General features: G+C 54.5%; 54 protein-coding genes (2 of these 54 running past the window's edge). 35 read left to right on the forward strand and 19 right to left on the reverse strand.

Annotated elements, in window-relative coordinates; all coding sequences use genetic code 11:
- Positions 1-1,330, forward strand: the 3' portion of a protein-coding gene (parC, locus tag Q3Y66_RS07005) for a DNA topoisomerase IV subunit A (RefSeq protein ID WP_008958591.1). 923 nt of this gene lie to the left of the window's left edge; 1,330 of the gene's 2,253 nt are visible here — the last part of the coding sequence; its start codon lies off the left edge, out of view; it ends in the stop codon at positions 1,328-1,330.
- Positions 1,331-1,333: 3 nt separating this feature from the next.
- On the forward strand, positions 1,334-2,260 hold the full coding sequence (gene serB, locus Q3Y66_RS07010) for a phosphoserine phosphatase SerB (RefSeq protein WP_008958592.1): 927 nt from the start codon (positions 1,334-1,336) through the stop codon (positions 2,258-2,260).
- An 88-nt stretch (positions 2,261-2,348) separates the two neighbouring features.
- On the opposite strand, the gene Q3Y66_RS07015 is transcribed toward serB, so the two are convergent.
- The 6 genes from Q3Y66_RS07015 to Q3Y66_RS07040 are packed head-to-tail and all read right to left on the reverse strand — an operon-like array spanning position 2,349 to position 8,219.
- Positions 2,349-2,735, reverse strand: a complete 387-nt coding sequence (locus tag Q3Y66_RS07015) for a Na+/H+ antiporter subunit G (RefSeq protein ID WP_008958593.1) — start codon at positions 2,733-2,735, stop codon at positions 2,349-2,351.
- Between the two features lie 43 nt (positions 2,736-2,778).
- Entirely contained in the window at positions 2,779-3,048 is a 270-nt protein-coding gene (locus tag Q3Y66_RS07020; protein WP_008958594.1) for a K+/H+ antiporter subunit F, read from the reverse strand.
- The gene (locus Q3Y66_RS07025; protein ID WP_008958595.1) at positions 3,042-3,539 is read right to left on the reverse strand and encodes a Na+/H+ antiporter subunit E; all 498 of its coding nucleotides are present in this window, start codon (positions 3,537-3,539) and stop codon (positions 3,042-3,044) included. The genes Q3Y66_RS07020 and Q3Y66_RS07025 overlap by 7 nt, the downstream gene beginning before the upstream one ends.
- A complete protein-coding gene (locus Q3Y66_RS07030; protein WP_008958596.1) occupies positions 3,536-5,050 on the reverse strand; it encodes a monovalent cation/H+ antiporter subunit D in 1,515 nt (504 codons plus the stop codon). Before Q3Y66_RS07030 ends, Q3Y66_RS07025 begins: the two co-directional genes overlap by 4 nt.
- The gene (locus Q3Y66_RS07035; RefSeq protein ID WP_008958597.1) at positions 5,047-5,379 is read right to left on the reverse strand and encodes a Na+/H+ antiporter subunit C; all 333 of its coding nucleotides are present in this window, start codon (positions 5,377-5,379) and stop codon (positions 5,047-5,049) included. The genes Q3Y66_RS07030 and Q3Y66_RS07035 overlap by 4 nt, the downstream gene beginning before the upstream one ends.
- Entirely contained in the window at positions 5,379-8,219 is a 2,841-nt protein-coding gene (locus Q3Y66_RS07040) for a monovalent cation/H+ antiporter subunit A (RefSeq protein ID WP_008958598.1), read from the reverse strand. Before Q3Y66_RS07040 ends, Q3Y66_RS07035 begins: the two co-directional genes overlap by 1 nt.
- 175 nt (positions 8,220-8,394) lie before the next feature.
- Here Q3Y66_RS07040 and Q3Y66_RS07045 point away from each other — a divergent pair, with 175 nt between their 5' ends.
- From Q3Y66_RS07045 to Q3Y66_RS07055, 3 genes are read left to right on the forward strand one after another with little or no spacing between them, the layout of a single operon-like run.
- On the forward strand, positions 8,395-9,291 hold the full coding sequence (locus Q3Y66_RS07045; protein ID WP_008958599.1) for an ion transporter: 897 nt from the start codon (positions 8,395-8,397) through the stop codon (positions 9,289-9,291).
- A 10-nt stretch (positions 9,292-9,301) separates the two neighbouring features.
- Positions 9,302-11,008: a 2-isopropylmalate synthase gene (gene leuA / locus Q3Y66_RS07050; RefSeq protein WP_008958600.1), complete on the forward strand. Its 1,707-nt coding sequence runs from the start codon at positions 9,302-9,304 to the stop codon at positions 11,006-11,008.
- A gap of 33 nt (positions 11,009-11,041) precedes the next feature.
- Positions 11,042-12,160, forward strand: coding sequence for a hypothetical protein (locus tag Q3Y66_RS07055; RefSeq protein WP_008958601.1), 1,119 nt, complete (start codon positions 11,042-11,044; stop codon positions 12,158-12,160).
- An 81-nt stretch (positions 12,161-12,241) separates the two neighbouring features.
- Here the strand turns inward: Q3Y66_RS07055 and Q3Y66_RS07060 are convergent, their stop codons facing one another.
- Complete coding sequence (locus tag Q3Y66_RS07060; RefSeq protein WP_008958602.1) at positions 12,242-14,266, reverse strand: pyrroloquinoline quinone-dependent dehydrogenase; 2,025 nt, start codon at positions 14,264-14,266, stop codon at positions 12,242-12,244.
- Between the two features lie 10 nt (positions 14,267-14,276).
- Positions 14,277-14,642, reverse strand: a complete 366-nt coding sequence (locus Q3Y66_RS07065; RefSeq protein ID WP_008958603.1) for a hypothetical protein — start codon at positions 14,640-14,642, stop codon at positions 14,277-14,279.
- Between the two features lie 243 nt (positions 14,643-14,885).
- Here Q3Y66_RS07065 and Q3Y66_RS07070 point away from each other — a divergent pair, with 243 nt between their 5' ends.
- The gene (locus Q3Y66_RS07070) at positions 14,886-15,125 is read left to right on the forward strand and encodes a type II toxin-antitoxin system Phd/YefM family antitoxin (protein ID WP_008958604.1); all 240 of its coding nucleotides are present in this window, start codon (positions 14,886-14,888) and stop codon (positions 15,123-15,125) included.
- Between the two features lies 1 nt (position 15,126).
- Positions 15,127-15,513: a type II toxin-antitoxin system VapC family toxin gene (locus tag Q3Y66_RS07075; protein ID WP_008958605.1), complete on the forward strand. Its 387-nt coding sequence runs from the start codon at positions 15,127-15,129 to the stop codon at positions 15,511-15,513.
- A 169-nt stretch (positions 15,514-15,682) separates the two neighbouring features.
- Here the strand turns inward: Q3Y66_RS07075 and epmB are convergent, their stop codons facing one another.
- Positions 15,683-16,717: an EF-P beta-lysylation protein EpmB gene (gene epmB / locus Q3Y66_RS07080; RefSeq protein WP_008958606.1), complete on the reverse strand. Its 1,035-nt coding sequence runs from the start codon at positions 16,715-16,717 to the stop codon at positions 15,683-15,685.
- A gap of 107 nt (positions 16,718-16,824) precedes the next feature.
- On the opposite strand from epmB, the gene efp reads away from it, so the two are divergent.
- Positions 16,825-17,391, forward strand: coding sequence for an elongation factor P (gene efp / locus Q3Y66_RS07085; RefSeq protein ID WP_008958607.1), 567 nt, complete (start codon positions 16,825-16,827; stop codon positions 17,389-17,391).
- A gap of 107 nt (positions 17,392-17,498) precedes the next feature.
- Positions 17,499-18,479 (forward strand): EF-P lysine aminoacylase EpmA, encoded by a 981-nt coding sequence (gene epmA / locus Q3Y66_RS07090; RefSeq protein WP_008958608.1) that lies wholly within the window; start codon positions 17,499-17,501, stop codon positions 18,477-18,479.
- Here the strand turns inward: epmA and asd are convergent.
- The 3 genes from asd to rsgA are packed head-to-tail and all read right to left on the reverse strand — an operon-like array spanning position 18,476 to position 21,251.
- A complete protein-coding gene (gene asd, locus Q3Y66_RS07095) occupies positions 18,476-19,360 on the reverse strand; it encodes an archaetidylserine decarboxylase (protein ID WP_008958609.1) in 885 nt (294 codons plus the stop codon). The genes epmA and asd overlap by 4 nt on opposite strands.
- Before the next feature lie 10 nt (positions 19,361-19,370).
- Positions 19,371-20,213 carry a sulfurtransferase gene (locus Q3Y66_RS07100; protein WP_008958610.1) on the reverse strand — a complete coding sequence of 281 codons (843 nt, stop codon included), beginning with the start codon at positions 20,211-20,213 and terminating at the stop codon, positions 19,371-19,373.
- Between the two features lie 18 nt (positions 20,214-20,231).
- Positions 20,232-21,251 (reverse strand): small ribosomal subunit biogenesis GTPase RsgA, encoded by a 1,020-nt coding sequence (gene rsgA / locus Q3Y66_RS07105; protein WP_008958611.1) that lies wholly within the window; start codon positions 21,249-21,251, stop codon positions 20,232-20,234.
- Positions 21,252-21,387: 136 nt separating this feature from the next.
- Between rsgA and orn the strand changes: the two genes are divergently transcribed.
- On the forward strand, positions 21,388-21,981 hold the full coding sequence (gene orn / locus Q3Y66_RS07110) for an oligoribonuclease (protein ID WP_008958612.1): 594 nt from the start codon (positions 21,388-21,390) through the stop codon (positions 21,979-21,981).
- Positions 21,982-21,986: 5 nt separating this feature from the next.
- On the opposite strand, the gene queG is transcribed toward orn, so the two are convergent.
- A complete protein-coding gene (gene queG, locus Q3Y66_RS07115) occupies positions 21,987-23,114 on the reverse strand; it encodes a tRNA epoxyqueuosine(34) reductase QueG (protein WP_238528556.1) in 1,128 nt (375 codons plus the stop codon).
- A 97-nt stretch (positions 23,115-23,211) separates the two neighbouring features.
- Between queG and Q3Y66_RS07120 the strand changes: the two genes are divergently transcribed.
- The 11 genes from Q3Y66_RS07120 to Q3Y66_RS07170 all read left to right on the forward strand — a co-directional run bounded on the left by Q3Y66_RS07120 (position 23,212) and on the right by Q3Y66_RS07170 (position 36,427).
- Positions 23,212-24,684, forward strand: coding sequence for an NAD(P)H-hydrate dehydratase (locus Q3Y66_RS07120; protein WP_035587051.1), 1,473 nt, complete (start codon positions 23,212-23,214; stop codon positions 24,682-24,684).
- A gap of 11 nt (positions 24,685-24,695) precedes the next feature.
- On the forward strand, positions 24,696-25,247 hold the full coding sequence (tsaE, locus tag Q3Y66_RS07125) for a tRNA (adenosine(37)-N6)-threonylcarbamoyltransferase complex ATPase subunit type 1 TsaE (RefSeq protein ID WP_008958615.1): 552 nt from the start codon (positions 24,696-24,698) through the stop codon (positions 25,245-25,247).
- Positions 25,238-26,701: an N-acetylmuramoyl-L-alanine amidase gene (locus Q3Y66_RS07130; protein WP_008958616.1), complete on the forward strand. Its 1,464-nt coding sequence runs from the start codon at positions 25,238-25,240 to the stop codon at positions 26,699-26,701. Before tsaE ends, Q3Y66_RS07130 begins: the two co-directional genes overlap by 10 nt.
- Positions 26,702-26,733: 32 nt before the next feature.
- On the forward strand, positions 26,734-28,668 hold the full coding sequence (gene mutL, locus Q3Y66_RS07135; protein ID WP_008958617.1) for a DNA mismatch repair endonuclease MutL: 1,935 nt from the start codon (positions 26,734-26,736) through the stop codon (positions 28,666-28,668).
- A 51-nt stretch (positions 28,669-28,719) separates the two neighbouring features.
- Positions 28,720-29,658, forward strand: a complete 939-nt coding sequence (gene miaA, locus Q3Y66_RS07140) for a tRNA (adenosine(37)-N6)-dimethylallyltransferase MiaA (protein ID WP_035587053.1) — start codon at positions 28,720-28,722, stop codon at positions 29,656-29,658.
- A gap of 165 nt (positions 29,659-29,823) precedes the next feature.
- Positions 29,824-30,072, forward strand: a complete 249-nt coding sequence (gene hfq / locus Q3Y66_RS07145) for an RNA chaperone Hfq (RefSeq protein ID WP_007114649.1) — start codon at positions 29,824-29,826, stop codon at positions 30,070-30,072.
- 37 nt (positions 30,073-30,109) lie between these two features.
- A complete protein-coding gene (gene hflX, locus Q3Y66_RS07150) occupies positions 30,110-31,420 on the forward strand; it encodes a ribosome rescue GTPase HflX (RefSeq protein WP_008958619.1) in 1,311 nt (436 codons plus the stop codon).
- A 147-nt stretch (positions 31,421-31,567) separates the two neighbouring features.
- Positions 31,568-32,845, forward strand: coding sequence for an FtsH protease activity modulator HflK (hflK, locus tag Q3Y66_RS07155; protein ID WP_008958620.1), 1,278 nt, complete (start codon positions 31,568-31,570; stop codon positions 32,843-32,845).
- Positions 32,846-33,736, forward strand: coding sequence for a protease modulator HflC (gene hflC / locus Q3Y66_RS07160; protein ID WP_008958621.1), 891 nt, complete (start codon positions 32,846-32,848; stop codon positions 33,734-33,736).
- Positions 33,737-33,935: 199 nt separating this feature from the next.
- Complete coding sequence (locus Q3Y66_RS07165) at positions 33,936-35,132, forward strand: ATP phosphoribosyltransferase regulatory subunit (RefSeq protein ID WP_008958622.1); 1,197 nt, start codon at positions 33,936-33,938, stop codon at positions 35,130-35,132.
- Positions 35,132-36,427, forward strand: a complete 1,296-nt coding sequence (locus Q3Y66_RS07170) for an adenylosuccinate synthase (RefSeq protein ID WP_008958623.1) — start codon at positions 35,132-35,134, stop codon at positions 36,425-36,427. The genes Q3Y66_RS07165 and Q3Y66_RS07170 overlap by 1 nt, the downstream gene beginning before the upstream one ends.
- A gap of 83 nt (positions 36,428-36,510) precedes the next feature.
- On the opposite strand, the gene cobO is transcribed toward Q3Y66_RS07170, so the two are convergent.
- Entirely contained in the window at positions 36,511-37,110 is a 600-nt protein-coding gene (cobO, locus tag Q3Y66_RS07175) for a cob(I)yrinic acid a,c-diamide adenosyltransferase (protein ID WP_008958624.1), read from the reverse strand.
- A 256-nt stretch (positions 37,111-37,366) separates the two neighbouring features.
- Between cobO and Q3Y66_RS07180 the strand changes: the two genes are divergently transcribed.
- From Q3Y66_RS07180 to Q3Y66_RS07195, 4 genes are all read left to right on the forward strand, one after another.
- On the forward strand, positions 37,367-37,852 hold the full coding sequence (locus Q3Y66_RS07180) for a YajQ family cyclic di-GMP-binding protein (protein WP_008958625.1): 486 nt from the start codon (positions 37,367-37,369) through the stop codon (positions 37,850-37,852).
- A gap of 73 nt (positions 37,853-37,925) precedes the next feature.
- Entirely contained in the window at positions 37,926-40,556 is a 2,631-nt protein-coding gene (gene pepN, locus Q3Y66_RS07185; protein ID WP_008958626.1) for an aminopeptidase N, read from the forward strand.
- A 38-nt stretch (positions 40,557-40,594) separates the two neighbouring features.
- On the forward strand, positions 40,595-41,554 hold the full coding sequence (gene yegS / locus Q3Y66_RS07190) for a lipid kinase YegS (protein ID WP_008958627.1): 960 nt from the start codon (positions 40,595-40,597) through the stop codon (positions 41,552-41,554).
- A gap of 44 nt (positions 41,555-41,598) precedes the next feature.
- The gene (locus Q3Y66_RS07195; RefSeq protein ID WP_008958628.1) at positions 41,599-42,396 is read left to right on the forward strand and encodes a hypothetical protein; all 798 of its coding nucleotides are present in this window, start codon (positions 41,599-41,601) and stop codon (positions 42,394-42,396) included.
- Positions 42,397-42,476: 80 nt separating this feature from the next.
- On the opposite strand, the gene Q3Y66_RS07200 is transcribed toward Q3Y66_RS07195, so the two are convergent.
- The gene (locus Q3Y66_RS07200) at positions 42,477-42,680 is read right to left on the reverse strand and encodes a cold-shock protein (RefSeq protein WP_007114660.1); all 204 of its coding nucleotides are present in this window, start codon (positions 42,678-42,680) and stop codon (positions 42,477-42,479) included.
- 135 nt (positions 42,681-42,815) lie between these two features.
- Here Q3Y66_RS07200 and Q3Y66_RS07205 point away from each other — a divergent pair, with 135 nt between their 5' ends.
- Positions 42,816-43,472, forward strand: a complete 657-nt coding sequence (locus tag Q3Y66_RS07205; protein ID WP_008958629.1) for a LysE family translocator — start codon at positions 42,816-42,818, stop codon at positions 43,470-43,472.
- 30 nt (positions 43,473-43,502) lie between these two features.
- On the opposite strand, the gene Q3Y66_RS07210 is transcribed toward Q3Y66_RS07205, so the two are convergent.
- Positions 43,503-45,452: a transglycosylase SLT domain-containing protein gene (locus Q3Y66_RS07210; protein WP_008958630.1), complete on the reverse strand. Its 1,950-nt coding sequence runs from the start codon at positions 45,450-45,452 to the stop codon at positions 43,503-43,505.
- A gap of 137 nt (positions 45,453-45,589) precedes the next feature.
- Here Q3Y66_RS07210 and Q3Y66_RS07215 point away from each other — a divergent pair, with 137 nt between their 5' ends.
- The 4 genes from Q3Y66_RS07215 to sixA all read left to right on the forward strand — a co-directional run bounded on the left by Q3Y66_RS07215 (position 45,590) and on the right by sixA (position 49,732).
- Positions 45,590-45,922, forward strand: a complete 333-nt coding sequence (locus Q3Y66_RS07215; protein ID WP_008958631.1) for a YkvA family protein — start codon at positions 45,590-45,592, stop codon at positions 45,920-45,922.
- Positions 45,923-46,055: 133 nt separating this feature from the next.
- Positions 46,056-47,990, forward strand: a complete 1,935-nt coding sequence (htpG, locus tag Q3Y66_RS07220; RefSeq protein ID WP_008958632.1) for a molecular chaperone HtpG — start codon at positions 46,056-46,058, stop codon at positions 47,988-47,990.
- 166 nt (positions 47,991-48,156) lie between these two features.
- The gene (locus Q3Y66_RS07225) at positions 48,157-49,260 is read left to right on the forward strand and encodes an NAD(P)H-dependent glycerol-3-phosphate dehydrogenase (protein WP_008958633.1); all 1,104 of its coding nucleotides are present in this window, start codon (positions 48,157-48,159) and stop codon (positions 49,258-49,260) included.
- Positions 49,253-49,732, forward strand: a complete 480-nt coding sequence (gene sixA, locus Q3Y66_RS07230) for a phosphohistidine phosphatase SixA (protein ID WP_008958634.1) — start codon at positions 49,253-49,255, stop codon at positions 49,730-49,732. Before Q3Y66_RS07225 ends, sixA begins: the two co-directional genes overlap by 8 nt.
- A 67-nt stretch (positions 49,733-49,799) precedes the next feature.
- Here the strand turns inward: sixA and gatB are convergent, their stop codons facing one another.
- From gatB to gatC, 3 genes are all read right to left on the reverse strand, one after another.
- Positions 49,800-51,254, reverse strand: a complete 1,455-nt coding sequence (gene gatB / locus Q3Y66_RS07235) for an Asp-tRNA(Asn)/Glu-tRNA(Gln) amidotransferase subunit GatB (RefSeq protein ID WP_008958635.1) — start codon at positions 51,252-51,254, stop codon at positions 49,800-49,802.
- Positions 51,254-52,714 (reverse strand): Asp-tRNA(Asn)/Glu-tRNA(Gln) amidotransferase subunit GatA, encoded by a 1,461-nt coding sequence (gene gatA, locus Q3Y66_RS07240; protein WP_008958636.1) that lies wholly within the window; start codon positions 52,712-52,714, stop codon positions 51,254-51,256. The genes gatB and gatA overlap by 1 nt, the downstream gene beginning before the upstream one ends.
- Before the next feature lie 71 nt (positions 52,715-52,785).
- Entirely contained in the window at positions 52,786-53,073 is a 288-nt protein-coding gene (gene gatC / locus Q3Y66_RS07245) for an Asp-tRNA(Asn)/Glu-tRNA(Gln) amidotransferase subunit GatC (protein ID WP_008958637.1), read from the reverse strand.
- A 228-nt stretch (positions 53,074-53,301) separates the two neighbouring features.
- Here gatC and Q3Y66_RS07250 point away from each other — a divergent pair, with 228 nt between their 5' ends.
- The 5 genes from Q3Y66_RS07250 to rng form a co-directional block, all read left to right on the forward strand.
- Complete coding sequence (locus Q3Y66_RS07250; RefSeq protein ID WP_008958638.1) at positions 53,302-54,339, forward strand: rod shape-determining protein; 1,038 nt, start codon at positions 53,302-53,304, stop codon at positions 54,337-54,339.
- A 23-nt stretch (positions 54,340-54,362) separates the two neighbouring features.
- Positions 54,363-55,292, forward strand: coding sequence for a rod shape-determining protein MreC (gene mreC / locus Q3Y66_RS07255; RefSeq protein WP_008958639.1), 930 nt, complete (start codon positions 54,363-54,365; stop codon positions 55,290-55,292).
- Positions 55,292-55,780, forward strand: a complete 489-nt coding sequence (mreD, locus tag Q3Y66_RS07260) for a rod shape-determining protein MreD (RefSeq protein WP_008958640.1) — start codon at positions 55,292-55,294, stop codon at positions 55,778-55,780. The genes mreC and mreD overlap by 1 nt, the downstream gene beginning before the upstream one ends.
- Entirely contained in the window at positions 55,777-56,358 is a 582-nt protein-coding gene (locus Q3Y66_RS07265) for a nucleoside triphosphate pyrophosphatase (RefSeq protein ID WP_008958641.1), read from the forward strand. The genes mreD and Q3Y66_RS07265 overlap by 4 nt, the downstream gene beginning before the upstream one ends.
- A 67-nt stretch (positions 56,359-56,425) precedes the next feature.
- Positions 56,426-56,875, forward strand: the start of a protein-coding gene (rng, locus tag Q3Y66_RS07270) for a ribonuclease G (RefSeq protein ID WP_008958642.1). It continues 1,014 nt past the right edge of the window; only the first 450 of its 1,464 coding nucleotides appear in the window; the start codon lies at positions 56,426-56,428; its stop codon lies beyond the right edge, outside the window.

The raw sequence follows: 56,875 nt of genomic DNA on the forward strand, positions 1-56,875 counted from the left end.
GCGCTCCAACCGCATTGACGTTGAGTCGCTGATGGCGCACCTGTTCGCCACCACCGATTTGGAAAAGAACGTGCGAGTGAACATGAACGTGATCGGCCTGGACGGTCGCCCACGGGTCATGCCGCTGACGGAAATGCTGGGCGAATGGCTACAGTTCCGCCGTAGCACGGTGCGCCGTCGTTTAGAGCACCGCCTAGGTAAAGTCGAGGATCGCCTGCATATCTTGGAAGGCCTTCTGATCGCCTACCTCGACCTGGATGAAGTGATCCGTATTATCCGTGAGGAAGATGATCCAAAAGCCTCGCTGATGGCGACTTTCAGCCTCTCCGAACGTCAAGCGGAAGCCATTTTAGAGCTGCGTCTGCGTCATCTTGCCAAACTCGAAGAGATGAAAATTCGCGGTGAGCAGGATGAGCTGGAAAAAGAGCGCAAATATTTAGAAGGGCTACTGGGCAGCGAAGCTAAGCTCACTACCCTGATCGAAAAAGAGATTCGCGCGGCGGGTAAAGAGCATGGTGACGAGCGCCGCTCACCGTTGGTCGAGCGCGAAGAGTCCAAGGCGCTGACAGAAGTCGAGCTGCTGGGCGCTGACCCGATTACCGTGGTGCTTTCCGATAAAGGCTGGATTCGTGCGGCCAAGGGGCACGATATCGACCCCGAGGGGCTCTCCTATAAAGCTGGGGATAGCTTCCAACTGGCGGCGAAAGGTAAAACCAATCAACCGCTGGTGCTGCTGGATGACACCGGTCGCGCCTATACGCTGTCTGCACATAACCTACCCAGTGCGCGTGGCCAGGGTGAGCCGGTTACCGGGCGTGCTAACGTGGCCGCCGGAGCAAAAATGGCGGGGCTAATGTTTGCGCCACCGGAGCGGCGCTTCGTGCTTGCCACTGATGGTGGCTATGGCTTTGTGGCGCGTCTCGACACACTTACCGGTAAAAACAAAGCCGGTAAAGCGGTACTTAGCCTGCCCAAAGGCTGCAATGTGATGGCGCCGATTGACGTGCCAGAGGGCGATGAGCTGTGGGTGGCTTCTGTTTCAAACGAAGGTCGGCTGTTGCTGTTCCCCTTGGATCAGTTGCCCGAGATGTCTAAAGGCAAGGGCAATAAAATGCTCGATATCCCAGGCCCACGAGCCGCCCGCCGGGAGGAGTTTGTTACCGGCATTGTGGTGCTAGCCGCCAGTGATGCGCTGTTGATCCATGCAGGCAAGCGCAAGCTGACGCTAAAAGCCGACGACTTGGCATACTATCGCGGTGAGCGCGGTCGTCGTGGTAGCAAGCTGCCCCGCGGCTTCCAGAAAGTAGATCGACTAGAGGCAGGGGAGTAAGTAATGGCACGCGGTGATTTGATCCTAACTGTACTGGCGTCGGATTTAACCGCCGACATTCAAGCTCAGGTAGATGCTCTCATTATGCAGTTTAATCTGAACGTGAAGAGTACCCAGCGGCTTGCCGATGTCTCATTTCAGCCAGGTGACGGCATCGACTGTATTGAGTACTGTTTGTCCGGCGACGCAGATAGCAAAGCAGTGCGCGACGCCGCGCTTTTGCTGAGTGAAACGCTGGGTATTGATATCGTTGCCCAACTAGATACTCGCGATCACGTTCAGCCCCGTTTGGTCTGTTTCGATATGGACTCCACGTTGATTAAAGCTGAGGTGATTGATGAGCTGGCTCGCCGCCATGGCGTGGGCGAAGAGGTCGCCGAAGTCACCGAGCGTGCCATGCGCGGGGAGCTGGATTTCAAGGCGAGCTTTCGCGAGCGGATGAGCAAACTGGTCGGTTTGGATGAGTCGGTGTTGGCGGAAATTGCGGAGGAACTACCGTTGATGGAGGGCGTTGAGCGTCTGATGGTCAATTTAAAGCGGTTAGGCTATCGCACCGCCATACTCTCCGGCGGCTTTACCTACTTTGCCCTCCACTTACAGAAGAAGCTTGGCTTTGACGAGATCCATGCCAATGAGTTGATCATCGAAAATGGCAAAGTGACTGGCGAAGTAAGCGAGCCAATCGTGGATGCTGAGCGCAAAGCCGAACTGCTCGAAGTCATCGCACTGCGGCAGGGCTTTACACTCGATCAGACGATAGCCGTGGGTGACGGTGCCAACGATCTTAAGATGCTTGCCAAAGCGGGGATGGGCATTGCGTTTCGGGCCAAGCCGTTGGTGCGTGCCCAAGCGTGTCAGGCGATCTCGACATCGGGTCTTGACGGTGTGCTCTACCTGCTCGGCTATCAGCAGCAGGATTTAACACCGTAGAGCAGTATAAAAGTAGGAAGTATAAGAGTGGGCAGTAAAAAAGCGGGTGGTGCTTTCCAGCACCACCCGCTTTTTATTTTATGCCGATTCAGCCATGGCCCTTATCGGGGTGCGGTACCGGTTTGTCGCCGACTTCTTCAGCCCTTAACTCGACCGGATGCCCTTGCGTCTTGACCGCATGCTTCAATCGCAGGTGTAAGCCAGATTTGGCCAGCAGGTGGGCGCTGACGGGGGCGGTAATAAACAGGAAAAGCGTAATCAGCAGTTCTTGGATATCCGGTTTGCCGTCCACGCTCCAGAAATACAGCATCGAAGCGATGAGCATGCAGCCGATGCCCAAGGTGGTGGCCTTGGTCGGGCCATGCAGGCGCATATAGAAATCGCGCAGGTGCGCCATCCCCAGCGAACCGATAAAAACAAAGATTCCGCCGGCGATCAGCAGCAGTGAAATAAGCGCTTCAACGATTACAGACATAGATCCCCCGGGCTTTTGTTCATCGTTTGATAATTCATGTTAATCATTCGATGATGTCTCCGCGCAGAATATATTTGCAAACCGCCACGGTGCTGATAAAACCTAGCATTGCGATCAACAGCGCTGACTCGAAATAGGTTTTGCTGTTCAGCCACAGCCCCAGCAGTACGATAAGCGCAATGGAATTAACGTACATGGTGTCTAACGCAAGTACGCGATCAGGCAAGCTGGGCCCAATGGTCAGGCGGTAGAGGTTCATCAACAGCGCCATCACGACCAGCGCTAAGGTGATATAGAGTGCAATGCTTAACATTCGTAGATCTCCTTAAGTGGGCGTTCATAGCGCTCGCGAATCTGGTTAATCAGCGCTTCCTCATCGTCCACGTTCAAGGCGTGAATCAGCAGTGATTTACCATCCATACGCAGATTGGCCGACACGGTGCCCGGTGTCAGGCTGATCGTGCTGGCGAGCAGCGTGATGGTGAACCGCTCCTCTAGCATTAGCGGGTATTCAATAAAATGGGGTTTAAGCTTGCGCCATGGGTTGGCGATCAAGTAAGCCACTTCAAAGTTGGCAGTGATAATGTCGCCCAGCACACGGAAGATAAACCGCAGCAAGGCAAAGGGTTTGGCGATAAGAGGCCGTGCATCCCAAAAACGATGGGTTAGTAGGGGGATCAAAATAGCTAACGAGCCGCCTAACACGAACTGGCCAAACGCGTAGCTGCGTACTAACAACAGCCACACGACGAGTAGAAGTATCGATAATACAGGCGTGGGTAGCCAGGAGCGCGGGGCGATCATTGGGCATCTCCAGCAGCATTGGGTAGTAGCGTGCGAATCAGCACCTGAGGGTTGGCTAATTGGTCAGCGGTCGCTTGAGTGTAGCTGCTCACCGGCCCAGCCAGTGCAACTAACAGCGGCGCTGCGCTAAGCAGCCAGATAACGCCAAACCACTGGCGACGTGGCAATGGTGAACCACTCACGTTGCCACGATGGCTACGCCAAAACAGCGTAGAGCCAGCACGGGAAAGCGCAACCAGCGAGGCTAGGCTGGTCAACAGCAGTAACGGCCAAAGCCAAAGACGCTGCGTGCCTTCGGCAGCATTAAGCATTAATGCCTTGCCGATAGCGCCTGAAAACGGCGGAACGCCAGCGACGGCGATGGCGCCTACAAAAAATAGCATGGCGAGCCCCGCGCCCTGAACCATCGGACGGCCCTTCACCAGGCGCGTACCTGCTTTACCACGTTGCAGGCCGATCATTTCCGCCAACAGGAACAAACCACCGGTAACCAGCGTGGTGTGGATCAGGTAATAGAGCAGGGCCGAGACAGCCTGAGGTGAGCGCATGCCGATACCCGCCAGCAGCGTGCCTACGGATACCAACACCAAATAAGCCACCAGCAAGCGCAAGTCTCGTGCGGCCATTACGCCGACACCTGCGGCCGCCAAAGTGGCAAGCGAGAGCCACCAAACCCAAGGTTGCTCCAGTGCTTCCAGCCCGCCAGCGGTGTCGCCAAACAGCAGTGAATAGACACGCAGAATAGCGTAGATACCTACCTTGGTCATGATGGCAAACAGCGCTGCTACCGGCGCAGGCGCGGATGCGTAGGCTTTGGGTAGCCAGAAGTAGAGTGGCAAGATGGCGGCTTTTAACCCAAACACCACCAGTAGCATTAATGCGCCAGCGGTGACTAAGCCTTCACGCTCTGCGGGCAGTTCAGCCACGCGGATTGCCATATCGGCCATATTGAGCGTGCCCGTGGCGCCATACAGAATCCCCACCGCGATGAGAAACAGCGACGAGCCTGCCAGGTTGAGAACCACGTAGTGGACGCTGGCTTGAATGCGCGCTTTTCCTCCGCCGTGCAAAAGCAGCGCGTAAGAGGCCAGTAGCAGTACTTCAAAAAAGACGAACAGGTTAAACAAATCACCGGTTAAAAAGGCGCCGTTGATGCCCAACAGCTGCCACTGAAAAAGGCCATGAAAGTTGCTGCCTTTTTCATCATCCCCCGCGCAGGCAAACACAACGGCACCGACCGCCAAAACAGCGGTGACAAGCAGCATCAGTGCCGAGAGGCGATCCAGTACTAGTACAATGCCGAACGGTGCTTGCCAATCGCCCAGGGCATAATAAGTGACCTGATCACTGGCGGCTTGGCGCAAAAGGCCAATTGCAACCAGCAGTAACAGTACGGTGGCGGCAACGCTGACGGCACGCTTATAGCGTACTAAGCCCTGCCGTTGATAGAGCAGTAATATACCCGCCACTAGCGGTAAAACGACAGGAAAAACAATCAGGTGCTGCATCATTCTCGGTCTTCCTTTTTACCGTCGACATGGTCGTTACCCACTTCACTGCGTGCCCGCATAGCTAAAATCACCACGAAGGCGGTCATCGCAAACCCGATGACAATGGCCGTGAGCACTAGCGCTTGGGGGAGTGGGTCGGCATAGTTCGTTCCTTCGGACACAATGGCTGGCCCATCAGTGGTGAGACCCCCCATCGAAAACAGAAACAGGTTCACTGCATAAGAGAGCAGCGTTAGGCCTACCACCACGGGAAAGGTGCGGCCTCGCAAGGTTAAGTAGAGACCACAGGCGGTCAAGACGCCGGTGGTCATTGCATAGAGCAGTTCCATTAACGAGGCTCCTTAGCAGAAGAGGTTGCAGCAGCGGTATCGGTGTCTTTTTCCGAGGCTTCGGTCACCGGTCGGTGCGCCGTAGTGACTTTGCCAAGGTTGGCCAAAATCATCAGCGTGGCGCCTACCACGGCTAAGTACACGCCCAGATCAAAGAGCAGTGCGGTGGCCAATTCAAAGGTGCCTATCAGCGGTAGGCTGAAGTAACCGAATGCGGAGGTGAGGAACGGATGACCAAACAGCCAGCTACCCAGCCCCGTGAGCGTAGCAACGGCGACCCCGATAACGGCTACCGGTTGGAAGGGGAAATCGAGACGCTCTTGCGCCCACTCCACGCCACGCGCCATATACAACAGAATGAGGGCGACTGCGGTAATCAGGCCGGCAATAAACCCACCGCCCGGCTGATTGTGGCCACGCAGGAAGATAAACGCAGAGACCAGGAGCGCCAGCGGTAGCAGTGTCATTGAAATTGACGTTAGCACCGCCGGGTAGCGATCGGGTGACCATACCCGTCCCTCTCCGTCACTGTGCGGCATAAACAGGCGTAAGCGGTTGAGCAGCTTAAAGATCGCCAAGCCAGCGATGGCCAATACGGTGATTTCCCCTAAGGTATCGAAACCACGGAAGTCGACCAGAATGACGTTGACGACGTTGTAGCCCCCACCACCAGGCTTGCTGTTTTCCACAAAGAAGCTGGAAATCGACAGTGTATCGCGCGTCATGACGGCGTAGTTAAGGCTGGCGATCACCAAGCCAAGCGAGCCAGCCAGCAGCATATCGCGAACGTTGCGTAGTGGGCTGGATTCGCGCGGCGTTTTTTGCGGTAAGAAAAATAGCGCCAGCATCAGCAGAATCATGGTCACGACTTCCACAGAAAGCTGTGTCAGCGCTAGATCGGGTGCCGAGAAACGGGCAAAGGTCAGTGCCACAAATAGGCCCACTACCGACAGCATCAATAGCGAAATCAACCGATAGCGATGGGTGGCGGCGGTCGCCACGCCACCAAACATCAGCATCCCAGCGCCTAGAATAAGAATGCCGTCCAGTGGCTGATTTCCTGCCGCGCCGGTCAAGTCAGTGATTTTTACGAGGCCAATACCCCCCATTACCAGCGCCGCCAGCCATAGCCAACCCACATAGCGTTGAAGCGAATTGCCTTCCAGTGCCGCAATCAGTTGCTCAGCACGGTAGCCGATAGAGATAAGAATGCGCTCAAAAACGCGTCGGGCGTCAATGCCTGCAAACTGTTGCGTAAATCGGCGCACATCACCATGGCGCCAATACAGCGCAATACCGACGACAAAGGCCAGCAAGCTCATGATGAGCGGTAGATTAACGCCGTGCCAGATAGCCAGATGAAAATCGAGTGGACTTCCAATCACCGCTTCGCTGGCAAGTTCTAACAACCCTGTGGCCATAAACGCCGGGAACAGGCCGACCACCACACAAAGCACCACTAATATTTCAACCGGTAGGCGCATCAAATGCGGCGGTTCATGGGGCGTTTTTGGCGGTTCTTCACGGGCTGGTTTGAAAAAGACGGCGTGTACTAAACGCAGCGAATAAGCGACCGAGAGAATACCGCCGAGGGCCGCTAGCGCGGGTAATAGCCAGCTCACCCCACCCAAAACGGGGGTTGCTAACGACTCGGTAAAGAACATCTCTTTGGATAAAAAGCCGTTGAATAGCGGCACGCCCGCCATGGCGGCAGCCGCCAGCGTGGTCAAGAGCGCCGTGACAGGCATGGCTTTTTTCAGGCCACCCAGCTGCTTTAGCTCCCGGGTGCCGGTCTCATGATCGATAATGCCTGCGCTCATAAATAGAGCGGCTTTGAAAGTAGCATGATTGAGGATATGGAACAGCGCAGCCAGGATCGCCATGGGGCTGCCAATGCCTAACAGCACCGTGATTAAACCTAAATGACTGACCGTGGAGAACGCTAAAATGCCCTTCAGGTCGGTTTTCATCAAAGCAAACCAAGCGCCGTACAGCATGGTGACGATGCCGACGAGTGAAACGACCACGCTCCACAGCTCACTGCCAGCGATGGCAGGGTGCAGCCGCGCCATCAGGAAAATGCCCGCTTTAACCATGGTCGCCGAGTGGAGGTACGCAGATACTGGCGTGGGTGCCGCCATCGCATGGGGCAACCAAAAATGGAAAGGAAACTGTGCGGATTTGGTAAAGGCCCCCAGCAGTACCAAGCCGAGCATGAGCGGGTAGCGCGGGTCGGCAAGAATGACGTCTCCGCTGGCTAACACATCGCCCATATTGAAGCTGCCCGCCATATCGCCTAGCAGCAGCAAACCAGCCAGTAGCGCAAGGCCGCCCGCACCGGTAACCGTTAGCGCCATACGGGCGCCTTTGCGTGCATCACTGCGGTAGGACCAATAACCGATCAGTAAAAACGAAGAGAGGCTGGTTAACTCCCAGAATAGCCATAGCAGAATCAGGTTGTCCGACATTGAAATACCGACCATTGACGCCATAAAAAGCATCAGGAAGGCGTAGAATCGGCCAAAGGGTTCATCTTTTGCTAAGTAGTAGTGGGCATAGAGAATAATCAGTAAGCCAATGCCCAGTATCAACAGATTAAACAGCAGCGATAGCCCATCGAGGCGGAACGCTAAGTCCAGCGCCAACTCAGGCATCCAGGTGACTGAAAAACGTAGTTGCTCACCGTCTAGCAGGGCTGGCACGTTGAGTAGCGTCATTACTAAGGCGGTCGCTGGCAGCACTGCCGTCGCAAGGGAACAGAAGCTGCGACCACGCTGTGCGGTAAGTGCCGGCACCAGTACGCCTAGCAGAGGCAATAAGGCTATCCAAAGCAGTGTCATGGGGGATCATCCAGCGGCTAAAGTTAAAAAATTCAAAAGAGTACCAACAGGGCGCTTTGAGGGCGTTCTGATGGCGTAGGATACATCAAGTGAAACAACAGGATATCACTTGTGTAGAAGGTGTGTAGTTTTAGTATAAAGTGTGCCGGTCAACCGTTGAGAGATTTTACGTTCCATGAGTGAACCCTTTAATACCTGGCAAGCCCGTTTTGAAAGGCTGCGTAGTAATAAGATTTTTGAAGCGGTCGTGATTGCCATTATCGTCATTTCTGCCCTGGTGATAGGGGCAAAAACCTATGAAGAAACCACTCAAGTGGAGCAGTGGCTGCTCTATCTTGATATGGCAGTCACCATATTTTTCCTGATTGAGATTTTAATCAGGATAGCCGCTGAACGCACGCTGCTGAGTTTCTTCAAGAAAGGGTGGAACGTCTTTGACTTCCTCATTGTGACCGCCAGCCTGATTCCCATGGATGACTCTGAAATGGTGCTGCTGGCCAGGCTACTGCGTATTTTCCGGGTGCTGCGCTTGGTGTCGATGATTCCCGAGCTACAAATGCTGTTAAGCGCCTTGGTTAAGTCGGTGCCACGGATGGGGTATGTCGTCCTATTGATGTTTATCATCTTCTACATATATGCCGCCATTGGGAGCTTCCTTTTCCACAATGTGGACGAGGGGCTATGGGGCAATATTTCCCTGGCCATGTTGACGCTATTTCAAGTGGCGACCTTCGAGAGCTGGGCTACAGCGGTGCTTTACCCGGCCATGGAGGTTTATCCCTACGCCTGGATCTATTTTTTAACCTTTATCTTTTTGAACGCCTTTATTTTTCTCAATATGATGATTGGTATTGTGCTGGACGTGATGCAGAAAGAGAGCGCGCAAATGGCGTTGGACAACGGCGAAGGTGAAGAAGCCGAGCTGCAGTCGCTGCGCAATGATGTTCGCGGGCTGAAAGCGCAGCTTGACCGTATGGAGTCAGCGCTCTCTCAAGCATACTCGCCAGCCCCACCACACCAGAATGATGCGGGCGGTAAGCACAGCGACAAGCCCACCACTGACCGATTTTAGGAGAGCCGCCATGATGTTGTCTGACCCCGCCAAAAAGTACCGCCCCTTTGTGGCCGTTGATCTACCTGACCGCCAGTGGCCGAGCCAGCGCATTGAAGCAGCGCCTGTCTGGTGCAGTGTGGATCTGCGCGACGGTAATCAATCGCTGATTGATCCGATGGACCAGGAGCGTAAGCAGCGATTGTTCGACATGCTGTTGAATGTTGGCTTTAAGCAGATTGAAGTCGGCTTTCCCTCGGCCTCACAAACCGATTTTGATTTCGTACGCTCGCTGATCGAGCAGGATAAGATCCCTGAGGATGTGACCATTCAGGTGCTGACCCAGGCGCGCCCGCACTTGATTGAACGCACCTTTGAGGCACTTCAGGGCGCTAAAAACGCGATCGTCCACGTCTATAACGCCACTGACCCGATGTTTCGCCGGGTGGTGTTTAATGTCGATAAAGCCGAGTGTGTGCAAATCGCCGTAGAGGCTACCCAACAGATTCGCGCGCAGATGGAAGCCGCTCCGCAAACCAATTGGACGTTTCAGTACTCCCCAGAGCTCTTCACCACCACCGAGATGGATTTCGCCGTTGAGATCGTCGAAGCGGTCATGGAAGCCTATGGCACCCGTGGTGATAAGCCGATGATCGTGAACCTGCCCGCAACGGTAGAAGTCGCTACGCCCAATAACTATGCCGACCAAATTGAGTGGTTCTGTCGCAACATTAAAAATCGTGATCATCTGATTGTCAGCGTTCACCCCCACAACGACCGCGGTACCGGCGTGGCAGCAGCAGAATTGACGCTAATGGCGGGAGCTGACCGCGTTGAGGGCACGCTGTTTGGTAACGGTGAGCGTACCGGTAACGTCGATATCGTCACATTGGCGATGAACATGTACACCCAGGGCGTTCACCCGCAGCTCGATTTCTCCAATATCACCCCGATCATGCGCGAAGTGGAGTACTGCAACCAGTTGCCGGTGCATCCGCGTCACCCCTACGTGGGCGATTTGGTATTCACCGCGTTCTCTGGCTCTCATCAGGATGCGATCAAAAAAGGCATGGCGGATCGCCGCGCTAATCCAGATGCTGTGTGGGATGTACCTTATTTACCTATCGATCCGCTCGACGTGGGCCGCAGCTACGAAGCCGTTATCCGGGTTAACAGCCAGTCGGGTAAAGGCGGCGTTTCTTACCTGCTTGAGCAGGAGCACGGCATTGAGTTGCCGCGTCGCCTTTCGATTGAGTTCAGCCAGGTGGTGCAGGAAGTCGCTGAGCGCACCGGGCGCGAGATCACTTCGCAGATGATCTACCAAGCGTTCGCGGATGAGTATCTGGAGCAGCGAGCACCCTTTGGGTTGGTGAGTCATCGGCTCTCTTCTGAACCTGACAGCCCCAAAGTGACACTGGAAGCCATCGTTGAGACTGATGGCAGCCGCCAAACGCTCAGCGGTGAAGGCAATGGCCCGCTAGCTGCCTTTGTTAAAGCACTGGCCGCCGCCGGGCACGATGTGGAAATCATCGACTACCACGAGCACTCCCGCGGTCAAGGCGCCGATGCTGAGGCAATCGCTTACGTGGAAGTACGTATCGATGGTAAAGCAGTGTTCGGCGTGGGCACTGATGAAAGTATCACTAGCGCTTCCATGAAAGGCGTTCTTAGCGCTATAAACCGCCATCACTCCACTCAACCTGCGGCGGCGAACGTGACGGCGGAAACATTGGGGTAATTACTCAGTTACCCATTTAGCGAGGCGAAAACGATGCGGCCCTGGCAGATCATAGTATTGACCGCGATGGTAATCGCAGGGCTCGCATCCGCGCTGGCTTCCCACGAACCGTTTGAGTCTCAACTGGTGCGCCTGGAAGCTCAGCGGGCGCTGCCCTCTATTGAGCCATCGCTTCAGCGTGAGTCCCCGGAAATCAATGCGCTATTCCTTAGCTACGCTTCGGATCAGGCACTATGGATGAGTGCCTCCCTGGCCATTTTGCATTACGACGATTTGGCCCGGGAAGTGTTGGAAGAGTATGGTCTCTCACCTCAGTTTCAGGGTGTATTGTCGCGCTTTGGCGCTGACGCGGTACTGCCCATCAGCTTTTTTCGCACTCACGATGTCGCCACGCTACGGGCACAACACTGGGTCGGCGAGCGCTATCAGCAGGTCAGTCGTTGGTGGAGTGATGAGGAAGCAACCGCTAATGCAGAACTGACGCCATTCCGCCGTGGGCAGATGGGCATTGCTCTACTTGAGGAGAACGGTCACGCGCTGCTTAATCAGTTTGTGTTGAGTGACCAAGGTGAGGTTGAGTGGTTACAAGGTGAGCGAGTGGTCGCGGGTGTCGGCGACTTTTTTACCAGCGACCTGCGTGATCTCGAAAGCCAGTGGCGGCGGGGCGACAACATTGGCGCCGCCGATCTAGGCTGGGCGGGTGTCGATCTGCTGGTCATGGCCAGCACTGTCAAGGTGCTGCGGGCAGGCAGAGCTACACGTGCTGCTCGTGTAGGCAGTATCGAAGCGCAGGGCGCCCGAACAGGGCTGCGACAAGGGGTGTTGGCCACCAGCGGCCGTTTTGCGTCGTTGCCCCGCATGGCCAAGGTCGCCGCCGTAGCGGGCACCGCTTATGTGGTGGTTCGCCACCCAAGCTTAGTGAGCGCACTCGGTGCCAATCTCTCGACCTGGCTTGGCTGGCCGGTTTGGTTCGGTCAGTTTCTTATCTGGCTGATTCTACTACTGCCGATCCTGTTCATTGCTCGCTTTGCCTATCGCTGGTTACTCACGCCACTATTGTGGCTGTTGGTACCAGTAATACGGGTGTGTTTTGGTGCAGCAAATAAACAGTTAGCCAAACGTACCAAGCCTCATACCAGTGATCTTGGCTGAAACAGGGTGAGAAAGTAGCTGTTAACGCAATCGGGGCGGCTTTAGAGCCACCCCGATTGTTACTTGCCCATTTTGCTAGCGTTATTCTGGCAGGGCGTAAACCGTGATTTGATCACCTACCTGATTTTTCAGAATGGTATTCCCACCGGAAATAAAGGCAACGTATTGGCGACCGTCGTACTCGTAAACGGCGGGGTTGGAGACAGACGGAGCTTCGGTCTGATCTGACCAGAGTTCTTCGCCGGTTTCAAGGGAGTAAGCACGTACCTTGGCATCCATTGAGGCACCGATAAAGATAACGTTACCCGCGGTGACCGCTGGGCCACCAATGGTAGGCGAGCCCCAGCTTTCGGGCATATAGAAGCCATACTGCTGCGATGCTCCCAACGGACGACGCCATTTGATATCGCCAGTGGTCATGTCGAGAGCTACAAGCTCACCGAAAGGCGGTTCCCAGCAGGGCATGCCTAGCCTGTTGAGGGCAACCTCAAGGCGCATGCCGTAGGGCGCGCCTTCCTGAGACGCAAAGCCACTCTCGTTGCCAGATGCTCTATTGGCTGACTCGTAAGCTTCACGGTCATAAAGTCTGATGTACTGCACGATATGCGACGTGTTGACCACCGCCGTCTGACTTTCAGGATCGAATGCTACGCCGCCCCATTGCACGCCACCTGCGCTGATAGGAAAGCCTAGCGTACCTTCACCCTCGGTAGTGGGTGGGGTGTACATACCTTCATAGCGAAGTTCCTCCCACAGTGCTGAACACTCTCCGAAGCTAACCGCGTCGGCCAGCGCCCAAACCTTGGGCTTTTCTGCCTGATCCATCAGCGGGGCCGGTTTAGTGGGGAAGGGCTGAGTGGGCGCATAGACTTCCCCTTCAACGGAGCCGTCACCACTCGGAACCGGCCGCTCTTCAATCGGCCAGACGTCTTCACCGGTTTCACGATTGACCACAAACAGAAAGCCCATCTTGGTCGCCTGGATCAATGCCGGTATCTCTTCACCATCTACCGTAATGTCCATTAGCGTTGGCGCAGAATTAATATCGTAATCCCAGATGTCGTGATGAACCCACTGACGGGACCAAACAACTTCGCCAGTTTCAATATCCAGGGCGGTGGTTGATGTACCGAGAGGGACTTCTTCAGTACGGTTGCCACCCCAATAGTTAGGCGAGGGTGAAGAAACCGGGAGGTAAACCAAGCCGCGCTCTTCGTCGGCAGACATGTGTGTCCACACATTAGCGGTACCGCTCTGCTCGCGCATCTGATCGCTCAGTGCCTGGAATGTCCATTCAAGCTCGCCAGTGCGGGCATTGATTGAAAAGACGGTGCCGGGGGGCGCTTCTTCATAGGCCCAGTCCATGCCTGCCCAGCCTAAAATCAGATGATCTTCCACCACGGTAGGTGGCTGTAGCAGCGACAACGGCCATTTATCGTTGGTGTCGTTCCACTGATTGGCATTGAGCACGCCGTTATCGGCAAACCCTTGGCACGGCTCGCCGCTGTCAGCGTCTACAGCGAATAGCTGAGCATCCATGGTGCCCATGTAGATGATTTTCTGGCAGGATTCGCCAGCCACCGGATCATCGGCCTCCCAGTAAGCGACACCACGATTCTTTAAGGCGGGCTGGGTGAGTGCTTCCAGAGAGGACTGGGTGTCAAAACTCCATTTCTCTTCGCCACTCGCTGGGTCAAGCGCGATAATTCGGTAGAACGGTGTGCCGATATAGAGCGTGTCGTTGGCAAATACTGGTGTTGCAGACCAGACCGTTGCTGGTAAATCGCCCGAGCCATCTGCGACATCGCCGGTATGGAGTTCCCATGCTTTCTCTAACTCGCCAACATTATCTACATTGATTTGATCAAGCGGGCTATATTTCTGAGCGTTGAGTTGGCCGTGGAAACTGTCCCAGATTGGCTCGCCAGGCACCAGCGGGATGGGCGCAGTGCTGTCTGCATTCGCCTCACTATTTTCCGACTCATCTGGCTGATCTTGTGCCAGTAACGGTATGGGTGATAAACAAAGCGCCAATGCTGTGGCGGTGCCCCAGCGCAGCGTGAGGGTATTAAAGTGAGGTCGTTTAGCAAATGAAGAAGTTGGCATCGTCGGCTCCTCAGGCATGTGTAGGGCGGGTATGGTGCGACGGACGAACCATATCAAGGATCAGGCCGATTAAACCGACCACCATAGCAGCGCAGATCCACCATTGATGAAGTAGCATGCCAGCGAAAAAAGTGCCGGTGAGGCCCACCAAGATGAGCACTCTCAATGCAATAGAAGCGCCTCGCCCTTTGATGGCCGCAAGAAGGAGTGCCAACACCGCAAGGGCGAGGCAGGCCACAATGGCCACTAGGGCGCCGAGTGTCCCGGTCACGCCGGTCAGTGGAGAGAAATAGGCGTATACAGCGATGGCAAGCCCGGCGAGTGAGGCGATGAGAAGTACGATAGTGCCCAGCCGGGTCGAGTGTGATAGCGACATGGCGTTATTTCCTCCTTGAAAACTTTCATGATAGTAAGGCGGACGCCTCACAACAAAGTAATTAGCTCTATAACGTTAGCAGAAAATCCCCGTAAACCTGCGGCAGTGCGAGAAGTAGTCCCAGAAAACGAGCAGGCTGATAGGTGACGCTTTTTTTCACAGTGGATGGCTGGCATTGTAAAAACGCGCATCTTTATTAAACTAAATCTATTAGACTAAGTTTTCGCATTAGAGAGATTTTATATGGAAGCAATTAATATTCATGAAGCTAAAACCCGCTTGTCGCAGCTGGTGGCGCGGGCTGCCGAGGGCGAGGGGTTTATCATTGCCAAAGCGGGTAAGCCAATGGCTCGAGTCACGGCAATTGACAGTCCGGCGTCTGGTCAGCAGAAGCGCCTGGGATTTCTGGTCGGGCAATTTAAAGTGCCCAATGATTTTGACCGTATGGGGCAAGACGAAATAGCTGAGATATTTGGAGTCTAATGTGAACCTGCTTCTGGATACGCATATTTTACTCTGGGCGGCGGCAGAGCCAGAGCAACTCTCTGCTGATGCGCTATCGCTGATCAACGATGATAACAACAAGCTATATTTTAGCGCCGCTAGCATCTGGGAAGTGGTGATTAAAAACAGTCTGCAACGCCCTGATTTTCACGTTGATCCGCACTTGTTGCGTCGCGGGCTGATAGACAATGGTTATTTAGAACTCCCTATCAGTTCACTGCATACGCTCAACGTTGCTCATTTACCCAGCATTCACAAAGACCCCTTTGATCGGATTTTGGTGGCCCAGGCAGAAGCGGAAGGATTTTTGCTGCTTACTGCGGATGAGCTGGTGGCTCAGTACACAGGTCCAATCCGGCGGATATAACAAGCTTATAGCTAGACGAAGCCTGTGATCACAGAAAAGTATGGGTAACCGGGCCGTCAGATAATGACTATAGTTATCAACAACTAGGAGGCTAAATCGCCTCACTTAGCTTCAGGCCTCAGCGATGAGTTATTCAAGTGTCTCAGCACCGCGGTTTCTTTAACATGCATTACAACGGCGTTTTACTCCCTTTGCCGGGTATTTCCCGAACCAAGCGTGGCATTAGAAAGCCTGGCAAGTGATCGCGAAGGCGGTCAACTAGTTGGCGTGCTTCTTCATCGGGTACATCAAAGTGGGCGGCGCCCTGAACCGGGTCTAGCACGTGCAGGTAGTAGGGCAGCACGCCTGCTTCAAATAGCCGTTCAGAGAGAGCTGCTAGAGTGGGCACGCTGTCGTTGATACCTTTCAGAAGAACGCTTTGGTTCAACAGCGTCACGCCCGCCTGCTTTAGACGCGTACAGGCGTCCACCACTGCCTGATCAATTTCATTGGCGTGGTTGATATGCAGCACCACCACTTTTTGCAGGCGGCTTTTGCTTAGCCAGCCGAGCAGTGCGTCATCAATCCGGTCAGGAATCACCACGGGCAAGCGGGTATGTATGCGCAGCCGCTTGAGGTGAGGGATACTTTCAAGTTGTTCGACCAGCCAGGCAAGCTGCCGGTCGCTTGCTGCAAGGGGGTCGCCGCCGGAAAGAATCGCCTCGTGAATGGAGGGGGCGGCACGCAAGTACTCCAGCGCCTCCTGCCACTGCGCCCGGGAAGGCGAGTTCTCGCTATATGGGAAGTGACGGCGAAAACAGTAGCGGCAGTTGATTGCACAGGCTGGGCTTGCAATCAGTAGCACGCGGTTAGCGTATTTATGAATCAGCCCTTTAGCGGGCTGATGGCCGGCTTCTTCCAGCGGGTCAGCGACGTAGCCTGGAGTCGTTGAGGCTTCCTTGCCCAAGGGCAGCACCTGAAGAAGCAGGGGGTCGTTCAAATCCGCAGGGGCTATTTTAGCCAGATAGGCTTCAGGCACGCATACCTCAAACAGCTCGTGACCTAGCTGTGCGCCTGTCAGCAGGTCGGTGTCTAGCCCGAGCCGCTCGCACAATACTTGCGGGTCGCGGATTGCCTTTGAGAGTTGCTGCTGCCAATTGGAACGTACCATCGTGTTGCACTGTTGTTGCGTTTCAGAGGCTGAAATAATGATGTTCTCCTGCAAAAAAGCCCTCCTTCGGGTTATCATGCGCGCACTTATTGGATGACGCTATCAACGACGAAGCAGGGCTTCGCGCATCACGTTACTGAAATAAAACATTGAGAGGCATTATGGCGAACTATTCTACCAATGAATTCAAAGGCGGTTTGAAAGTAATGCTCGACGGCGATCCCTGTTCGATCGTCGAAAACGAGCTGGTCAAGCCTGGCAAGGGGCAGGCGTTTAACCGAGTTAAGCTGCGTAACTTGATGACGGGCCGTGTGGGTGAGAAGACTTTCAAATCTGGTGATTCGCTGGAAGGCGCTGACGTCATGGATTTGGAGATGGAGTACCTCTACACCGATGGTGACATGTGGCACTTCATGAAGACCGATGGCTCCTTTGAGCAGTACGCCGTGGAAAAGAAAGCCTTGGGTGATACTGCTAAATGGCTGAAAGAGCAGGTGCCCTATATCATTACGCTTTGGAATGATAAGGCCATTTCTGTGACGCCGCCCAACTTCATTGAGCTGGAAGTGGTTGAAACTGACCCAGGTTTGAAAGGCGATACGGCGCAAGGTGGCTCTAAGCCTGCTACGCTATCATCTGGCGCTGTAGTGCGCGTACCGCTGTTTATCAATCAGGGCGAAGTGTTGAAAATTGATACGCGCAGCGGGGACTACGTCTCTCGCGCTTAATTACTTTTCACGTTGTTTTTCGCTTTGGTAATGAGGATGGCCACGCTTTTAGCGTGGCCATTTTTTGCTAAAAAATAGCTTGTCTATAGCTTATCTAAGGAGCAGTGATGGCCATTGATTGGCAACCCTCGGCGTCGATTGAAACGCTCCGCGAGCGTGCGCGGTTAATGGCCAAAGTGCGGGCATTTTTTGACCAGCGTGACGTGCTGGAAGTGGAAACGCCGGTATTGGGGCAGGGGGGGAGCACGGATGTGCATCTGGTATCGCTTCATGCCCTGGCTCGCACCGATAGAGGGCAGCGCCGTTTATGGCTGCAAACTTCGCCTGAATTCCATATGAAGCGGTTATTGGCGGCCGGTAGCGGGCCGATATTTCAGCTCGCCAAAAGTTTTCGCGATGGTGAAATTGGGGCTCGCCACAATATCGAGTTCACCATGCTGGAGTGGTATCGGCCGCAGTTTACGCTGGATAAGCTAATTGATGAGACGGCTACCCTGGTCATGTCACTGCTACCCAGTTTCCCCGGTCCGGTCGTGCATTATCGCTACCGGGAGCTTTTCCATACCCACCTAGAGGTGGACCCCTTTACCACGTCGCTGGAAAAGTTGCGTTTGGTTGCCGCGGAGCGAGCGCAAATGTCTGCGCAATCCTTGGCCGGTGAAGATCGCGAAACCTGCCTTGACCTGCTTATGAGCGTGGTGATCGAGCCACAGTTAGGCCAGCATGAGCTAAGTGTTGTGGTTGATTATCCCGCAAGCCAAGCCGCTCTGGCACAACGCCACCAGGATGTAGATGGTGAGTGGGTGGCTTCACGCTTCGAGCTCTACCTGAAAGGTGTTGAGCTGGCCAATGGTTACCAAGAGCTGACCGATGCCTCGGAGCAGCGAGTGCGGTTTACGGATGATAACGCTGAGCGCCGCCGCCTGGGCTTGCCGGAAGTGGATGTAGATGAGCGTCTGTTGGCCGCTCTAGAGCACGGTATGCCAGCTGGTGCGGGTGTCGCGCTGGGGATTGATCGCCTCATTCAACTGGCGCTAGGCAAAGCACGCCTGGAAGACGTGCTCGCCTTTTCTACGCCTCGCTGCTAAACCATCGGCTCGCTAGTCGGGGGCGCATCGCTATCATAAGTCGGTTTATCAATGTGGCCCAGCGCTTGCCCCATGCTGACCATGGCACCCGTAGGATAGTCGTCAAAGACAACCGGTTTAGTGAAGCACATTACTACCGTGGAGCCGAGTTTGAAGCGGCCCATTTCGGCGCCCTTTTCCAGCGTGATAGGTTGCCCAAACTGCATGCGCTGAGGCTGGCCTGCAAGCGGTGTTACCTGGCCTGACCAGACGGTCTCGATGGCCGCTACAATCATTGCACCTACTAACACCATTGCCATGGGGCCGTGCTCGGTATCAAAGATGCACACCAGGCGCTCGTTACGAGCAAACAGGCCCGGCACATAGTTGGCGGTTGCCTGGTTGACCGAGAAGAGTCGACCGGGTACGTAGATCATTTCTCTTAATGTACCGGTCACCGGCATATGCACGCGGTGATAGTCCCGTGGAGAGAGGTAGACAGTGGCAAAACTGCCGCCGAGAAACTCTTCCGCCAGGGCCGTATCGCCGCCAAGCAAGGTCTGCGCAGAGTAGGTGTGGCCCTTAGCTTGCACCAGTTGACCGGCCTGCAGGCGCCCGTACTGGGAGAGCGTGCCATCGGCAGGGCTTAGAATGCCCTCGCCCAGGGGGCGTGCATCGGCTTTTAACGCCCGGGTAAAGAAGTCATTGAACGTTGCATAAGCGCTAGGATCGGGTTCCAGCGCCTGGCTCATGTCGACATTGAAGCGTTTGATAAAGGCGTTAATCAGGGTGTTTTTTACCCAGCGGTTATCGCACTGGCCGAATTTACCCGTCAGGCGCGATAGCGCATGTTGGGGTAATGGGTATTGAAGTAGCGAAAAGGCTTTTTGGGAAAGAGTCACAGTTATATTTTCACTTCTCTATCGGGGTGTCGTCGCGGTTGCCCCATTCGCCCCAGGACCCCGCATAGCCACGCATGTTAAAGCCTAGCGCCTTGCCTACCAGCCAGGTAAAGCTGCTGCGGTGGTGGCTCTGGCAATGGGTAGCGATTTCCATATCAGGGGTCAGGCCCAGGGCGCCAAGTTCGGTGATCAGCTCGGCGTAATCGCGAATGCGCAGTGCGCGCTGTCTGTCCATGGCGTGGAGCCAGTCCATATTAACGGCACCGGGAATGTGCCCCAGATGCTTGTTGTTACCTCGGACGCCATCGTACTCATCTTTGGAGCGCGCATCCCACACCGCAAAGTGCTTATTGTCGAGCTTCTCTTTGATCTCTTCAAACGTGATCAAGGCATTAGGGTTGAGAATTTCAGCGTGGTACTCACTTTGAGTGGGGGCGGTAGGCTCGGTGCTCTCTTCCAAGCCTGCATCGCGCCAGGCGTGTATGCCGCCATTTAAATAGGAGTAACGCGTATGGCCGATGAGGTCTAACGTCCACAAAAGGCGTGCCGCCCAGCCACCGCCTTCGTCATCGTAGGCCACCACGTGGGTGTCGCGGGTTAGACCTAAGGCGCTAAACAGACGTGAAAGCGCCTCAACGCTAGGAACGTCACTCGGTACCGGCCCTTCACCACGCATTAAATAGCGAAAGTCGAGGAAGATGGCGCCGGGCACATGGCCCTGACGGTAGCTGTCGCCATTGATCGGCACATCAATAATCAGCAGCTGTGGGTCATCTAAATGCGCCTGCAGCTGTTCCGGTTCAGTAATCAGCGGTAGAAGGTTAGCTTCCGACGATTGGTTTTCAATACTCATGGGTGACTCCTATCAACGTTAGCCCTCCAAACTATCAAGAATCCGTCGATAGCTGGCAAAGCGTGCTGGATGAATCTTGCCTGCCTCGACCGCTGCGAGTAAAGCGCAACCGGGCTCATTACGGTGACGACAATCACGGAAACGGCAGTAGCCAATATAGTCGTGAAACTCAATGAAACCGTCGGTGACTTCCTGCTCGTTGAGGTGCACCAAGCCAAACTCGCGAATACCCGGTGAGTCGATGACATCGCCATCGGCCACGTCAGCTCGGCTCATGGTATAGAGGCGTGCTGTGGTCGTTGTATGAGTACCCTTACGGGAGTCTTCCGAGAGCGCGCCAATACGCAGGTTTTCATCCGGTAGCAGCAGGTCGATTAGCGAGGATTTGCCCACGCCACTTTGACCAACGAAGACAGAAGTGCGCCCTTCAAGCTGGCTGCGCAGCTCATCCAGCCCGGTGTCTGTAGCAGTGGTAGTACGCACGACGGGATAGCCCAAATCGCGATAGCGCTCCAGCAGTTTACCGAGTTCGCCGCCATCTTCTGGTAGCAAGTCGGTTTTATTGAGTACCAATACTGGCGCAATGCCGGTAGCTTCGGCGGCGACCAAATAGCGGTCAATAAGGTTGGCGTGAGGTGCAGGCTCTACCGCAAACACGATCAACAGCTGATCAATATTGGCGGCCACCGGTTTGAGCAGGCCGCGAGCATCGGGGCGCTTCAGCACGCTGTCGCGCTCTTCCCTGGCCACCACCACGCCAGAGCCTTCTTGCCCGGCGCGCCATATCACGCGGTCGCCGGTAACCAGACCATCCAGGTTGGCGCGTAAGTGACAGCGCACCGGTTCATTATCGCTATTGCGCACCTCTAGGGTGCGTCCAAAGTGAGCAACGACGCGGCCCGGCTGTTCGGCGCCGTATTCGCCAGCGGCGAGTTTTTCAGCGTCTTGCACATCACGCTTTTCAGCACGCTGGGCACGTTCCGCCTGGACTTTCTCGACTCGCCACTGCTGCTGGCGACTTAATTTACGTTTGCTCATGACCACCTGATGATCGTTACAATAGACGTCATTGTACCTACCAAGTGGGCAAGCTGTCCTGTATAGCTGCTTGGTAGGCCTATTTAAGGCACACTGGCACGATATAAATGACCATTTAGGCAAAGGGATAACGGTAATGAGCAACGAAACGACGGATTCAGCGGCGCCACGCAATGATCTGCTGGTATGGATTGACCTAGAGATGACCGGTTTAGATCCAAATAAAGAGCGCATCATTGAAGTAGCCACACTCATTACTGATGCTGATCTGAATGTGGTAGCGGAAGGGCCGGTCATTGCGGTAAAACAGCCCGATAGCCTGCTGGCGCAGATGGACGATTGGAACCAGAAAACCCACGGCGAGTCGGGATTAGTCGCCCGGGTGAAAGCAAGCCAAGTGGAAACTGCCGAAGCTGAGCAGCAAACGCTGGCGTTTCTGCAGCAGTACGCAGTGGCCGGATCGTCACCCATGTGTGGCAACAGCATCCACCAGGATCGGCGTTTTCTTGAGCGTGAAATGCCTGCGCTGCTCAACTTTTTCCACTACCGCAATCTTGATGTGTCTACCATAAAAGAAGTGGCCAAACGCTGGAATCCAGGCGCCTTGGCGGGCTTTAGTAAACAGAATGTTCACCTGGCGATGGATGATATTAAAGAGTCGATTGCTGAACTGGCTCACTACCGTAATACGTTTTTGCGCGTTGAGCAGCGCAGCGACGAAGAAGAGTAAAGCGGTTAAGACATATCGGTGGCAATGCGCCTGCCGCGCTTGAGGTGCTGTTCCTCAAGCGCCCAGGCGACGTGTTCACGCACCAGTTCGCTTGGGTAGGCTCGGCGCGCCCATAGCGCGGCTTCCACGGCCTCGCTCCAAGGGGCGTTTCCTAGGCCTACGGCGATATTGCGCAGCCAGCGCTCGTAGCCAATGCGCCGAATAGGGCTGCCAGCGGTTTTATCCAGGAACTCCGCCTCGCCCCAAGCAAACAGGCTGATTAGCGTAGCGCGATCTAAATCATGGCGCGGCGCAAAGTCATCTTCCTGGGTCATGCGGGTAAAGCGGGTAAAAGGGCATACCAGTTGGCAATCGTCACAGCCGTAAATACGGTTGCCCATGGCGCGGCGAAACTCAACCGGTATGGCGCCGTGTAGTTCGATAGTGAGATACGAAATGCACTTGCGCGAGTCGACCACCTTATCGTCAACAATAGCGCCGGTGGGGCAGGCGGTGCGGCAAGCGCTGCAGCTGCCGCAGTGCTCTTGCTCAAATGGCGCATCAATAGGTAGGGGAAGATCAGTATAGAGTTCGCCCAGAAAAAACAGTGAGCCCGCTTTGGGGTTAAGCAGCATGGCATTTTTGCCGAACCAGCCAAGCCCGGCTTTTTGGGCCAGCGCGCGCTCCATTACCGGTGCTGAGTCGACAAACGCGCGGTAACCAAATTCGCCTACTTCTTGCTCAATCTTTTTTGCTAATTGGGCTAACCGTTTACGCATTAGCTTGTGATAATCGCGCCCTAGGGCGTAACGCGATACATAGGCGCGGTTGGGCTGGCCCAGTACCTTGGTGCTTTCCACTTCAGCGGGCAGATAATCCATGCGCACGCTGATAATGCGCTGAGTGCCGGGTTCAAGCTCTGCGGGGCGAGTGCGCTTGCTGCCATGCTTGGCCATAAAGCCCATCTCGCCGTGGTAGTCATTTTCCAGCCACGCGTCGAGATGGCTTTCATGGGCCGACAATTCAGTGTCAGTAATGCCGACTTGCTGAAAGCCCAGCTCTCGCCCCCAGGTTTTAATCAGGTCGGCAAGGCGAGCAAGTTTCTGGTCAGTCATTGCACTATCAGAACGTGCAAAGGCAGTGGAATTAGACATAGTCAATCAACAGCAAGGCATTAAGCGCGCTATGCTAACGCATCAGCAGCCATCAAAACATGTGAAAGGAGAGATCGTGACGATCCCGAATACTTCCATGCTACGCCCTCTATATAAAGCTGCCCAGGTGCGCGAGCTCGACCGGCGCACCATTGCCGGTGGTATCGATGGTTTTGCATTGATGCAGCGCGCCGCCTCAAGCGCTTGGCACAGCTTTCGTTCACGCTGGCCTCAGGCGCGCAGCTTAACCGTCATGTGTGGAAGTGGTAATAACGGGGGCGACGGCCATGTGCTGGCAGCGCTGGCCATGCAGTCTGGCCTCAAAGTACAGCGAGTGACGCTGAAGCCTCTTGAGGAGCTAAGCGGAGACGCAGCCCGCGCTGCACAATTGGCAACCTCCGCGGGCGTAGGTTGCGAAGAGTGGGAAGCCAACACTGTATTGACGGGCGAAGTCATTATTGATGCCTTGTTAGGTACCGGTTTGACGGGCGAGGTAGAGGGCAGGTTTCGGCGTGCCATCGAAATGATCAATGCTGCTCAGAGGCCGGTACTGGCAATTGATATTCCCTCGGGATTGGTTGCTGATACCGGCGCCGCGCCAGGGCTTGCCGTTAATGCTGCCTGCACGGTGACTTTTATCGGCGATAAGATCGGTTTGCATACTGGTGATGCACCCGCTTATACCGGTGAGATCGACTTTCGCCCGCTGGGTGTTAAAGCCCAGGCGTATTTTGATATTCCAGCCACCGCTTGGCGGCTGGATGATTCGCTCTTAGCGGATGCCTTTGCTCCCCGGCTGCGCACGAGCCATAAAGGGTCGATGGGGCATGTACTGGTGATGGGCGGCGCTCCCGGTTTTGGCGGTGCGGCGCTACTGGCCAGCCAGGCCGCTGCGCGGATGGGGGCGGGTAAGGTGAGCTTGGCGACGGCCCCTGAGCATATCACCGCGAGTTTGGTACGCTGCCCAGAAGTAATGGCTCACAGTGTGCGCGGTGGCGCTGAAGCGGCTGAGCTACCTGCGATGGCCGATGTGGTCGTGGTAGGTCCGGGGCTTGGTCAGGCGGCCTGGGGGCAGGCCGTGTTACAGAGTGCTCTGCAGTCAGACGCGCCGTTGGTAGTAGATGCTGATGGGCTGAATCTTTTAGCACGCCAGTGGCCAGATGTTCGGCGCGATAATTGGATATTAACGCCGCATCCTGGTGAAGCGGCGCGGCTATTGGGCTGTTCCGTGGCGGATATTCAGGCCGATCGACCCGCCGCTGCTCAGGCACTGCAGCGGGCACGTGGCGGCGTGGTGGTTTTGAAAGGCGCTGGTAGCTTGATTGCTGGCCCCACTGGTTTAGTGGTGTGCCCCTACGGGAATCCAGGCATGGCTAGCGGTGGCATGGGCGATGTGCTCAGTGGCATGCTGGGTGCATTGATGGCGCAGCGCGGAGATGTGGAGTTCAGTGCGTGGCTAGCCACGATGGTGCACGCGTTAGCGGCTGATCGAGCAGCACAACAAGAAGGCGAGCGTGGCCTGCTGGCGAGTGATCTGGCATCCTATGCGCGAATATTGATTAATCCGTGAAGGCAGCCCACATGCAGGTGCAATTAGACAACGAAGAGGCTCAGGTCGCGTTTGGCGAAGCGCTAGGGCTGGTATTACAAGGTCGTGGGTTGATCTACCTGGAAGGTGAGTTAGGCGCCGGTAAGACCACGTTAACACGGGGTGTTCTACGGGCTTACGGCCATCAAGGGGCGGTGAAAAGCCCCACCTATACGCTGATAGAGCCCTACGAACTGGGTTCTCAGCGCGTGTATCATTTAGATCTGTATCGTTTGTCAGATCCAGAAGAGCTTGAGTTTATCGGCGGTCGCGATGTATTAGCCGACGATGTGCTGTGTATTATTGAGTGGCCCAGCCGCGGGGAAGGGTGGTTGCCAACGCCCGACCTTCGCCTTGTTTTGACAGTCGCTGCTCAAGGCCGTTTGGCCTCTTTAACGGCTTGCAGTGATTTGGGCTCGCGTATACTGGCATTGCTACAGCGCCAGGTCCGTGAAGCAAGCCAAGTCGGTGAAACAAGTGAGATCCGTGAAGAAAGTAAGATAAGCGACGATCAGTTGGAGAATGGTGTGATTCAATGGAAATGAAGGCCGCGGCGGCTCGTGTATTGCGTTTATTAGCCGTTAGTTTTTTTGCCCTTGTGGCGGTTGATGTGCAAGCGTCGAGCGTAGAAAGCATGCGCTTGTGGGCGGCGCCTGATCATGCGCGTCTGGTATTTGACCTGTCTGCGGCCACCAACGCCAATGTGTTTTCGTTGCAGAATCCTGCGCGTTTAGTGATTGATTTAGACGATACGCAAATGGACACCGACCCGAGCACGTTGCCGCTGCATGACAGTGCCATTACCTCAGTGCGAACTGGTAAGCGGGAGGGCGGCGGTTTACGCGTAGTGCTTGAGCTTAATCGAGCTATAGAGCCGCGCCATTTTACCCTGACGCCTAATGATCAGTATGGGCATCGCTTGGTAGTTGATCTCGAGTATCCGGGTGAAAGTGCTGTTGAGAATCCCATTGACCCTATCGAGGCGATGATTCGTGAGCAGGAGATTCAGGCGCAGCGTGCCTCGACGCAAGCTCAACTGCCCGGCAGTGTAGAGCCACCCCGTAATGAAGCGCCGGCGGCCGTGCAGGAAGCCAAGCCGCATCCGCGTAGAGATATTATTATTGCGGTTGATGCTGGGCACGGTGGGGAAGACCCAGGCGCCATTGGGCCTTCAGGCACGCGTGAAAAAGATGTGGTGCTGGAAATCGCCCGCCGTTTAGCCTCGGAGGTTAACGGCACCGAAGGTTTTAAAGCCGTGCTGGTTCGTGATGGCGACTATTATCTGGGGCTTCGTCAACGTACCGCCTTGGCTCGTGAGCAAAAAGCCGACTTTTTTGTCTCGGTGCACGCCGACGCCTTTACTAGCCCTCGCCCTCAAGGCAGCTCGGTTTATGCGCTCTCTCAACGTGGTGCTACCTCGGAAACCGCCCAGTGGCTGGCGGATAGTGAAAACCGTTCCGACTTGATCGGCGGCGTCGATGGTAGCTTGTCGCTGCGAGACAAAGACCAGGTGCTGCGTGGCGTACTTTTAGATCTCACCATGACCGCGACGTTGAATGATTCGCTCTCTATCGGCGGGCAAGTGCTGGAACAATTAGGACGGGTGAATCGGTTGCATAAATCACGAGTGGAACAGGCCGGGTTTATGGTACTGAAGTCTCCTGATATTCCTTCGCTATTGATTGAGGTGGGCTTTATATCCAACCCTGACGAAGAGCGTCGCCTGCGCGATCCGGTTCATCAGGGAGGGCTTTCCCAGGCTATTTTCAGTGGCTTGCGCGAGCACTTCCAGCGTTACCCGCCGCCCGCCAGTTTGCTTGCCTGGCAGCGCGATAATCAACGTAGTCCTGCGGGTAATGAATACCGTATCCAGTCGGGCGATACCCTGTCGGCGATTGCTGTACGTCACGGTGTGCCGGTTAATCAATTGAAGCAGGCCAATGATATTAATGGTGATGTGATACGGGTTGGCCAAGTGTTACAAATTCCCCGTTCATGAAAAATCGTTCTTGAGGTGTCGTGTTGACTGAGATGACCGCAGCTGCGCCGCGAATTCATGTGCTCGACCCACGGTTGGCCAATCAGATTGCCGCTGGCGAGGTGGTTGAGCGCCCCTCGTCGGTGACAAAAGAGCTGATTGAAAACGCCATTGATGCGGGTAGCCAGCGCATTGAAGTAGAAATTGAGCAGGGCGGAACGCGGCTTATTAAGGTGCGTGATGATGGCATTGGTATCGGCGAAGAGGATTTGCCGCTAGCTCTGGCGCGTCATGCCACCAGTAAGATTGGCAGCCTCGAAGACCTGGAAGGCGTTAGCTCGTTAGGTTTCAGGGGGGAGGCGCTGGCCTCGATCAGCTCTGTTTCCCGGCTTGAACTGATCTCCAACGCTGAGGAAGACCCTCGTCATGGCTGGCGGGTGGTCGCGGAAGGGCGAGGAATGGATGCACGAGTGACGCCCGCACCGCACCCCCGGGGCACTAGCGTTGGCGTTCGCGATCTGTTTTTTAACACCCCCGCTCGACGCAAGTTTCTACGTACCGAAAAGACCGAATTCGCGCATGTTGAAGAGGCGTTTCGCCGCCAGGCGCTATCGCGCTACGACATCGCCTGGGTATTGCGCCACAACCAAAAAGTGATTCATCAACTTCCTCCTGGACACTCGGCGGCAGCTCGCGAGCGGCGAATTGCCTCGCTGCTAGGTAAAAACTTTATTGAGCACGCCCGCTATATCGAACGCGAAGCGGGTGGTTTGCGACTAAGTGGTTGGGTGGGGCTGCCGACTCACTCCCGCTCTCAGGCTGATCAACAATACTTTTTCGTTAATGGCCGAGTGGTGCGTGACCGCTTGGTGGCCCATGCGGTGCGTCAGGCGTATCGCGATGTGCTGTTTAACGGACGGCATCCGGTGTTTGTGCTCTATCTGGAGCTTGATCCGGATGTAGTGGACGTCAATGTTCACCCTACCAAGCATGAAGTCCGTTTTCGCGACGGCCGTATGGTGCACGATTTTCTGTACTCCAGCCTGCATCACTGCTTGGCGTCCTCTAAGCCTGCAGAAAGCGGTGACGAAAATAGCGACGAAGAGGCGAATGGTGTCGTTGCTTCTCAGCAGCTAGAGCGTGGTCAGCCGCCCCAGGTAGGTGCGGGGGTAGGTGAAAACGTCGAGCAGCCTCGCTGGCAGCAGCAGGGCATTGCGCTGACTCACTCTCCGGATCGCCATCCTGGTGCTGAGCGCGTACGCCGCTTTATGCAAGGCTATCAGGCGCTCCACCCCAATCACGAAGAGACACTGTTAACGCCGCAGGTTGGCGTGGCGAGTGAAGGCGAATACGAAGTGCGGGAAGCGCCGCTGGCGATGCCTGATAACGACCCCACAGTGGCGCCGCCGCTTGGGTTTGCGCTGGGGCAGCTGCACGGTATTTATATTCTGGCCCAGAACGATCAGGGTTTGGTGGTGGTGGATATGCATGCCGCCCATGAGCGAATTGTCTATGAGCGTATGAAAACACAGCTAGCGGCTGCTAAAGGATTAGATGCCCAGCCGCTGCTAGTGCCGGTTTCTATCGCCGCTAGTCGGGCAGAAGTGGCGACGGCTGAGAGTGAGCAAGCGGCTATCGCCAAGCTGGGCATTGAGCTGGATGTTGCCGGACCGGAAACGCTGCTGGTGCGCCAGTTGCCAGCGTTGCTCTCCCAGGCGGACCCTGAGGCTTTAGTGCGACAAATGCTAGAGGAGTTGGCGCGCTATGGGCGCACTCATCAGGTCGAAGCGCGGCTGCATGAGCTACTCTCTACCATGGCGTGCCATGGCAGCGTGCGTGCTAATCGGCGGCTTACGATCGAAGAAATGAACGCGCTGCTGCGCGACATGGAGCGCACTGAGCGCAGTGATCAGTGCAATCATGGCCGACCCACCTGGACGCAGATGGGTCTAAAAGCGCTTGATCGGCTGTTCTTAAGAGGCCAATAGCAGCACGATCGAAAATTTAATTTCTGATAAATATTGGAGCACTACCCGCGCATGGCTGATACGCGCCCTTGGGCAATTTTTTTGATGGGCCCGACAGCGGCCGGGAAAACCGATACCGCGATGGCGTTGCATGAGCGCTTAGGGCATGAACTGATCAGCGTTGATTCAGCTATGGTGTATCGCGGTATGGATATTGGTAGCGCCAAACCTAGTGCCGCTGAACTTGCTCGTGCACCCCATCACCTGATTGATATCCGCGACCCGGCTGAGCCCTATTCAGCGGCTGACTTCCGTGAAGATGCGATAAAACTGATGCGACAAATCAGCGCGGCGGGCCGGGTTCCTCTGTTGGTCGGCGGTACCATGCTTTATTACAAGCGGCTGATAGAGGGTGTGGCCAATTTGCCTTCTGCTGATCTGATCATTCGCCAACAACTTGAAACGCAATGGCAATATGAGGGACTGGAGTCGCTGCATAAACGGTTGGCCGAGGTGGATGCAGTTTCTGCTCAGCGTATCCATCCCAATGATCCTCAGCGCTTAATACGTGCGCTAGAAGTATATTATGCCAGCGGACGGCCAATGAGTGAGTTATGGGCGGAGCAACAGCCTGAAACCTTTCCATGGCGCGTGTTGTCGATAGCGTTGGCGCCTAGTGATCGTGCCCTTTTGCATCAACGTATCGCTAAGCGCTTTGAACTAATGATGGATGAGGGCTTGATAAATGAAGTCACTGCCCTCAAAAAGCGTAATGACTTACATTTAGGCCTACCGGCGATGAAGAGTGTTGGTTATCGTCAAGTGTGGGAGTACCTGGAAGGTGAGTATGATTACGCCACGCTTGTTGAGCGGGGCATAATCGCGACTCGCCAGCTCGCAAAGCGTCAGCTAACGTGGTTAAGAAGCTGGCCATCGCTTGAATGGGTAGATTCGCAGCGCCCTGACGCGCTTGATAAGGTGTTGAAACTCGTGCGTGAAAGCGGTGCTTAGCGTAAGATAGTTCTTCAAGATAGTAATTTAGTAAGCGTATGTTTTCGAATGGCCACTTGGCCTTTTCGGCAACATTAGGCCTTTCGGGCAAAAAGATTGCGGCGTAGCACTAGTAGGGCACGCCATTTGATAATTAACCCCAACGACAGTTTTAGGGAGAGCAACATGTCCAAAGGGCAGTCCCTTCAAGACCCGTACTTGAACATTCTGCGCAAAGAGCGCATTCCGGTCTCCATCTTTTTGGTCAACGGCATTAAGCTTCAGGGCCAGATCGAATCGTTTGACCAGTTTGTTATCTTGTTGCGCAATACCGTCAGTCAGATGGTTTATAAACACGCTATTTCTACGGTGGTTCCGTCTCGTAACGTACGCTTGCCTGCGCAAGACCCGGCAGAGCAAGACGCGGAGATTTAACACCGCTGGATAAGCAAGAGATTCCACGAGGTATTGATTGTTTTTCGAACGCCCAGACGCCGGTGAAACGGCAGTTCTTGTTCATGTCGATTTCCATGATGAGCAAAAACGTGAAGACCCGGGTGAGTTTCTAGAGCTCGTGCGCTCTGCGGGTGCAGAGCCTGCGACTCTACTCACTGCCAGCCGCCACCGGCCTGACTCACGCACATTTATTGGGTCAGGAAAGCTGGAAGAGTTGCGGGCACTGCTCGCGGCTCACGCGGCAGAATTGGTGATCTTCAACCACAGCTTAAGTCCCTCTCAAGAGCGCAATGTTGAGCAAGAGCTCAAGTGCCGAGTGCTTGACCGTACCGGTCTTATTCTCGATATTTTTGCGCAGCGGGCAAGAACGCATGAAGGTAAGCTGCAAGTAGAGCTTGCTCAACTTGAATATATGTCGACTCGCCTAGTGCGCGGGTGGACGCACCTTGAGCGCCAAAAAGGCGGGATTGGCCTGCGCGGCCCGGGTGAAACTCAGCTTGAAACTGACCGACGCCTGCTGCGTGGACGGATTAAATCGATTCACAAGCGGCTGGATAAAGTGCGTAGCCAGCGCGACCAGAATCGTCGCGCCCGTGCTCGCGCTGAAATCCACAGTGTATCGCTGGTGGGCTATACCAACGCGGGTAAATCGACGTTATTCAACGCGTTAACTAACTCTGATGTTTACGCCGCTGATCAGCTGTTTGCCACACTAGACCCAACGCTGCGGCGGCTTGAAATTGAAGACGTCGGGCCTGTGGTAATGGCGGACACCGTCGGGTTTATCCGTCATTTACCGCACAAGCTGGTCGAGGCGTTTCAAGCGACGCTTCAAGAGGCTTCAGAAGCGTCGTTGCTGGTACACGTGATTGATGCAGCAGATCCTGACCGCGAATTAAATGTGGAGCAGGTGGAGCTAGTGCTAAAAGAGATTGGTGCAGATGACGTGCCAGTGCTCAAAGTCATGAATAAAATTGATAAGCTCGACAGCGCGCCGCGTATTGAACGTGATGGTCATGGTGTGCCAGAGGTGGTTTGGCTCTCAGCGCAGCAGGGCCAGGGGCTAGAATTGCTTCATGAAGCGCTAACTGAACGCTTAGCAAACGATGTAATTGGCTTCTCGCTGACACTTAATCCTGAGCAAGGTAAGCTGCGTGCTGGTCTTCACGAACTGAATGCAGTTCGTGAGGAAGCTTTTGATGAGCAGGGGCATTCGGTGCTGGATGTGCGCTTGCCGCGGCGCGATTTTAATCAGTTGATGGCTCAGTTAGGCGAGCGTGCCAATACTTATTTACCGGTAGCGTTACGTGAATCCGATGAGTGGTAGGCTGCTTATTACGAATCTTAAAGCGCTGCTTGTATTCTGCTTTGTATAAAAATGGTACAAGGTTTATAGAGCAATAATATCAAAACGCGATGCTATCGTTTAAAACGTTGGCATTTGCGTTAGCGAATACCTTAGTGGAGACGAAGTATGGCCTGGAATGAGCCTGGTGGTGGCAACCAGCACGACCCTTGGAGTAGTGGCGGCCGACGCGGTGGAAATGATAATGATGGAAACCGTGGCAGTAATAATGGCGGCAACAACGGCAATAAAGGAGGCAACAACCAAGGTCCTCCTGATCTGGATGAAGCGCTGAAAAAATTTCAGGATAAGCTCAACAGTATGCTGGGTGGCGGTAAAAAAGGCGGCAGCAAAAAAAGCGATGGTGGTGGCGGTGGCGGTAAAAGCCGTAACCCTTTCGCTTTGCCTGGCTTACTGATTATTGTTGCGCTGGCGATTTGGGCTGCGATGGGCTTTTACTTAGTCGATCAATCCGAGCGTGGTGTTGTGCTTCGTTTTGGCGAGTTCCAGGGCATTGTAGAACCCGGCCTGCAGTGGAATCCGCCGTTGATTGATGATGTGCGGATGGTGAATGTGACGCGCGTGCGGTCATTGACTCAAACGCAGTCCATGCTGACCCGCGACGAAAACATCGTTGAAGTGGAAATTTCAGCACAGTACCAAGTCGCTAATCCCCGTGATTTCGTTCTAAACGTACGTGATCCCGCTATCTCTATTGAGAATGCGTTGGACTCGGCGCTGCGTCACGTGGTTGGCGGTACTGATATGATCGATATCCTGACCTCGGGTCGTGAGATTCTGGGTAGCTCTGTTTCTAGTCGTCTCCAGTCCTATCTCGATAACTATGGTGCTGGTATTCGTTTACAAACCATCAACATTGAGTCGACGTCTGCGCCTGCGCCGGTCATTGATGCCTTTGATGATGTTATCCGTGCCCGTGAAGATCGCCAGCGTACGATCAACGAAGGTATGGCTTACGCCAATGCGATTATCCCGGCTGCCCAGGGTCAGGCCCAGCGTGTGGTTGAACAGGGCCAGGGTTACCGTGAGTCGGTGGTTGCTGAAGCACAGGGTCAAGCCAACCGCTTTAACTCGCTACTCTCCGAGTACGGTAATGCGCCGGATATCATGCGCGAGCGTATGTATCTAGACACTATGGAAGATGTGTTTAGTAATTCGCCGAAAGTGCTGCTGGATGTGAGCGAAAACGCCCCCTTAATGTATCTCCCGCTCGATCAAATGCGCGGCGGTACTAGTGGCAATCGCAGCAATTCATCGTCTGGCAATAGCGAGAATAGCAGTGATGAGCAGTTGGACGCGGATGTGCTTGAGCGGCTACGCAGTACCCAGAGTAGCTCATCAACGAATACCAATAGTAGTAACTCCATCCGCAGGGAGGGCCGGTAAATGATTAATAATCGATCCCTGCTGATTGTTGGTGGTCTGGCTGCCGTGGCGTGGCTGGCGAGCAACACTCTGTACGTGGTAGACGAAACTGAACGCGCCGTTAAGCTTCGTTTTGGTGAAGTCATCGAAGAGAATATTCAGCCTGGTTTGCACGCAAAAGTGCCGATCGCGCAAACGATTCGTAAGTTTGATACGCGTTTGCTGACGCTGGATACCGATACTAGCCGTTATCTGACGCTTGAGCAGAAAGCGGTAATCGTTGACTCCTACGTTAAGTGGCAAGTTATTAACCCAACGCGCTACTACGAGGCGACCGCTGGCGATGAGTTGATGGCTATTCGCCTGATTCAACCGCGCGTGGATGAAAGCCTGCGTAATGAATTTGGTCGTTTGAATCTTCAGGAAATCATCGCTGAACGACGTGATGACCTGATGACCGGCCCCACCGCCGAGCTCGATGAGCTAATGCGTGAAGAGCTAGGTGTGGCTATCCGCGATATTCGTATTAAGCGGATCGACCTGCCTGAAGACGTCTCGGCAGCTGTTTTTGACCGTATGCGCTCCGAGCGTGAGCGTGAAGCTCGCGAGTGGCGTGCTCAAGGTCAGGAAGAGGCTGAGCGTATTCGGGCCAACGCAGATCGTCGCCGCCAGGTGTTGCTTGCTCAAGCCAATGAGCGCTCCGAAACACTGCGTGGTGAAGGTGATGCCCAGGCTGCTGCGATCTTCTCTGAGGCGTATGGCCAGAATCAGGAGTTCTTCTCCTTCTGGCGCAGCCTAGAAGCTTATCGCGAAAGCTTTGCTGACGATGGCAATCTGATGGTGCTGGAGCCGAATAGCGATTTCTTCCGCTATTTGCGTAACCCAGAGCCGGAAGGTAGCGACAGCGAGTAAGTCGCTTTTGGCCGGTGCACCTCGTCTCGTCATTCCTAGGGCTTGGCGGGGTTTATCCGGCCAATAAACGTGATAGAATTTATCAACCGGGCGTCGCCCGGTTTTTTTGTGGCCCTCATTTAACGCTGGCGTCGGCAATCATATTGCTTCGTTACTGCTTGAGTTTGTTGGGCCTTCATCGTCTTGCAGGATTGTTCACATGACCATCGCTGACCGCTGGCTACTGCCCGACGGCATGGATGAGGTGCTTCCGCCTCAGGCAAGCCGCATGGAAGAGCTGCGCCGCGCGCTGCTCGATCTTTACCATTGCTGGGGCTATGACCAAGTAATGCCGCCGCCGGTGGAGTTTCTGGACTCCTTGTTAACAGGTACGGGTACAGATCTCGATCTGCAGACCTTTAAGCTGACCGACCAGCTCACTGGCCGCATGATGGGGGCCTCCGCTGATGTAACGCCGCAAGTGGCGCGTATGGATGCGCATTCGCTAAAGCGGCAGGGGCCAGTGCGCCTTTGTTATTGCACCAACGTATTGCGTGCAAAGGCGGATCAGCACCAAGGCGGGCGTAGCCCGGTGCAGGTAGGCGCTGAACTGTTTGGCCATGCTGGGCTTGAGGCTGACAGTGAAATTATTCACTTGGCGCTGGCCAGTATGAAAGCGGCTGGCGCTCAGGAGATCCACCTGGCGCTTGGGCACATCGGTATTTACCGCAGCCTAGTTGAAGCAGCAGCGCTCAGTGATGAGCAGGAAAGCGCGCTATTTGAAGCGCTGGCGCTAAAATCACCTACGCAATTAGCACAGCTTGTAGACGCTAGTGTTAGTGACCCGGCATTAGCGGATATGCTGTTGGCGCTTGGTGAGCTGCATGGCGGAGCGGATATTTTAAGCCAGGCGCGCGAGCGTTTTGCGGGCGCTCCTGCCTCAGTCACGGCGGCATTGGATCAGTTGGATGCGCTCTATCAAGGCGTATTGGCGCGCTTTGATGTGTCGCTCTACTTTGACTTGGCTGAGTTGCGTGGCTATCAATACCATACCGGTATGATGTTTGCCGCCTACGTGCCGGGCTATGGGCATGCGCTTGCTAAAGGCGGGCGTTATGACGATACAGGGCGTGCCTTTGGTCGTGCTCGCCCCGCTACCGGTTTCTCGATGGATCTTAAACAACTGGCGTCGTTGGCGCTGGCTGCCCCGAGTCGGGGTAGTATTTGGGCACCCGCCCAGCAAGATGAGTCGCTCAACGCTGCCATTGTTGCACTGCGTGAGCAAGGGGAACGCGTGATTCAAGCGCTGCCTGGGCAGCGTACTGGGCCGGCGGAGCATGAATGTGACCGCCGTCTTGAGCTTATCAATGGTCGTTGGCAGCCAACGGCCCTGACACAAGAGACGAGTGCATCATAATGGGTAAGAATGTCGTAGTGCTGGGCACCCAATGGGGTGACGAGGGCAAAGGTAAGATTGTTGACCTGTTGACTGAATCAGCATCAGCCGTGGTGCGTTTCCAAGGTGGTCACAATGCTGGCCACACGCTGGTCATCGACGGTGAAAAAACCGTTCTTCACCTGATCCCTTCCGGCGTTTTGCGTCCAGGTAAAACCTGCGTGATTGGTAATGGCGTGGTGCTTTCACCTGAAGCGCTGATCAAAGAGATCCGTGAGCTGGAAGCCAAAGGCGTACCGGTACGTGAGCGCCTGCGTCTTTCGCCCGCTTGTCCGCTGATCCTGCCTTACCATGTACGCCTGGATCAGGCCCGTGAAAAGGCCCGTGGTATCGCTAAAATTGGCACCACCGGCCGTGGCATTGGTCCCGCCTACGAAGATAAAGTGGCACGCCGTGGCTTGCGCTTAGGCGATATGCTTCATCGCGAGCGCTTTGCTTCCAAGCTGGGTGAAGTGCTCGACTACCATAACTTCGTGTTGGTGAATTACCACGGCGAGCCGGCAGTCGACTTCCAGGAAGTGCTGGATACCGCGATGCAGATGGCGGAAGAGCTTCGCCCAATGGTCTGCGACACCGTCAGCATGGTGCACGACCTGCGTAAAGCCGGTGAGAACATCCTATTTGAAGGTGCTCAAGGCTCGCTGCTGGATATCGACCATGGTACTTACCCTTACGTCACCAGCTCGAACACCACTGCAGGCGGCACCGCCACTGGCTCTGGCGTCGGTCCGCTCTATTTGGATTACGTGCTGGGTATTACCAAGGCATATACCACTCGCGTGGGTTCAGGCCCATTCCCCACTGAGCTATTTGACGTTGATGGCCGCCACCTCGCCGAGCGTGGCCATGAGTTTGGTGCCACTACTGGCCGTGCACGACGCTGCGGTTGGTTTGACGCCGTAGCACTGCGTCACGCGGTGCAGATCAACTCGGTCTCTGGCATCTGCTTGACCAAGCTGGATGTACTGGATGGACTGGAAAATATCCGCGTCTGCGTTGGCTATCGCAGTAAAGATGGCGACGTGCTGGATAATCCTGTGGATTCGGAAGGCTATGAAGCTGTCGAACCGCTTTATCAGGATTTACCAGGCTGGAAAGAGTCCACGTTGGGCGCTAAACGGGTCGAAGATTTGCCTGCCAATGCCCGCGCCTACATCAGCTTCCTCGAAGAGCAGGTGGGTACGAGTATTGACATCATTTCTACTGGTCCAGACCGTATGGAAACCATCGTGCTGCGTAACCCGTTCGATAGTTAATAACGGTTCAAGCTGGCTATTGATGAGCAGATGAGCAAAAGGGGCAACGGAGTTGCCCCTTTTCTGTATGTATCAGCTTATATTTAAAAGTCGATGCCACGGCGCGCTTGTAAGCCGTTATTGAAGGCATGACGAACTTCCTGCATTTCGGTCGCCGTATCGGCCATGGCGACTAGCTCGCGATGGGCATTTCTTCCCGTAATAATCACCGTCTGTTCCGTTGGGCGTTTCTCCAGCGCTTGTTTAACGGTTTCAATATCCAAGTAACCAAACTTGAGCATATAGGTAATCTCATCAAGCACCACCAGATAGATCTCTGGGTCCGCTAACATACGCTCGGCGTCTTTCCATACTGCGTGGCACGCCTCTGTGTCCGCTTGGCGATTCTGGGTGTCCCAGGTAAAGCCGGTGGCCATTATCGCTACCTCAAGATTGGTATCTTCCTCCAATCGGTTACGTTCGCCGCACTCCCAGAGACCTTTAATAAACTGCACCACGCCAACTTTATAGCCATAACCCAAGGCACGGGTGACCGTCCCCCAGGCTGCGGTGGTTTTGCCTTTGCCGTTACCGGTGTTAACAATGATTAGGCCGCGCTGTTCGTCGGCACTGGCGACCTTCTCATCTACGCGTGTTTTCAACTTCTGCATGGAGGCTTTATGGCGGGTCTCGCGGTCACTCATGATGTCTCCTGGGGGTAACGTTTTTTAAGATGGCAAGAAGGTTATCGCGCTAGCCTAAGTCATCTAACAGGGGTTGAACATCTTTTTGAAGGGCTTGAAGGATAACTTTTGTATAGATTTAGGTGAGTGATAATCAAGTTTTGGTTCAATAAAGCATGCTTCAACACCGAAAAGAACAAGAGATAAACAACAGAATTGGCCCCTAGGGGGCTGGCTGCTCTAGAATAGGTGGTCATGTCTTGTCAGGAATTACATCATGCCTTCATTTGATATTGTCTCAGAGTTCGATAAGCACGAAGGTGCTAACGCCGTTGATCAAGCTAACCGAGAAGTGCAGTCGCGTTTTGATTTTAAAGGCGTCGACGCCAGCTTCACTTTGGAAGGCGATAAAGTGCAGCTAGAGGCTGAAGTTGATTTTCAGCTTAAGCAAATGCTCGATGTGCTGCGAGCCCGTCTTATCGCCCGTGGTATCGATGCCCGCTGTATGGACGTTCAAGACCCGGTGCTCTCTGGTGTCAAAGCGCGCCAGGAAGTCGCTTTAAAGGAAGGGCTCGATGCCGCGGAAGCCAAAGATGTGGTTAAGCGCATCAAAGCTAGCAAGCTCAAAGTACAGGCACAAATTCAGGGTGAGAAGGTGCGTGTAACGGGTAAAAAGCGCGACGATTTACAGTCTGTTATGACACTGCTGCGGGGCGAAGAGGGGCCGGATTTGCCGCTCCAGTTTGATAACTTCCGCGATTAGCAGGGCAGCGCCACTTGCCGCCGTCACCCGTGTTAACTATATAAATATTCGTTTTATACAGGAGTCACGCACTATGTCTGATCCGCAGCCGGTTTATTTAAGCGACTACCAGCCACCCGCTTACCGGGTAACTCATACCGAGCTGACGTTTGATCTTGACCCCGCCGCGACCCGTGTGAAAGCGCGACTGTTGATGGAGCGACATGCGAAGGCTGACGCGAATGCGCCGCTGGTATTAAACGGCGAGCATTTAAAGCTCATCTCCTTGTCAATTGATGCAACGCCGCTGAATGAATCCGCGTATCAAGTAGATGCAGAGACCCTAAGTATTGCCAGTGTTCCAGAGCGGTTTGTGTTGGAGAGTGAGGTAGAGATCGCACCGCAAGAGAACACGGCGTTAGAGGGGCTTTATCAGTCCAACGGCATGTACTGCACTCAGTGCGAAGCCGAGGGTTTTCGACGTATTACCTTTTACCCCGACCGCCCCGATGTCATGGCGACCTTCAAGGTCACGGTGATCGGTGATCAGCAGCGTGAACCTGTATTACTGGCTAACGGTAACCCGTTAGAGCGCGGCGAGCTGGAAGGCGGTCGTCATTTCGTCACCTGGGAAGATCCGCATCCTAAGCCCTGTTACCTATTCGCTCTAGTGGCAGGCAACCTGCATCGAGTAGAAGACCACTTCACCACCATGAGCGGGCGCGAGGTCACGCTGCAAATTTGGGTGGAGCAAGAGAACCTGGATAAAACTGAACATGCTATGGCCTCGTTGAAACGGGCCATGGAGTGGGATGAGCAGGCATATGGTCGTGAGTACGACCTGGATCTATTTATGATCGTGGCCGTCAATGACTTCAATATGGGGGCGATGGAGAATAAAGGGCTTAATATCTTTAACTCCGCCGCGGTGCTGACGCATCCCCATACCGCTACCGATGCCGCCTTTCAAAATGTTGAAGGCATCGTTGCCCACGAATACTTTCATAACTGGTCAGGCAACCGTGTCACCTGTCGTGACTGGTTCCAGCTTTCGCTGAAAGAGGGCTTTACGGTCTTCCGTGATCAGTGCTTCTCGGCGGATACCAATTCTGCACCGGTTAAGCGCATCCAGGATGTCTCCTTTTTCCGCACGGCACAGTTTGCCGAAGATGCTGGTCCTACTGCACATCCGATTCGTCCCGACCACTTTATTGAAATTACCAACTTCTACACCCTGACTATTTATGAGAAAGGGGCAGAAGTCGTACGCATGCTGCGTAATTTAGTGGGAGAAGAGAATTTCCGTCGCGGCTCAGATCTTTACTTTGAGCGATTCGATGGCCAAGCGGTGACTATTGAAGCCTTTGTAGGCTGCATGGCGGAAACCTCCGGCGAAGAGTTAAGCCAGTTTATGCGTTGGTACTCCCAGGCAGGTACGCCGGATATTGATGCTCACGGCGAGTATGACTATGTGCATGGTGAATATCATTTAACGTTGCGTCAGCGCACGCCCGCGACACCAGGCCAGCCCGATAAACTGCCGCTGCATATTCCCGTACGTATGGGGTTAGTCGGTACAAAATCAGGTCAAGACTTAACGTTAACCCTCAATGGCGAAAAAATAGGCAAAGATGCCGTTATTCACCTACGTGATGATGAGCAGACATTTGTCTTTACTGATGTTGCTGAAGCGCCGGTGCCGTCTTTACTACGTGAATTTTCAGCGCCCGTTAAGTTGCACTTCCCCTATTCACGAGAAGATCTGGCCTTTTTGTTGACCCACGACAGCGATGGCTTCAACCGCTGGGATGCTGGCCAGCGCTTGGCGCTCTTGGCGTTGGATGACTTAATTGCTGCCCACCGTAACAGTGTCGAGAAGGTGATGGACAGCCGTGTTGTTGATGCCTTTAAAACACTTCTGAACGGCCCAATGAGCGATAAGGCGGTATTAGCTGAAATGCTGACGCTTCCTTCAGAAGCGTATATAGCGGAGCAGCAGCCTATTGTGGACGTCGACGCCATACACGCGGCACGTGAATTTGTGCGCCAATCGCTGGCGTTAGCCCTACGCGAAGAGTTTATGGCGGTCTATGAGGCCAATGTGACAGAGGAGCCCTACGCACCGACGCCTGAGCAAATTGCCCAGCGTAGTCTGAAAAATGTGGCGCTCTCCTATCTCATGTCGATCGAAGATGAGCAAGGTTTGGCACTATGTGAAGCGCAATTTTCCTCTGATCATAATATGACCGATGTTCGTCAAGCGCTGACGTTACTGGTACACAGCGATCGCGATGATTTGGCCTCACCAGCATTGAAATCATTTGGCGAAAAATGGGCGCATGATCCGTTAGTGATGGATCAGTGGTTCACCATTCAAGTCTCACGCCCGCAGGAAGATGTGATTGAACGCGTGAAGTACCTGATGCAACATCCCGCTTTTTCACTTAAAAATCCCAACAAAGTGCGTGCCCTCATTGGGGCGTTTGCCCAGAACCGAGTCAATTTCCACCGCTTAGATGGTCAGGGCTACCAGCTGTTGGCCGATGTGGTGATTGAACTCAACCGGCTTAATCCAGAAATTGCCGCGCGGCTTATCACGCCGCTAACGCGCTGGCAGCGTTTTGATGAAACCCGCCAAGCATTAATGCGGTCTCAGTTAGAGCGTATTAAGCAAGAGCCGCTATCTTCTAATGTATATGAGGTGGTCGAAAAAGCACTGGCATAATGGGCAAAAGCAGTTAACCAAGGAAAGGAACAACAACGGTGACAGATTCGCAGCAACACTATTTACTTATTATTAATGGTAAATCTGCCGGTAACCCGGCATTGCGTGAAGCAGTCAATGAACAACGCCAAGCAGGGATGCAAATTACTGTTCGAGCTACCTGGGAAGGGGGCGACGCTGCTGATATTGCTGAGCTATCTGACGCCATGGGTATTACGCATGTGATTGCCTGCGGTGGCGATGGCACGGTTAGTGAAGTCATGAACGGGCTGATGCGTTTGCCCCATGATCGTCGGCCGGCATTAGGTATCGTGCCATTAGGCAGTGCCAATGATTTTGCCACTTCAGTTGGCTTGCCATTAGAGCCAGGTCCTGCTTTAGCCGCCGCAAGAGCGCTAAGTGCCTACCCCATTGACGTTGTGCGTGTGACGGCTGGTGCGGGTGGTGAGTCCGCAACCAGCTACTATATCAATATGACGACCGGGGGATTTGGCGCTGAAATTACCTCATCAACGCCGAAAACCCTAAAGCGACTATTGGGGGGCGGCGCGTATTCATTGATGGGCGCGCTCAAAGCATGGCGACATCGTAGCTATCGCGGCACGCTGCATTGGGATGAAAAAGAGGAGAGTGCATCGCTACTATTGCTAGCACTAGGCAATGGCCGCCAATCAGGTGGAGGGCAGGTGCTGGGGCCACGGGCCAAGCTTGATGATGGTCGTCTGGATGTGCTTCTGGTCAAGGACTTTCGTTCGGTGACAGAACTGAGCAAGCTGATTAGCGAGCTGCAAAATTTTCCCTCTGAGGGGCGATTTGTGCGCTATTTCACCACGACTCAACTAACGCTGACGACACAGGCGGGTGATCCGCCCTGGCCATTAACGCTGGATGGTGAGGCACGCTGTTATGACCATTTTTGTGCCGAAGTAGTGCCTCTAGCGTTGCGTGTGCTGTTACCAGAGGAGTGCCCCTTACTCTCTTCCAGCAACCGGCCTTAACTGGTTTGACTCAGATTTTAAACGTTATAAAGGAGAAGTATCTAATGGCAAATCGCGTGTGGATACCTGTAGTTGCCGCAATGGCTCTACTGCTGAGTGCCTGCGGTGACTCCCAGGAAGATCCCACCGTAACACCAGATGATAACTCTGAGGTGACGGATGATGAAGCAGTGCGCGAAGAGGAGTCCCCAGCAGCGGCTGAAAACGCGGCAGAAATGTCTAGCCCCGAAGAAGTAGAGGATGACATTGAGGCACAGCAAGCCGCTGAAGAGCTTGAGCAAGCGGAAGCTCTACGTGAAGGTAGTGACAGCCAAAACGGTGATAACTCTGCTGCCGATGCTGCGATGGTAGAGGCCGAAGAAGATACGCTGGCAGCCGACCCTGACGATGTGCTCGATGAAGAAAGTGCAATGCCAGGTGAGGCAACCCGTTCCGACGTAGACGAAATGATTGCCGAAACTGAACGCCGTTTTGAAGAAGCGGAAAAGCGTCTTGAAGAGCAGTTTCAAGAGGTAGAACAGCAGGCGCCCACGTTAGAGCCGATGGAAAATGAAGATTTCTCGTCTAGCTGGGACGAAGACAGCAGCTTGCCAGAGCGAACGCCGTTGGAAGATAACCGTGAAGCTACCGACGTTGAGGCTTTGATTGAGGATACAGAGCGTCGCTTTGAAGAAGCGCAGCAGCGTCTTGATGAGCAGTTTCAGGAACTGGAGAGCCGAGAGGCCGAGACGGGCCCAGCGATCGAGTCAGACGCGAGTGATAGTGATATAGGCGCTAATGAGATGGATGAGCTTGATACCAGTGAAGATAGCCAATCAGCTAATCGTAATCGTGCGGAATAAACAGTTGCGGCTAAGCTGAGCCTTAAAAATCAGCCATAAAAAAGGCCCGCATTAGCGGGCCTTTGTCCATCCGGTAGCAATTAAGCTGGGCGGATGTTGGAAGCCTGAAGGCCTTTTTTACCCTGAGTCACTTCAAAGCTGACTTTTTGACCGTCTTGCAGGGTCTTGAAGCCTTCAGCTTGAATTTCGGAGAAGTGGGCGAACAGATCGTCTCCGCCGTCATCAGGAGAGATGAAGCCGAAGCCTTTAGTATCGTTGAACCACTTAACTGTGCCAGTTGCCATTTTCTATTTCCTTAACGTGCTTAATATTCAAACGGGCAACTCAATTGTCCACCCGCTACAATTACTCTAGATGCAAACGCGGCTGTCGTCCAGCCACATACCTAAGATTTTTTATTTCTTTGCGAGCAAGCACAAATGATGCAGTTGGGTTTTGTTGATGCGCAGTTTATTTCCTTTCTGGTGGCGATCACGCTGCTCACGATTAGCCCTGGCGTCGACACGCTGCTAGTCATCCGTAACACGGCTCGCGGAGGCATTCGCGATGGTGTGACTACCAGTGTAGCTATCTGCTGTGGGCTGTTTATTCATGCCACCATCTCTGCGTTAGGCATCTCGCTTATTCTGCTGCAATCGGCCTGGGCATTTCATATGCTGAAGCTGGTAGGGGCGGGGTACTTGATTTGGCTGGGGGTCACCAGTTTATTGGCAGCGCGGCGAGGGCAGCCGCTGCCTGTTAATGGGGTATTAAAAGACACGCCTGCTGTTTCTCGCTGGCAACCAGTCAAAGAGGGCTTTTTGTCTAATGTGTTGAACCCCAAAACGGTGGTCTTCTATATGGCATTTTTGCCTCAGTTTATCGCCCCAGGCGATCCTGCTTTGTTGAAATCCCTATGGCTGGCAGGCGTACATTTCATTATTGCCAATATTTGGCAGATCAGTGTGGTAATGATGGTGGGGAGTGCCGGTAAGTGGCTCGCCAATGCGCGTTTTGCGCAAACCTTGAACGCCGCCACGGGAACCGTGTTGGTTATCTTTGGTATCCGGCTGGCACTCACTCAGCGCCCGGTTTAGACCGGGCGCCAAGGCTAGTGGGTAGCAAGTCTAACGACGGGCGAGCAGCGCTCGGTCGTAGCGCACTTGCTGTTCGTTATCGCTAAGCAGTGAAACACCTTCGCTATTGCCACCGTTGGCGAGACTTTCAAAAATGACTCGATAGCTAAGCACTGCTTGCACATAGTCGCGGGTTTCGCGGAAGGGGATGCTTTCCACAAATAGGTCAAACGCCTCCACGCCATCACCTAGCCATTGATCAACGCGACCAGGGCCAGCGTTATAAGCCGCAGCGGCTGCTAAGCGATTGCCCTGGTAGCGTTGCAGCTTGTCACGCAAGTAGGTGCTTCCCAAGCGGATATTTAGCTCTGGCTCCAGCACGCCGTAGGGGCCAGGATCACTAATGCCCAACTCGCGGCTGACTTGGCTAGCAGTGCCTGGCATTAGTTGCATTAAGCCTCGCGCGCCTGCAGGCGAAAGGGCGTTTGGATTGTAAGCACTTTCGCGGCGGGTAATGGCCATCAGTAGGTAGGGATCAACGCCGGTGAGCCGGCCCCAATGCTGAAAGCTATCGTGGTAGGCCTGGGGAAAACGCCAATCCAATGCGTCCCACATCTCGGCGGCAATGGTGGTTTGCACTAGGCGTGCGTGCCACTGCTGCTTGGCGGCATAATCGGCTAATGCGCGTGCCTGCTGTGGAGTGCCACTTTGCACCGCGTGTAACCACTCACTATTGGCAAGCCCATCTTCACCAATGCGAAGTAATGCCTCGGTGCGCTGAACGGCAGGTAGTTGCGCTATACGCTGCCGCGACGCGTCGTCAAAATGATTGCGTTCCATATTTAACTGATAGGGCTGTCCGAGTTTTTCGGCGGCTGCAAAGCCGTAAAAACTGCGATCTGTCGCCGCGTGTTGGTAACGTTCCTGGGCGGCTGTATGGTTGCCAAGCTGGGCGTTGGCACGGCCCAGCCAGTACTGCCAGCGACTGTTTTCCTGTTGGTCTACCGGCATTTCGGCAACCCAGTGAAGCACCCCGTTCCAGTCACGATTAGCCAATGCATGGCGGACACGCAGTTCTAAGACACGCTCGCTATCAAGGGTTGGTAGCACGCTGTCGACCCAGCTAAGTGTACCCGGCACATCGCGAACCAAAGCGTAAAAAGCCAGCTCTTCCTCAATGGCTGCACGGTCGCTGGGCAGCAGGTTTAGGCGTGGTGATAGCGCTTGCCAAGCAGCAAACGCTGCGGGGGTATCTTCTCGTGTAAATCGCTGCATGGCCGCCTGATAAAAGCTAGCGGTAGCCGCACACTCCGGGCCTAGGCACGAAGGTGCCTGAGTGATTGCGTGACTGCTGGTGGTGATACTGTCGATGGTATCCAGCGCGGTTTGCCACTGACCATTTAATAGCCCGCCCAGATAATTTGAAAGGCGCGTTTCTCCGGCTTGCCAAGCCAACATTTTGCGTTCCCAGATGGCCGCGGCATCAATAGTGCCGTTAGCGCGCAGGCGGTTAAACAATGGATCGCAAGCCTCAGGCTGTGAACTGCCCGTACGCCACAGTTTAAGGCCTGCTTCGCTGGCCTGCTGGGGCTGAGTAGCCAGTAGCGCCGTGTAGTAATAGCATTGCCGCGCTGTACCTGCTGGCTCGCCATCAGCGACCGCTAGTAAGTCGTTGTAACGTCCTGCATGGCCATACTTAGCAATCGCTTGGCCACGCATCCAGACCGCTAGTGGTGAATCAGCATACTGGTTGATAAAACCTTGCACGCTGTCAGGCGATAGATGGGGCAGTTGCCCCCTCAGCCGGTGATATTCCACATAGCCTTTTAAGGGATGGCTTTCTATTGAGCGGCTATCAACCTGCTCCCACTGTTGCTCTCTTGCGGCAGCGAGGGCATCGCGTAACTCACTGTCTGAGGCGGCCCACGAAAACGCGGGTAGCCCCACCAGCAGGGTTGTGCATAGTGCGCGAGCGGTATGGCGAAATGGTGAAGCCAACATGGTGCTCTCTCTCTATCAATTTAACTCTGTTTAAGCTCGGTGGAGGTAGTCCACAGGTATTATCGAGCAACCGCTATACTGAACGAATGTAAATAACCATGATCTGACTGCCCAGATACTAGGAGGATTTAATTACGATGGCCCCATTATCCACTTGGTGGTTCCTACGTCGACTCAAATCCCGCGTTTGGGCGGCAAAACGTATTGTGCGTGCGCTAAAACTGTTTGTACCAATGTCACGTGACGTGATCCGTGGTGATTTTCGCCCCATCCCCTGGTCGGCATTTGGCATGATGGCCTTAGCCTTGGGTTACTTGGTACTGCCGTTTGATCTGATACCCGATTTTCTCATGCTGATCGGTGTGGTGGACGATGTGCTGATTGTCGGCTGGTTGCTCAACCGGATCGACCAGCGCTTAGAAGGTTATCGTGCTTGGAAATACGGTGACCCCGACCTAACGCCTACTTAACCTCTGTTGTTTCTTAGCCCCAGCTGCTTGAAAAAGTGCTGTTTATCCCCATATTTGATCCACGAAACCTTTTTATGCCTCTGCTGAATAGCGCAGGGGCAATTGACCAACGTGATCCAGAAGGGATAAGCGCATGACTACTGCTACCCACGAACAAGCGACTGATAAATCGGCTAACCACGAAGAAACGCTAGGCTTTCAGACGGAAGTTAAGCAACTGCTGAATTTGATGATCCACTCTCTGTACTCTAACCGAGAGATTTTCTTACGCGAGCTTATCTCAAATGGCGCCGACGCCTGCGATAAGCTTCGCTACGCGGCCCTTGATAACGATGCGCTCTATGAAGGCGACAGTGAGTTGCGTATCGAAATCGAGCACGACCACGAATCCAACACTATCACCCTGCGTGATAACGGTGTAGGCATGAATCGCGAAGATGTGATTGCTAACTTAGGCACCATCGCGCGTTCAGGTACCGCTGAATTTCTCAAGCAACTTTCCGGTGAGCAGCAGAAAGACGCCAAGTTGATTGGTCAGTTCGGCGTTGGTTTCTACTCAGGCTTTATTATTGCTGATGAAATCGCGGTGCGTACCCGTAAAGCAGGTACCGATGCCAGCGCAGGTGTCGAGTGGCGTTCCAAAGGGGAAGGCGAGTTTACCGTTGCTGATATTGAGCGAGCCCAGCACGGGACCGAAATTACCCTGCACCTGAAAGAGGACGCCAAAGAGTTCGCCGATGATTACCGTCTACAAAGTCTGGTACGCAAATATTCGGATCATATCGAAGTGCCCGTGCGTATGCCGAAGATTGAAACGGCGAAGGACGACGAAGGCAACAGCATTGAGGGTAGTGAAGTAACGACCTGGGAAACCATTAATGAGGCCACGGCGTTATGGTCGCGTCCCAAGAGCGAGGTTTCCGACGATGAGTACAAGGCGTTCTACAAGCACGTTGCCCACGATTTTTCCGACCCGCTGACCTGGAGTCACAATAAGGTCGAAGGCAAGCTTGAATATACCAGCCTACTGTATGTGCCAGGGCGTGCACCGTTTGATATGTTCGATCGTGATGGGGCACGAGGAGTGAAGCTCTACGTTCAGCGTGTCTTCATCATGGACGATGCTGAACAGTTCCTGCCGCTCTATCTGCGCTTTATTAAAGGCGTACTGGACACTCGTGAACTGTCGCTCAACGTTTCTCGTGAATTGCTCCAGCAAGACCCCAATGTCGATAAAATCAAGTCGGCGCTCACCAAGCGCGGCTTGGATATGCTCAAGAAGCTTGCTAAGGACAAAGAGCAGTACCAAACCTTCTGGAATACCTTTGGTAGCGTATTGAAAGAAGGGCCGGGGGAAGATCCGTCTAACCGCGAAAAAATCGCTGGTTTGTTGCGCTTTGCTTCAACCCACACCGATACGGCTACCCAGGAACATGCGTTGGCTGACTATGTCGAGCGCATGAAAGAAGGCCAGAAGAAGATTTACTACGTCGTGGCTGATAGCTTTAATGCAGCGAAAAATAGCCCGCATCTGGAAATCTTCCGTAAAAAAGGCATCGAAGTACTGCTGTTGTCGGATCGTATTGATGACTGGTTGATGAGCCATCTGACTGAGTTCGATGGCAACACCTTTGCCGATGTCGCCAAGGGCGAGCTTGATCTTGGCGATGTAGAAGATGAAGCAGAGAAGAAAGCCCAGGAAGAGACCGCTAAAGCGAAAGAGGATCTGGTTAAGCGCGTCAAAGAAGCGCTAGGCGACGGCGTGCAGGAAGTGAAAATCACGCATCGCCTGACCGACTCGCCAGCCTGTGTAGTGTTACCCGAGCATGAGATGGGCTATCAGATGCGCCGCATTATGGAAGCGGCAGGGCAGCCGCTGCCCGAGGTGAAGCCGATTCTTGAGCTGAACCCCAGTCATGCGCTAGTGGCCCGCTTGGAAGGGGCTGAAGGTGATCTGTTCACGCAGCTTTCCTACATCCTGCTGGATCAAGCCATCATTGCTGAAGGCGGTCATTTGGATGATCCTGCCGCCTACGTGAAGCGTCTTAACAGTGTGCTGACCGCCTAGTAGGTTCTTACACTAAGGCGCTATTGCTTAGGCGTTAGTAACTAACGCTCATATTTATCAGCGCCCAAGACGGCCCGTTTGGTTACCCAAGCGGGCCGTCTGTTTTAGTAGGCTAGTTTTGATAAAGTGGGCGTGTACGTTCTGCGAGACTTATTAGGACACCATCATGGCTGAGCAGCAAATCAAGGTCGCCGTACTCGGAGGCGGTAGTTTCGGTACGGCATTAGCAAGTATTGCCGCCGATAATGGCGCCCGCGTCCGTCAGTGGATGCGTGACGAAACGCTGGTCGCGCAAATAAATAATGAACACCGTAACGGTCGCTATCTGCCTCATTACGCAATGAATCCAGCCGTAGAAGCTTCAACCGATATGCAGGCTGTATTGGCTGATGCCTCCCTGGTGCTGATTGCGATTCCCTCAAAGGCCTTTCGCAGCGTGGTGCAAGCAGCAAAAGCGTGGCTGAGACCGGAGCAAATTCTGGTAAGTACCACCAAAGGGATTGAGCAGGACGGCTTCTTGCTCATGAGCCAAGTACTTGAGCAGGAGACAGGCTTTAGCCACATTGGTGTGATTGCAGGGCCTAACTTGGCGTCTGAAATTGCCGATAAACAGTTAACCGCTACGGTCATTGCTAGCGCTGACCCGTTAACCCGCACGCGGGTTCAGCAAGCGCTGGGCTGCCGTTATTTCCGCGTTTACGCCAGCGATGATCGCCACGGTGTTGAGTTAGGTGGCGCACTAAAAAATATTTACGCCATTGCGGCGGGCATGGCGGCGGCGCTGGGTATGGGTGAAAACACCCGCAGTATGTTGATGACCCGCGCACTGGCTGAAATGAGCCGCTTTGCGGTTGCCCAGGGTGCTAACCCGATGACTTTTTTAGGCTTGGCAGGCGTAGGAGACTTAATCGTTACCTGCTCGTCTAATTTATCGCGTAACTACCGGGTTGGTTATGCCATGGGGGAGGGGCGGACGCTTGAAGAAGCCGTTGATTCACTTGGTCAAGTGGCGGAAGGCGTTAATACAGTGAAGCTGGTATGTGCTAAAGCGAGCGAAATGGGTGTTTATATGCCGTTGGCGGAAGGGCTTCACCACGTACTGTTTGACGGCGTGCCTGCTCAAGATATGGCGCGTACCCTGATGATGGGTGAGCAGAGTAGTGATGTAGAGTTTATTCTGCCTCGTGAGGCCGTTCAGCAGGCTCATCGCGACCAAGCCCATCATGACCAGGCTCCTCCCTCTCAAAAAAACGGAGGCTCGAATGCCTGATATGTTGATCATGCGCCATGGCGAGGCTGGGCCAGGGTATCCCGATCATGCGCGCCGCTTAACGCCCCGCGGTGAGCGTGAGGCGGAAAAAATGGCGCGCTGGCTGGCCGAGCGTGTGGCGGCTGGCGAACTGCCAATGCCAATACTGTATGCCAGCCCCTACGCACGAGCGCAACAAACCGCGCAAACGCTGTGCGACGCGCTGGGTACTCCCCTTGAGACGCTAGATTTTATCACCCCTGAGGACTCACCCAGCGCTGTGAGCGACTGGCTGCTTGAACAGCCTGAGGGCACACCGATTATGCTGGTTAGTCATATGCCGCTGGTGGGCGATTTAGCGGGGCTGTTGGTCGAGGGTAGCCCTGCCCAAGGCATTGGCTTTCCTACCGCCGCCATCGCCGAGTTTGAAGCCGAGGTATGGGCGGCAGGCTGCGCGCAGCTGAAGCGGTTTACCCAGCCCAGCCAGCTTTGATGGCCATAAAGACCAAAAAGCGGCTGCCGGGGCAGCCGCTAATGTCTTGCATCGCCCACCGCTGATATTACAACAGCGCGTCGAGCTTCTCTTTTAGCAAGCCATTGACCTGCTGCGGGTTGGCGGTGCCACGCGAGGCTTTCATTACCTGACCGACAAAGTAACCGATCATCTTGCCGCGTTTTTCCGGCTCTGAATCACGATACTGGGCAACCTGGGCGGGGCTGTCGGCGATTACTTGATCAATCATCGCTTCAATCGCGCCGGTATCCGTTACTTGTTTGAGCCCTTTGGCATCAATAATAGCGTCGGCGGACTCGCCCTGGCCATTCCACAGCGCCTGGAAAACCTCTTTTGCCGCTTTACCGTTGATGGTGTCGTCCAGCACGCGACTGATTAGCTCGCCTAGCTGGTGCGCCGAAATCGGGCTGTTGGCAATGCTCAGGTTTTCGCGATTAAGGGCGCCGGAAAGCTCGCCCTGTACCCAGTTAGCCGACTGCTTGGCATCGCCACACTCGTTATGCACGGCCTCAAAGAACTCGGCCATATCGCGGCTGGCTGAAATGACATTGGCGTCATAAGCAGATAGCCCCAGCTCGTTTTGGAAGCGTTCGCGCTTATCGGCAGGCAGTTCAGGCAATTGGCTGCGTAAGTGATCCAAGTAGGCTTGATCAAGCACTACCGGCAGCAGGTCAGGGCAGGGGAAGTAGCGATAGTCGTTGGCTTCTTCCTTGGTGCGCATGCTGCGGGTTTCATCGCGATCTGGGTCGAATAGGCGCGTTTCTTGAACCACGCTGCCGCCATCTTCGATTAGCTCAATTTGACGCTCAACTTCAAACGCAATTGCACGTTCGACGAAGCGGAAGGAGTTAACGTTTTTAATCTCTGCGCGCGTACCAAAGGCCTCCTGTCCCGTGGGACGCACTGAAACGTTAACGTCGCAGCGCATTGAGCCTTCCGCCATGTTGCCGTCAGAAATGCCCAGGTAGGTGACGATCGAGTGAATCGCCTTGAGATACGCCGCGGCCTCTTTCGCGCTACGCATATCGGGCTCTGAAACGATTTCCAGCAGCGGTGTGCCCGCCCGGTTCAGGTCAATGCCGGTCATGCCATGAAAATCTTCATGCAGCGATTTGCCAGCATCCTCTTCAAGATGAGCATGGTGAATGCGGATACATTTGGTGCTGCCATCTTCCAGGGTAATCTCAATGTCGCCAGGCCCGACGATGGGATGGTACATCTGGCTGGTCTGATAGCCCTTGGGTAGGTCGGGGTAAAAGTAGTTCTTACGGTCAAACACCGACACTTCAGCGATATCCGCATGTACTGCCAAGCCGAACTGGACGGCCATCGCCACCGCCTGTTCGTTAAGCACCGGCAATGTGCCGGGCAGGCCTAAATCGACCGCGCACGCTTGGGTGTTGGGCTCAGCGCCAAACGCCGTTGAGGCACCGGAGAAAATTTTTGAACGCGTTGCGAGCTGAACGTGGACTTCAAGCCCAATCACGGTTTCCCATTGCATTAGGCGTACTCCTCGGCAAAGGCAGGACGTTGTAGGTGCCAATCGGTCGCTTGTTGAAACTGGTGAGCGACATTCAGCAGCTGTGCTTCGGCAAAGTGGGTGCCGAGAATTTGCAGGCCCACCGGTCGACCATTGGAAAAGCCAGCCGGTACGCTGATGCCGGGGATGCCCGCCAGGTTAACCGCGATGGTGTAGATGTCCTGAAGGTACATCGACACGGGATCTTTTTTAGCGCCTAGGTCGAAAGCAGGCGTGGGAGAGGCCGGGCCCATCAGCACATCCACATCTTCAAAGGCGTCTAGGAAGTCTTGGCGGATCAAGCGGCGTACTTTTTGCGCCTTGGTGTAGTAGGCGTCAAAAAAACCTTCCGACAGCGTGTGGGTGCCGATCAGGATGCGCCGCTTGACCTCTTCACCGAAGCCTTCAGCCCGCGAGCGGGTATACAGATCAATCAAATCGCTGGGATTGTCGCAGCGATGGCCAAAGCGCACACCGTCATAGCGCGACAGGTTCGAAGAGGCTTCGGCAGGGGCGATAACGTAGTAAGCCGGAATCGCATAGTGCGTATGCGGTAGGCTGACTTCGCGCACTGTCGCGCCCAGGGACTCGTACACTTTCACTGCTTCGCGGACGGCCTTTTCAACATCGGGATCTAAGCCATCGCCAAAATACTCTTTAGGCAGACCAATCTTTAAGCCTGAGAGCGGAGCGTTAAGGCTTTCCACGTAGTCCGGTACGCCGCGGGTGACGCAGGTAGAGTCACGGCCGTCGTGACCGGCAATAACGCCCAGCAGGTGTGCGCAATCTTCGGCGCTGCGCGCCATGGGGCCTGCCTGATCAAGGCTTGAAGCGTAGGCAATAATGCCAAAGCGTGACACTCGGCCATAAGTAGGCTTCAAGCCAGTGATGCCGCAAAACGCCGCCGGTTGGCGGATGGAGCCGCCGGTATCGGTGCCCATGGCGGCAGGTACCAAGCCAGCCGCGACCGCTGCCGCGCTGCCGCCGGAGCTGCCGCCCGGCACCGCGGTCAAATCCCAAGGGTTTTTGACCGGGCCGTAGTAGCTGTTTTCGTTGGACGAGCCCATGGCGAACTCATCCATATTGGTTTTGCCCAGACTAATCGTGCCCGCTGCGTACAGCTTTTCAACGACGGTGGCATTGTAGGGGGCGATAAAATTATCCAGCATTTTTGAGCCGCAACTGGTTTTTACATCGCGAGTACAAAAAATATCTTTAAGCGCCAGAGGAATGCCTACCAGCGGCCCTGCAGTGCCCGCCGCCCGGGCGTTATCTGCTATTTCAGCTTGCTTCAGCGCTTGCTCAGCGGTCACGCTGATAAAACTGTTCAATTTGCCGTCAGCTTTTTCAATGCGCTGCAAATAGTGAGCGGTCAGCTCTCGGCTTGAGAACTCGCCGCTTTTTAAGGCAGCAGCGAGTTGCGTTAATGTTTTCTCATACATGACCCGGAAGCTCCGTTCAGGGGCGAAAAAAAGAGGCGGTGTGGGTGGCTCGGGTTAGCTCGGCAACGTTGTTATTCAACGACGCGAGGCACCAGATACAAGCCGTTTTCCACTGCCGGAGCACAGCGCTGAAAAGTGTCGCGCTGGTTAGATTCGGTGACTTCATCGGCGCGCAGTCGCTGGGTTGCATCTAAGGGATGGGCGAGCGGCTTAACGCCTTCAGTATCAAGGCTTTGTAGCTGGTCGACCATGTCCAGAATCCGGCTTAGGTCTTCTACAAAGCCGCTGGCTTGGTCATCGCTGACGGCGAGTCGGGCCAAGTGAGCGGCCCGGCGCACATGAGATTCTTCAAGCGCCATGATCGATATTCCTCGTAAACGTAATTGAACAATACCCGCTTTAAGCGGTATACATACCGATATCAAAAAAACGTCTTGTGTCGCAGACGTGGAAAATAGCCGCAAAAGGTACCACATCTTGGCCTTAACGGGCAGTATTAGGCACGACTCGTGCTTGCTGCCAGGGGGTTGCGGTGATACCGTTTGCATCCGCACAGGGTTCCCGGTCTGCACTAGGTAACAACATCCATGTTTAAACGTTTAAGGGGGCTGTTTTCCAGCGATCTATCGATTGATCTGGGTACGGCCAACACACTGATTTATGTACGCGGTCGCGGCATCGTGCTTGATGAGCCGTCCGTGGTTGCTATCCGCCAGTCAGGCAATATGCGTAGCGTCGCGGCAGTCGGTACTGATGCCAAGCGAATGCTGGGGCGTACGCCTGGCAACATTACGGCAATTCGGCCGATGAAAGATGGCGTTATTGCCGATTTTACCGTCACCGAGCAGATGCTTCAGCACTTTATCCGTAAAGTTCACCAGAGCACCTTCTTAACCCCTAGCCCACGCGTGCTGGTGTGCGTTCCTTGCATGTCAACGCAAGTCGAACGTCGGGCGATTCGTGAGTCAGCGGAAGGTGCCGGTGCTCGCGAGGTGTTCTTGATTGAAGAACCCATGGCCGCGGCTATTGGTGCGGGTCTTCCGGTTGATGAAGCGCAAGGGTCAATGGTGGTGGATATCGGTGGTGGTACCACTGAAATCGCGATTATTTCACTTAATGGCGTGGTCTATTCCGAGTCTATCCGGGTGGGCGGCGACCGCTTTGACGAAGCGATCACCGCTTACGTGCGTCGTCACTACGGCAGCTTGATTGGTGAAGCGACGGCTGAGCGCATCAAAGAAGAGATCGGCTGCGCCTACCCAGGTGGAGAGCTACGTGAAATTGATGTGCGTGGCCGTAATCTGGCTGAAGGTATCCCACGCAGCTTTACGCTCAATTCCCACGAAATCCTGGAAGCATTGCAGGAAACGCTGGGTTCCATTGTGGCAGCGATCAAAAGCGCGCTTGAACAGTCGCCCCCTGAATTGGCGTCCGATATCGCCGAGCGTGGCTTGGTGTTAACGGGTGGTGGTGCTTTGTTGCGCGATTTGGATAAGCTCATTGCTGAAGAGACAGGTTTGCCGGTGATTGTGGCTGAAGATCCGTTGACCTGCGTTGCTCGTGGCGGTGGTAAAGCGCTGGAAATGATTGATCAGCACACCTTTGAGTTGCTGTCGAGCGACTAATCGCAGCGGTTAATTGCGGGGGATTGCCTATTAAACCGCTGTTTTCGCACGGGCCACTGCCGGGCTATCGGCTGTTTTTTTGCGTATTGGCTGCCAGTGCTTTGATGTTTGTCGACCAGCGTTTCACGCGTATGGAACAAGTGCGCGCGCAACTGTCGACAGTTGTTGCCCCTATCCAATGGGTGGTTAGCGTGCCTAGCGACCTGTTGAATTGGGGGTCGCTGGCGCTTTCTGATCAGCAGGCTCTGGTGGATGAAAACCGCCGCCTGCGTGAGCAGATCCTTACCCTTTCCCATCGTGGTCAGCGAATGGCGAATTTAACAGCGGAAAACAGCGAGCTGCGCGAATTGCTGAGGGCCGCTGAACGTCGTGATATTCCCTATATCACAGCGGAGCTTTTATCGCTGGATAATGACCCTTTTAGTCATCAAATGGTGGTTAACCGTGGGCACCGTAATGGCACCTACGTGGGGCAGCCGGTGATTGATGCCTCTGGCTTGGTGGGTCAAATTACCGCTGTCTCTGCCTACTCTAGTCGCGTGCTGCTGTTGGCGGATGCCAGTCATGCCTTGCCGGTCCAGTTAAATCGTAATGGTTTACGCTTTATTGTTCAGGGGGCAGGGCGTTACAGCAGTGTTAATGTGATGCATGTCCCCGATACGGCGGATATTCGCGAGGGTGACTTGCTGACCACTTCAGGGTTAGCGGGGCGTTTCCCGCCGGGTTATCCCGTCGCACGCGTAACAGAGGTTTTCCACGACCCTGGTCAGCCCTTTGCGCGTGTAACGGCCGAACCCATGGCGCAGTTACAACGTTCGCGCCACTTCTTGCTGCTTTTTCCGCCTCCGCGAGTGGAAGTGGAAGAGCATGCGTGGGATGAAACGCTGGATATCTCGGCGGAGGCGTTACGCTCCTCGCTACGGCTTGCTAATCCCGATCAAGAGGTGCCCTGATGGCGCGCGCACCGGTTGTGCCTATTTTAGCTATTTGGCTAAGCCTGCTATTGGCGTTATGTTTGCAAGTCATGCCGCTGGCCGATGGCTGGCAGGTATATCGGCCTGAATGGCTGGGGCTTATGCTAATTTACTGGTGTATGCGAGCTCCCGACAGAGTCGGCGTTTTTCATGGCTTTGTGCTAGGCATTTTGATGGATTTAATCGAAGGCACCGCGCTTGGGCAGCATGCCCTCATCTATTCGCTCTTAGCGTTCCTTTGTGCATTGGTGTACCCACGCTTCCGGGCTTATTCACTGGTACAACAGTCGGCTCTCGTGTTGGTGTTGCTCGGCTTAGTGCAGCTCGTCGCGCAGTGGCTGCGCACCATCGTGGGTGATTTTTCGATTCACCTGGCCTTTTTAATTCCCTCGCTGATCAGTGCATTTTTATGGCCGTGGCTTTCTACCATGTTCCAAGCATTTGAGCGTCGGTTGGCCGCTTCATGACTGCACCTGTCTTATGCTTAGCGTCTGCCTCACCACGCCGTCGCGCCTTGCTGGAATCTATTGGTGTGTCGGTTACGGTTCACCCCTGTGATATTGATGAGACACCGCTGGTTGGTGAGTCGGCCCAAGCGTATGTACAGCGCTTAGCGATTGCCAAAGCCAAGGCGGCATCCCCCCTAACTGACTTACCTACGTTAGGGTCAGATACCGCTGTCGTCGTTGATGGGCGAATTCTAGGTAAACCGGTGGATGCCGAGCAGGGGGCTGATATGCTGCGGCTGCTTTCCGGTAGGCAGCATGAAGTGCTGACCGCCGTGGCGGTGAGTGGGCCTGAAGGTATGCTCTCCTGCTGCGTGACCACCCAGGTGACCATGCGAGAATTAGAAGCACATGAGATTGTTGCCTACTGGCGTACCGGCGAGCCCGCTGATAAGGCAGGTGGGTACGCAATACAGGGATTAGCAGCCATATTTGTAAAACAGATTCATGGCAGTCATTCGGCGGTGGTAGGGCTACCACTGTTTGAGACGACACACTTGCTACGCCGACAGGGAGTCCCCATCTGGCAGCGCGTTTAACTCCCTCTGGATGAGAGCGCCGCCTAGATCGCTGGCAAGGAATACGTCAACCAACAAGGAATTTTGCATGAGCGGTGAAGTTCTCATCAATTTAACGCCAATGGAAACCCGCGTCGCGCTGGTTGAAAATGGTGTTTTGCAAGAGGCACTGATCGAGCGTTCCCGTCGGCGTGGTATCGTGGGCAATATCTACAAAGGCAAAGTAGTGCGTGTGCTGCCTGGAATGCAGGCTGCTTTTGTTGATATTGGCTTAGAGCGGGCGGCGTTTATTCATGCCCATGAAGTAATGCCGCCAGGTACGCCTCCAGATGAGCAGCAAACTATCGGTCAGTTGCTTCACGAGGGGCAGGCGCTGGTGGTACAGGCCACTAAAGATCCTATTGGTAGCAAAGGGGCGCGCTTAACCACGCACCTTTCGATCCCTTCCCGTTATTTGGTCTACATGCCGGACTCGCCGCACCATGGCGTATCGCAGCGCATTGAAGATGAGCGTGAACGCGAGCGCTTAAAGGCACTG

The sequence above is a fragment of the Halomonas sp. HAL1 genome, assembly GCF_030544485.1.
GTDB classification, from domain to species: domain Bacteria; phylum Pseudomonadota; class Gammaproteobacteria; order Pseudomonadales; family Halomonadaceae; genus Vreelandella; species Vreelandella arctica.

Excerpts from the sequence above, each read along its gene's own strand:
- serB (WP_008958592.1), top strand. The coding sequence starts at position 1,334 with ATGGCACGCGGTGATTTGATCCTAACTGTACTGGCGTCGGATTTAACC.
- Q3Y66_RS07015 (WP_008958593.1), bottom strand. The coding sequence starts at position 2,735 with ATGTCTGTAATCGTTGAAGCGCTTATTTCACTGCTGCTGATCGCCGGC.
- Q3Y66_RS07020 (WP_008958594.1), bottom strand. The coding sequence starts at position 3,048 with ATGTTAAGCATTGCACTCTATATCACCTTAGCGCTGGTCGTGATGGCG.
- Q3Y66_RS07025 (WP_008958595.1), bottom strand. The coding sequence starts at position 3,539 with ATGATCGCCCCGCGCTCCTGGCTACCCACGCCTGTATTATCGATACTT.
- Q3Y66_RS07030 (WP_008958596.1), bottom strand. The coding sequence starts at position 5,050 with ATGATGCAGCACCTGATTGTTTTTCCTGTCGTTTTACCGCTAGTGGCG.
- Q3Y66_RS07035 (WP_008958597.1), bottom strand. The coding sequence starts at position 5,379 with ATGGAACTGCTCTATGCAATGACCACCGGCGTCTTGACCGCCTGTGGT.
- Q3Y66_RS07040 (WP_008958598.1), bottom strand. The coding sequence starts at position 8,219 with ATGACACTGCTTTGGATAGCCTTATTGCCTCTGCTAGGCGTACTGGTG.
- Q3Y66_RS07045 (WP_008958599.1), top strand. The coding sequence starts at position 8,395 with ATGAGTGAACCCTTTAATACCTGGCAAGCCCGTTTTGAAAGGCTGCGT.
- leuA (WP_008958600.1), top strand. The coding sequence starts at position 9,302 with ATGATGTTGTCTGACCCCGCCAAAAAGTACCGCCCCTTTGTGGCCGTT.
- Q3Y66_RS07055 (WP_008958601.1), top strand. The coding sequence starts at position 11,042 with ATGCGGCCCTGGCAGATCATAGTATTGACCGCGATGGTAATCGCAGGG.
- Q3Y66_RS07060 (WP_008958602.1), bottom strand. The coding sequence starts at position 14,266 with ATGCCAACTTCTTCATTTGCTAAACGACCTCACTTTAATACCCTCACG.
- Q3Y66_RS07065 (WP_008958603.1), bottom strand. The coding sequence starts at position 14,642 with ATGTCGCTATCACACTCGACCCGGCTGGGCACTATCGTACTTCTCATC.
- Q3Y66_RS07070 (WP_008958604.1), top strand. The coding sequence starts at position 14,886 with ATGGAAGCAATTAATATTCATGAAGCTAAAACCCGCTTGTCGCAGCTG.
- efp (WP_008958607.1), top strand. The coding sequence starts at position 16,825 with ATGGCGAACTATTCTACCAATGAATTCAAAGGCGGTTTGAAAGTAATG.
- epmA (WP_008958608.1), top strand. The coding sequence starts at position 17,499 with ATGGCCATTGATTGGCAACCCTCGGCGTCGATTGAAACGCTCCGCGAG.
- Q3Y66_RS07100 (WP_008958610.1), bottom strand. The coding sequence starts at position 20,213 with ATGAGTATTGAAAACCAATCGTCGGAAGCTAACCTTCTACCGCTGATT.
- rsgA (WP_008958611.1), bottom strand. The coding sequence starts at position 21,251 with ATGAGCAAACGTAAATTAAGTCGCCAGCAGCAGTGGCGAGTCGAGAAA.
- orn (WP_008958612.1), top strand. The coding sequence starts at position 21,388 with ATGAGCAACGAAACGACGGATTCAGCGGCGCCACGCAATGATCTGCTG.
- queG (WP_238528556.1), bottom strand. The coding sequence starts at position 23,114 with ATGTCTAATTCCACTGCCTTTGCACGTTCTGATAGTGCAATGACTGAC.
- Q3Y66_RS07120 (WP_035587051.1), top strand. The coding sequence starts at position 23,212 with ATGCTACGCCCTCTATATAAAGCTGCCCAGGTGCGCGAGCTCGACCGG.
- tsaE (WP_008958615.1), top strand. The coding sequence starts at position 24,696 with ATGCAGGTGCAATTAGACAACGAAGAGGCTCAGGTCGCGTTTGGCGAA.
- Q3Y66_RS07130 (WP_008958616.1), top strand. The coding sequence starts at position 25,238 with ATGGAAATGAAGGCCGCGGCGGCTCGTGTATTGCGTTTATTAGCCGTT.
- mutL (WP_008958617.1), top strand. The coding sequence starts at position 26,734 with ATGACCGCAGCTGCGCCGCGAATTCATGTGCTCGACCCACGGTTGGCC.
- miaA (WP_035587053.1), top strand. The coding sequence starts at position 28,720 with ATGGCTGATACGCGCCCTTGGGCAATTTTTTTGATGGGCCCGACAGCG.
- hfq (WP_007114649.1), top strand. The coding sequence starts at position 29,824 with ATGTCCAAAGGGCAGTCCCTTCAAGACCCGTACTTGAACATTCTGCGC.
- hflK (WP_008958620.1), top strand. The coding sequence starts at position 31,568 with ATGGCCTGGAATGAGCCTGGTGGTGGCAACCAGCACGACCCTTGGAGT.
- hflC (WP_008958621.1), top strand. The coding sequence starts at position 32,846 with ATGATTAATAATCGATCCCTGCTGATTGTTGGTGGTCTGGCTGCCGTG.
- Q3Y66_RS07165 (WP_008958622.1), top strand. The coding sequence starts at position 33,936 with ATGACCATCGCTGACCGCTGGCTACTGCCCGACGGCATGGATGAGGTG.
- Q3Y66_RS07170 (WP_008958623.1), top strand. The coding sequence starts at position 35,132 with ATGGGTAAGAATGTCGTAGTGCTGGGCACCCAATGGGGTGACGAGGGC.
- cobO (WP_008958624.1), bottom strand. The coding sequence starts at position 37,110 with ATGAGTGACCGCGAGACCCGCCATAAAGCCTCCATGCAGAAGTTGAAA.
- Q3Y66_RS07180 (WP_008958625.1), top strand. The coding sequence starts at position 37,367 with ATGCCTTCATTTGATATTGTCTCAGAGTTCGATAAGCACGAAGGTGCT.
- pepN (WP_008958626.1), top strand. The coding sequence starts at position 37,926 with ATGTCTGATCCGCAGCCGGTTTATTTAAGCGACTACCAGCCACCCGCT.
- Q3Y66_RS07195 (WP_008958628.1), top strand. The coding sequence starts at position 41,599 with ATGGCAAATCGCGTGTGGATACCTGTAGTTGCCGCAATGGCTCTACTG.
- Q3Y66_RS07200 (WP_007114660.1), bottom strand. The coding sequence starts at position 42,680 with ATGGCAACTGGCACAGTTAAGTGGTTCAACGATACTAAAGGCTTCGGC.
- Q3Y66_RS07205 (WP_008958629.1), top strand. The coding sequence starts at position 42,816 with ATGATGCAGTTGGGTTTTGTTGATGCGCAGTTTATTTCCTTTCTGGTG.
- Q3Y66_RS07210 (WP_008958630.1), bottom strand. The coding sequence starts at position 45,452 with ATGTTGGCTTCACCATTTCGCCATACCGCTCGCGCACTATGCACAACC.
- Q3Y66_RS07215 (WP_008958631.1), top strand. The coding sequence starts at position 45,590 with ATGGCCCCATTATCCACTTGGTGGTTCCTACGTCGACTCAAATCCCGC.
- htpG (WP_008958632.1), top strand. The coding sequence starts at position 46,056 with ATGACTACTGCTACCCACGAACAAGCGACTGATAAATCGGCTAACCAC.
- Q3Y66_RS07225 (WP_008958633.1), top strand. The coding sequence starts at position 48,157 with ATGGCTGAGCAGCAAATCAAGGTCGCCGTACTCGGAGGCGGTAGTTTC.
- sixA (WP_008958634.1), top strand. The coding sequence starts at position 49,253 with ATGCCTGATATGTTGATCATGCGCCATGGCGAGGCTGGGCCAGGGTAT.
- gatB (WP_008958635.1), bottom strand. The coding sequence starts at position 51,254 with ATGCAATGGGAAACCGTGATTGGGCTTGAAGTCCACGTTCAGCTCGCA.
- gatA (WP_008958636.1), bottom strand. The coding sequence starts at position 52,714 with ATGTATGAGAAAACATTAACGCAACTCGCTGCTGCCTTAAAAAGCGGC.
- gatC (WP_008958637.1), bottom strand. The coding sequence starts at position 53,073 with ATGGCGCTTGAAGAATCTCATGTGCGCCGGGCCGCTCACTTGGCCCGA.
- Q3Y66_RS07250 (WP_008958638.1), top strand. The coding sequence starts at position 53,302 with ATGTTTAAACGTTTAAGGGGGCTGTTTTCCAGCGATCTATCGATTGAT.
- mreD (WP_008958640.1), top strand. The coding sequence starts at position 55,292 with ATGGCGCGCGCACCGGTTGTGCCTATTTTAGCTATTTGGCTAAGCCTG.
- Q3Y66_RS07265 (WP_008958641.1), top strand. The coding sequence starts at position 55,777 with ATGACTGCACCTGTCTTATGCTTAGCGTCTGCCTCACCACGCCGTCGC.